Raw genomic sequence first — 57,671 nt, forward strand, 5'->3', positions numbered from 1 at the left:
CTTTGCCGTGGTGGCCGACGAGGTGCGCAGCCTGGCCCAGCGCACGCAGAAGTCCACTGAAGAGATCGAAGAGCTGATCGTCGGCCTGCAAAGTGGCACCCAGCAGGTGGCAACCATCATGGACAACAGCCGCGGGCTGACCGAGAGCAGTGTTGAGCTGACGCGCCGGGCCGGCCACGCGCTGGGCAATATCACCCGTACCGTGTCGACCATCCAGGCCATGAACTCACAGATCGCCACCGCCGCCGAGCAGCAAAGCGCCGTGGCTGAAGAGATCAACCGCAGCGTGCTGAATGTGCGCGACATCTCCGAGCAAACCTCGTCGGCCAGCGAAGAAACTGCGTCCTCCAGTGCCGAACTGGCGCGCCTGGGGATCTACCTGCAGACCCTCGTCGGGCGCTTCCGAGTCTGAATTACCCTACACGGCGGCTTACCAAAGCCGCCGCAACTTGTGAAATCTCCTACACAGTTATCAGCCCTCCACGGTCCCGAATCGAATTAGCGTTTCATGTGTCGCGAAACGCTTTCTCTGATTCGGAGGTTCACCATGTTTCTTCGGCTGACCCGCGTGCTGGTCAATGCCAGCGTCCGCCTCAAGCTAGCCCTGGGTTTTGGCCAAGTGCTGATCCTCAGTTTCCTGATCGCAGCCACCGGCTGGCAAGCCTTGAGCGCCGTGCTTTACCGATCCGACAGCCTGACGGTCCTGGGCCATCTGGCTGTCGAAGCCGAGGCCATGCGCGCCGACCGCATCGTGTACCGCACGCTGATGGACAGCAACAGCCTGGACAAGATGAACCAAAGGATTGAACAGATCGACCAGTATCTGACCGGCCTTTCGAGCCGCTTGCGAGCCGCCACTGACCGACAATGGCTGGAAGAAGCGGCTCTGTTGGTGTCGGGCTCGAAAGCCGCGCTCGTAAAGTTGCCACCGTTGCTGGCCGCGCGCGAGCAGATCCGTCCAGCGCTCAAGAAGTCCGCCCTGCAGGCCAGTGACACCCTCGCTCAACTGGCCAGTGACTTGCCCGATCAAAATGACGAGAAGGCCCTCGACGCCATCGAGAACCTGCGCCAGGCCATGGAGCAAGCCGAAGATCGGGCGCAGAGCCCCGCCTGGGCGGCCGTTACCTTAAAGGCCTACGCGAATGCGTTCGACCAGTCGCTTGATGAACTGCAGGCCGCGCTGGCTTCCGTCACCGCGCTCCCGGTGGACTCGACGCTGCTCAAGACCGATTTGGCCAACTACCGTGAACAACTGCTAAAGCTCGAGCAAGCCCAGCTCGATACCGAAACCGTGCAAAACAGCCTCGAACAGCAACTCAACGAGCTGCGGGACAAGAGCAATCTGCTGAGCCAGAGCCAGAACGCCAGGCGCAACAACGAGGCGGGCCAAACCCGTACGTTGCTGATCAGCGTGACAGTGGCCGCCCTGGCACTGGGCACGCTGGCCGCCTGGTGGATCGCCCGGCAGATTGCGGCGCCACTGCGAGAAATTCTCGGCGCCGCCCACCGTGTTGCCGAGGGCGACCTCAGCCATGACATGGCGGTCGACCGTCGCGACGAACTCGGCCAGTTGCAGCAAAGCATCGGGCAAATGACCCGCAGCCTGCGTAGCCTGATCAGTAGTATCGGTGACAGCGCCCGGCAGATCGCCGGAGCGGCCACGCAGTTATCCACCGTCACCGAGCAGACCCGCAGCGGGCTCAACGAGCAGAAAGATGAAACCGACCAGGTGGCGACGGCAATGAATGAAATGCTCGCCACTGCCCAGGAAGTGGCGCGCCACGCCGAACGCGCCTCGGTGGCGGCCCAAGAAGCCGACCATCAGGCCGGCGCCGGTGAGCAGGTGGTCACCCAGGCCGTGGAGCAGATTGGCAACCTGGCCAGTGAAATGGCGCTGTCAGGCCGTGCGATGCTCGCGCTGCAACAGGAGAGCCAGAAGATCGCCAGTGTGCTGGACGTGATCAAGTCTGTTTCTCAGCAGACCAACCTGCTGGCCCTGAACGCCGCCATTGAAGCGGCACGTGCGGGCACTGCCGGCCAAGGCTTTGCGGTGGTTGCCGACGAAGTGCGCAGCCTGGCCCAACGCACTCAGGAATCGGCCGAGGAGATCGAAGGGCTGATCCTCGGCCTGCACAATGGCACTCAGCAGGTGGCAGACATCATGGACAGCAGCCGCAACCTGACCGACAACAGCGTCGCCCTGACCCGCGACGCCGGCGACGCCCTGAGCGCCATTGCCCGCACGGTGTCGATCATCCAGGAAATGAACCCGCAGATCGCCGCCGCAGCGGAACAGCAAAGCGCTGTGGCCGAGGAGATCAACCGCAGTGTGTTGAAGGTGCGGGACGTGTCGGAACAAACCGCCGCCGCCAGCGAGGAAACGGCGGCCGCGAGTGTTCAGTTGACAAGGTTGAGCCTGGACTTGCAGACGCTGGTCGACAAATTCAAGCTCTGACCTGTGGCGAGGGAGCTTGCTCCCGCTGGGCTGCGCAGCGGCCCAAAATCTTGGGAGCGCTTCGCACTCCAGCGCGAGCAAGCTCGCTCGCCACAGAGGCAAATATTTCTACAGGACTTGGCGCAGGAAGGCCTGGGCACGCGGGTCTTTTGGCGCATTGAAGAACTCGGCCGGGGCGGCGTCTTCCAGCAGTTTGCCGTGATCGAAAAACAACACCCGGTCTGCCACTTCCCGGGCAAAGCCCATCTCGTGGGTGACGCACACCATGGTCATGCCTTCCAGGGCCAGGGTCTTCATCACGTCGAGCACTTCACCGACCATTTCCGGGTCGAGGGCCGAGGTGGGCTCGTCAAACAGCATCACCTTGGGCTCCATGGCCAGGGCTCGGGCAATGGCGACTCGCTGCTGCTGGCCGCCAGACAGGCGCGATGGAAACTCGTGGGCCTTCTGCGCAATACCGACCTTTTCCAACAGCGCCAGGGCCTTGGCCTCCCGCTCTTGCTTTCCGCGCTTGCGCACGACCTTTTGCGCCAGGCACAGGTTTTCCAGCACGGTCATGTGGGGGAACAGGTTGAAGTGCTGGAACACCATGCCGACTTCACGGCGGTAGGCATTCACGTCGGTCTTAGGGTCGGCCAGTTGCAGGCCGTCGATGCTCACCGAACCCGAATCGAACGCCTCCAACCCATTCAGGCAGCGCAAGAAGGTGGACTTGCCGGAACCCGAAGGACCGATCACCACCAGCACCTCGCCCTTGGCCACTTGGGTGGTGACGTGATCCACCGCGCGCACCAGCTGCCCACGGGTATCGAAGACTTTTACCAGATCGCGTACTTCAATCACTTTGGGCAAGCCTCCGCTCAAGCCGGCTGGCCATCTTCGACAGCGGCAGGTTGATCAGCAGGTACAAGCCCGCCACACAAAACAGGATTTCAAACGGCGAGAACGAGGTGGTGATCACTTCGCGGCCGCTCTTGAGCAACTCGGTAATCGCGATCACCGACACCAGAGACGTATCCTTGACCAGGCTGATAAATTGCCCGGCCAGGGGCGGCAGCACACGCTTGAAGGCCTGCGGCAGTACCACGTGGCGCATCGACTGGCTGGCGCTCAAGCCCAGGGAACGCGCCGCTTCATCCTGGCCACGGGTGATGGACTGCACGCCGGCGCGCACGATTTCTGCCACGTAGGCACCCGTGAACAACGACAGTGCGGCAATCCCGGCAAACTCCCGGGACAGGTTGAGCACCGTGCCGATAAAGAAATAGAAAATGAAGATCTGCACCAGCAGCGGCGTGCCCCGCACCAGCTCGACATAGATTGTCGACAGATCGCGCAAGGTGGGATTTTTCGACAGCCTGCACAGCCCGGTCGCCAAGCCAATCGCCAAACCCAGGATGCCGGACACCACCGACAGCCACAGCGTGGTCCACAAGCCCCACATCAATGGTCCCAATGCCCATTGCCGGGTCACACCGACCACATCGCCTTCAGCTACATCGTCACCGCGCGCCACTTGCAGGCTGTTATCGGCGACTGTGAGCTTTTGCTCCACTCCGGCGTCGTTGCGCAGGGTGACTTCGGCCGTATCGCCTTTGCGCACCAACTCGACCACGGTGGAAATATCCGCGGCGCGCTGGGAGGTCTCGGCTTGATAGGCGAAGTATTGGGGGACGCGGTTCCAGCGCCATTCGTAAGACATCAACGACGTGGCGTAGTACAAGGCACCCGCCAGACCGACCAGCACGACCACCGTCAGCAGGTGCCAGGGCCATTGGGCTTTTTTTTGTTTCATTTCACTTTCCGCATAGGTGTCGCCTGATAGGCCGCCATCGCGGGCAAGCCCGCTCCCACAGGTTGATGTGTGAATACAGTCAAATGTGGGAGCTGGCTTGCCTGCGATACAGGCAACTCGGTGTCAGGCCTTATTCCATGTCCTTGAGCCACTCGGAGCTCTTGAACCACTTGTCATGGATGCGATCGTAGGTGCCGTCGTTACGGATCTGGTGCAGGAAGTTGTTGATGAAGTTGATGCTGTCGTAATCGCCTTTCTTCAAACCGAACGCCAGGGGCTCAAAGGTGAAGGGTTCTTCCAGGAACACCAGTTTGCCGTTACCGACTTTCTTCTCGGCCACCACGTTGTACGGTGCGTCGTAGACGAACGCGTCAGCCTTGCCGTTGACCACGTCGAGCACGCCTTCCTGCTCGTTGTCGTAGCCGTGGTACTTGGCCTTGGAGATCAGCTTCTTGGCGACCATCTCACCGGTGGTGCCGAGCTTGGAGGTCAGGCGGTATTTCTCGTCGTTCAGGTCTTTGTAGGACTTGATGGTGCCTTCCAGTTCCTTGCGGATCAGCAACGTCTGGCCGACCACGATGAAGGGTTCGCTGAAATTCAGGCGCAGGTTGCGTTCCTGGGTCAGGGTCATGCCGCTGCCGATCATATCGAACTTGCCGGTCAGGAAGGCCGGGATGATGCCGTCGTAACCGGTGGACACCAGCTCCAGCTTGACGCCCATCGACTTGGCCATAGCCTTGAGGATGTCGACTTCGAAACCGATGATTTCACCGCGCTTGTCGGTCATTTCGAACGGCATGTAGGTGGGGTCCATGCCAACTTTCAACGTGCCGCGCTTGACCGCCTCATCAATGGCGCCGGCCTGGGCCGCAGTGGCAGCGACCAGCGCAGTGACGCCGAGCATCAGCATCGAAAGATACTTTTTCATCATCAAGACCCCTGAACGATTCTTATAAGGTTGGCGCACAAGAGGGCTGCGCCATTTCGGGGTGCGATCCTAACCCACTCGTTGTCCGCCACAAAGGTTTCACCGGTAAATGTTATCGGCGTGTGTCGGAAAACCCTGACAGCGACCCGGCCAAACACAGGCGCAGACGCTTCAGCGCGGCCTCTCGATCAGGGATTGATGTGTAAGCAGTTATGACGATCAGTCGATCTCGGCTATCCAGGCCGTATCCCTGAACCACTTGTCATGCAGGCGATCGTAGGTGCCGTCCTGGGCGATCTGGTTGAGAAAATGGTTGATCCAATTGAGGCTGTCGTAATCGCCTTTTTTCAGGCCGAACGCCAAGGGCTCAAAGGTGAAGGGTTGCTCAAGTGCCAACAATGTACTGTTCTGTGGCCGACTCATCGCGATCAGGTTGTAGGGCGCATCATGGATAAAAGCATCGGCCTTGCCTTCAACGACCTGCCGTACGCCTTCTTCCGGGTTGGGCACACTGCTGAGCCGCGCAGATACAAGAAAGCGCTGTGCTGCGGCTTCACCGGTGGTGCCTTGGGTGGTAACCACGCGGTAACTGGCGTCGTCCAGTTCTTCAATACTGGAGACCTTCCCGGCCATGCGTGGGTGCAGCAGCACCGTCTGGCCCACCACGACAAACGAGTCACTGAAGTTGAGTTTGAGGTTGCGCTCTTGAGTGACCGTCATGCCGCTGCCAATCAGATCAAACTTGTTCGTCATCAGTCCCGGCAACAGATCCGTGTAAGGCACTGCCACCAATTCAAGCTCTACGCCAAGTGCGCGGCTCATGGTATGGAGCAAGTCAATTTCAAAGCCGACGATGCGCCCCTGCTTATCGAGCATTTCGAAAGGGACATTATTGGGGGTTGTGCCGACCTTAAGCACCCCACGGCGCACAGCGTTGTCCAGCGCGCCCGCGTAAAGCAAGCCTGCGTGCCCCCCCAGGAAAAAGCCCATCAGCAATGCCAAACAATACCTTTTGATCATGAATGCCCCGTGGCGAGTCCAATTTGGGGGGCGATCCTAACCCAGCCGCGGGCACGGCAATACGCTTCGAACAAAGGTCTTTTGTTTCGAAATAACAAGGAGTTAGCGATAAAAAGGAAGAAGCGAAAAACGCTGTAGGACCAACGTTTGAAACACCCCCGAAGTGAGCCTTCGGGGGTGCCTGAATCAGGCCGGTTGGGCCTGGGGCGACTGTGGTTGCAGAGGCAGCAACGGCGCGTGCGGATCAGCCTTGATCGAAGCACGCCAGGCACCGAGCCACTCGGCATGACCTTCGCTCCACACCTGCTCATGCAGGCGAGCCAGGGCCACCGGGTCACTGAGCAGGGCCAGGCGTTCGCTGTTGTTGAGGCCAGCCGGGCCGACTTTCAACGCGTGGCGAACACGCTCCATGCGCAGGTACTCGATGGGCTCGGCCTCACGGTGCCGCGAGGTCGCCAAGGCGCAGGCCAGAGCGTTCTGCTGCGGGTCTACCACCGAACGCACAAAGCCGTCGTTGAGGGCGTGCCAACGGTTTTCGTGGGTGTACTTCTCGGTCGACAGCAGGGCCTGCGGCGGGTTGTATTCCTCAGGGATCAGGAACAGGCTCTCGTCGCGGGACTTGAGGCCCAACTTGACCCGGCTGGAAATCACCGACACCGGGATCGACAGCATCAGCGAGCCGACAATCGGCACCAGCCACCACAGGAAGCTCGGGTTCAGCCACACCACCAGCAGCGCCCACAGGAAGCCCAGCACGGTTTGCGGACCGTGGCGCTTGACCGCTTCGCTCCAGGGCGTGGAGTCGTCGTCACGTTGCGGCGAGTTCCAGGTAGCGGCCCAACCGAGGAACGCGGCGAGGACGAAACGGGTGTGGAAAATCATCCGCACCGGCGCCAGCAGCATGGAGAACAACATCTCCAGCAGCATCGACAGGGTTACCTTGAACTTGCCACCGAACTCTTTGGCGCCCTTGGCCCAGATCAAGATGATGCTGAGCAGTTTAGGCAGGAACAGCAGCACGATGGTGGTGGAGAACAGCGCCACCGCCTTGTCCGGGTGCCATTGTGGCCATAGCGGGTACAACTGGCGCGGGGCCATGAAGTACTGCGGCTCCATCAGCGTGTTCACCGCCAGCAAGGCCGTGGACAGCACCAGGAAGAAGAACCACAACGGCGCCGACAGATAAGACATCACGCCGGTCAGGAACACCGCACGGTGCACCGGGTGCATGCCTTTGACCAGGAACAGGCGGAAGTTCATCAGGTTACCGTGGCACCAGCGACGGTCACGCTTGAGTTCGTCCAGCAGGTTCGGCGGCAGTTCTTCGTAGCTGCCCGGCAGGTCGTAGGCAATCCACACGCCCCAGCCGGCACGGCGCATCAGCGCGGCTTCAACGAAGTCGTGGGAGAGGATCGCACCGGCAAACGCGCCTTTACCGGGCAGCGGCGCCAGGGCGCAGTGCTCGATAAACGGCTTCATACGGATAATGGCGTTGTGGCCCCAGTAGTGGGATTCACCCAACTGCCAGAAGTGCAGGCCGGCGGTAAACAGCGGGCCGTACACGCGAGTGGCGAACTGCTGCATGCGCGCATACAGGGTGTCCATGCCCGACGCACGCGGCGCGGTCTGGATAATCCCGGCATCCGGCGTGGCTTCCATCAGTCGCACCAGGCTGGTCAGGCACTCGCCGCTCATCACAGAGTCAGCGTCAAGAACGACCATGTACTTGTAGTCACCGCCCCAACGACGGCAAAAGTCGTCGAGGTTGCCGCTCTTGCGCTTTACGCGACGGCGACGACGGCGATAGAAGATCTTGCCGAAACCACCGGCTTCGCGGCATACGTCGAGCCAGGCTTGCTGTTCGGCGATGCAGATGTCGGCGTCGTTACTGTCGCTGAGCACGAAGAAATCGAAGCGATCCAGGTCACCGGTCGCGGCCACCGATTCGAACGTTGCACGCAAGCCGGCGAATACACGCGGCACGTCTTCGTTACAGATCGGCATCACCAGGGCGGTGCGCGCATCTTTCGGAATCGGCTCGTCACCGGCACTTTTACCGGAAATGCGGTATTTATCGTGACCGGTCAGCAGCTCCAGGAAGCCCATGAGCGCAGTCCAGAAACCGGCCGACACCCAGCAGAACAGAATCCCGAACATGATCAGGATGCTGGTTTGCAGCGCGTAAGGCAGTACCTGGGTAGCGGTTTGCAGCAGGGTCTGGTTGCGAATTTCGTCGAAGTCGACCAGCGACCAGCCCTGGTACGGCATGATGCCTTTCATGTACCAGCCGGCCACGATGGTCTGGCCCAGCATTAGCACCAACAGGATGTAACGACGGATCGAGCCCACGGTACGCCAGCGCGCAGCCGGCAGCACCCGCTCGTCTTTCGGTGGCTTGGGCGGGTTGGTGCGCCCGGTCATCCGGCGCCAACCGCGCACCAGGATGTTGGTGCGCCAAGGCTCGGGCACCACTTTGGTCCGACGGATCGGCGGCGTGGCCTTGAGGCACACACGACCGCTGGCATCGAGCGCCAGCATCTCGGCGTCTTGTAGCTCTTCGGCGCTGTTGAGGGTCAAGCGGCGGCCAACCGACGCTTGGGCAGCGTCGGTCGGTGCGTCGAAGGTCTTGGACGACAGACGTTCGTGCAGCTCGCTGAAGGACTTGCAGCCCGCCAGCTCGGCGCGCTGCTCAGCCGTCATGGGTAGATGCGCCAGGTACTCGGACAGAGTCTCTGGCTTGACTTGAGAATTACTCATCGGCAGGCAACTGATAGCTCCAGGTTTCGGTCAGGACTTGCTCGGTCTTGATCGGCTCCGGCGTGGCTGGGGCAGCCTCAGGCTGTTTGGCTTCCTTGTCCTTGGCGTCTTTCTTGGCCTGTTTCTCATGCTGCTTGGCCAAGACTTTATCGGCCTTGAGCACATGGTTGGAAACCGACTCAGCCTCAGGCTGCACGATATCCTGCACCAGTGCCGCGCGCATTTCGGTCGGCTTGCTTGCGTCCTTGATCTTCATACGCAGGGTCAGGCGCCAGCCTTTGGTGTGTTCGTTGTAGCGCACGCTGTTTTCAACCAGTTCAGCGTTATCACCCACGCTTACCTGGCTGCGCACCGGGGCGTCCGGCAGCAGTTTCTTCAGGGACGGGCCCTCGAAGTCCACCAGGTAGGCCACGCTGCCATCCGGCTGACGGATCAGGTTCGATTGCTTCACATCACCCGTGGAGCGCAGGGTCTGCTTGACCCAGGCACTGTCCGGCGAATGGAAGGCCGCGTCGTCCAGTGTCCAGTGCAGGCGGTAGGCCACGTCCAGCGGCTTGCCGACTTCTGGCAGTTCGGCCGGGCTCCAGAACGCCACGATGTTGTCGTTGGTTTCATCGGCGGTCGGGATCTCGACCAGGTCGACAGAGCCTTTGCCCCAGTCACCTTCAGGCTCGATCCAGGCGCTTGGGCGCTTGTCGTAGTTGTCGTCCAGGTCTTCGTAGTGGCTGAAGTTGCGGCCACGTTGCAGCAGGCCGAACCCACGCGGGTTCTCGACGCTGAAGTTGCTGACCGACAGGTGTTTAGGGTTGTTCAGCGGACGCCAGATCCACTCGCCATTGCCGGCGTGAATCGACAGGCCGCTGGAATCGTGGAGCTCGCGACGGTAGTTGAGGACCTTGGACGGCTGGTTGGCGCCGAACAGGAACATCGAGGTCAACGGCGCAACGCCCAGCTTGCTGACCTTGTCACGCAGGAACATCTGGGATTTGACGTCCACTACGGTGTCGGTGCCAGGACGCAGGATCAGGCGATAAGCGCCAGTGGCGCGTGGCGAATCCAGCAGCGCGAAAATCACCAGGTGCTTGTCACCCGGCTTTGGACGCTCGATCCAGAACTCGGTGAAACGCGGGAATTCTTCGCCAGACGGCAACGCGGTGTCGATCGCCATGCCACGGGCAGACAAGCCGTACACCTGATCCTTGCCCACGACGCGGAAATAGCTGGCGCCGAGCATGGTCATGATTTCGTCTTGCTTGTCGGCCTTGTTGATCGGGAAAAGCACACGGAAACCGGCGTAACCCAGCTGTTCGGTGGCTTTAGGATCAAATTTCACGTCGCCGAAATCGAAACGCGTCGGGTCGTACTTGATTTCATGCACGCTGTCGGCGGTGACTTCGTTGATTTTCACCGGGGTGTCGAAATGCATCCCCTGGTGATAGAAGGACAGCTTGAACGGGGTGTTCTGATCGGCCCACTCGGCTTTTTCATTACGGAAACGAATCTTCTGGTAGTCAGCGAATTTCATTTCGCGGAATTCGTTCGGCAAATTGCTGCGCGGAGCTTCGTATTTCTGCCCAGCCAGCTCTTTTGCCTTGGCCGACACATCATCCAGACTGAACGCCCACAGTTGACCCGCGCCGAACAGGCAAAACAGGGCAGAGCCCGTCACCAGTGCGTTTCGTAACCGTTTGGCAGACAATTTTGGTGCATTACAGGGACTAACAATCACGAGCAACCCTCGCCGAAAACAGATCAAAAAACCAACGGCCAGCTATCTATATGCCAGGTTGGCGAGCAATGTTCCGACTCCTCTGGGGCGAAATGATTCCCCATGCGGTTGTCGGACAAGGCTCTACCTAAGTCAAAAATGGACCAAACAACGCTGATCCCCGTAGCGCGCGATTATCTAGTAGCCCGCGAGACAACGCATCAGGGACAGTGAAGTATTTGTAGCGAAATCCTGCGTTTTTAGGCATTAACGTCGTTTTTCATACATTCATGTCTGTAAGAGGAAGGTCACAGGGCCATCATTGACCAAGTGCACCTGCATATCCGCGCCAAAACGCCCTGACGCCACGTTGCCATGCAATTGTTGCGCTTGTAACAACAAGTGCTCAAAAAGCGCCGCTCCCAGGGCCGGAGGAGCCGCTGTGGAGAAGCTGGGCCGTAGCCCGCTTTTGGTATCCGCCGCCAGGGTGAACTGCGACACCAGCAGCAAACCGCCGCCGATGTCCTTGAGGGACAGGTTCATCTTGCCCTCCTCGTCACTGAACACCCGATAGTTAAGCAGCTTGTGCAGCAGTTTGTCGGCGCTTTCGGGCGTATCTGAAGGCTCGACGGCCACCAGCACCAGCAAACCCTGATCAATCGAGCCTACCACCTCCCCTGCGACCTCAACCCGGGCGCCACGCACCCGCTGCAACAGGCCCTTCATGCTTCTTCAGGCGGCAGGTCGAGCAGGCGCCGGGCCATTTCGCCGGTCGCACGCACCAGTGCGTCGGTGATACCCGGCTCGGACGCCGCGTGCCCTGCTTCGCGAATCACCTGCAACTCGCTGTTGGGCCAGGCCTGATGCAGCTCCCAAGCGTTATCCAGCGTGCAGATCATATCGTAGCGGCCATGGATGATGACGCCAGGCAGATGGGCGATCTTGTGCATGTCGCGAATCAGCTGGTTGGGCTCCAGGAAGGAGTTGTTGGTGAAGTAATGGCATTCGATACGTGCGATGGACAAGGCGCGCTGCGGCTCGGAAAACCGTTCCACATGCTGCGGGCTCGGGCACAGGCCCAACATACGGCCTTCCCAGCCCGACCAGGCTTTGGCCGCATGCATCTGGGCGATCTGGTCGTTGCCGGTCAGGCGCTTGTGGTAAGCGGCAATCATATCGTGGCGCTCTTCCACCGGGATTGGTGCCACATAGTCCTGCCAGTAGTCCGGGAACAGGCGGCTCGCGCCCTCCTGGTAGAACCAGCGAATATCCTGCGGGCGGGCGAGGAAGATGCCGCGCACGATCAGGCCATGCACGCGCTCGGGGTGGGTTTGCGCGTAGGCCAGGGCCAGGGTCGAACCCCAGGAGCCGCCGAACAGCACCCATTTGTCGATGCCCAGGTGCTCGCGGATGCGCTCAAGGTCGGCGACCAGATCCCAGGTGGTGTTGTTCTCGAGACTGGCCCTTGGCGTAGAGCGGCCGCAGCCACGCTGGTCGAAGGTGACAATATGGTAGAGGTTCGGGTCGAAATAGCAGCGGCTCTGGGCGTCGCAACCGGAGCCGGGGCCTCCATGGATGAACACGACAGGCAAGCCTTCGGGGGAGCCACTTTCATCGACGTACAGGGTGTGGGTGTCATCGACAGCCAGATCGTGCCGGGCGTAGGGTTTGATCTGCGGGTACCAAGTCTGCATTGCGTGCTCCGTAGGGTGTCGGGTTCATCCCTGGGGGGACGTCTATTATTTTGCCGTCTGGCATCATAAACCCGAATTGTGCAATGAGCATGTCCTTGAGCACTTAGACCTGTGTCAGCAGTTCGCGCCTCAGGTAACCAAGCAGATAGTCATACAGCCGATCCACCTCCGGCACCTGGCCGCATGCCCGCAAACAACCGTGGGCCAGCCCTTTGCCGGGATGGCGGTGTGTCAGTTGATAAAAGTGTTGCTGAACCACCGTTATCGCAGGCAAGCCAGCTCCCACATTTCGAGCGCATTCTCATGATAGAGCGCGGTCAAGCGGGCTTGCTCGCGAAAGCTATTGCAGCAGCACCAACAATTACCGGTAGTGCTTCTGCCCCCAAGCCAACAGCCCTTCCAGCAACTGCCTCAACACCACCTGCGTCGGCGCGGCCAAATCCTCGCGATAACGGAAAGGTTCGAACTCCTCCATATAGGTGCTCTGGCACAACTCCAGCTGCACGGCGTGGATATCCTGCGCGGGGTTGCCATAATGCCGGGTGATATGACCGCCCTTGAAGCGCCCGTTCAGCACATGGGTATATTGCGGATGCTGAGCGCAGATGGCTTCCAGCTGGCTGGCCAGCTGCGGGTCGCACGCAGCGCCGTTGAAGGTACCCAAATTGAAGTCCGGCAATTTGCCGTCAAACAGGTGCGGGATCACCGAGCGGATCGAGTGCGCGTCGAACAGCAGCGCGTAGCCGAACTCGGCCTTGAGGCGTGCCAGTTCTTCCTGCAGTTGACGGTGGTACGGACCCCAGATTTTTTGCAGGTAACTGGCCCGCTCCTCCTCGGAGGGCGTTTGCCCTTCACGGAACAACGGCACGCCATCGAACAGCGTCTCTGGGTACAGGCCCGTCGTAGCGCCCGCATACAGCGGCGCGTTGTCGGAGGGCCGGTTGAGGTCGATGACAAACCGCGAGTACTCCGCCGCCAGGGTGCTGGCGCCCAGCTCTTCGGCAAAGTCATACAACAGCGGGATATGCCAATCGGTATCCGGCAGGCTTTGCGCCTCGGGGATCAACCCGGCCTCCACCGCAGGGGTGAGCCGCAGGCCGGCGTGGGGCATGCTGATCAGCAGCGGCACGCGGCCTTGTTTGAATGTCAGAACCTTATCCACAACAGCATCCTCTCAAACAGTGACGTCGACGCCGTGGCGCACGACGCGTTTATCCAGTTCGCCACCCAGCCAGTAGGCCAGGTCGGCGGGGCGATCGATCTGCCAGGCGACAAAATCCGCGACCTTGCCCACTTCCAGGGAACCATGGGTATCACCCAGGCCCAACGCGGTGGCTGCGTGTTGCGTGGCGCCGGCCAGGGCTTCTTCCGGGGTCATGCGGAACAGGGTGCAGGCCATGTTCAGCATCAGCCGCACCGACAACGCCGGTGAAGTACCGGGGTTGAGGTCGCTGGCGATGGCGATCTTCACGCCGTGTTTGCGCAGGGCGTCCATGGGCGGCAATTGGGTTTCACGCAGGAAGTAGAACGCGCCCGGCAATAGCACGGCGACAGTACCGGCCGCAGCCATGGCGATGGCGTCTTCTTCAGTCATGAATTCCAGGTGGTCGGCCGACAACGCGTGGTAGCGCGCCGCCAGGCTTGAGCCATGCAACGACGAGAGTTGCTCGGCGTGCAGCTTCACCGGCAAGCCAAGTTGCTGGGCGACCTTGAATACCCGCTCAACCTGCTCGGGGGAAAATGCCAGGTATTCACAGAAGGCATCGACCGCATCCACCAACCCCTCGGCGGCCAGGGCCGGCAGCATCTGGCTGCAGATGTGCTCGATGTAATCGTCGGCGCGGTCCTTGTACTCCGGCGGCAACGCGTGGGCGGCCAGGCACGTGGCGCGCACGCTGACCGGCAGCGCTTCACCCAGGCGCCGAGCCACGCGCAACATCTTGCGTTCGTTGGCCAGGTCCAGGCCGTAGCCGGACTTGATCTCCACCGTGGTCACGCCGTCACGCAGCAAACTGTGCAGGCGCTTTTCAGCGCTCAAGAACAGCTCATCTTCGCTCGCCGCACGGGTTGCGCGCACAGTGCTGGCAATGCCGCCGCCCTTGGCCGCGATCTCGGCGTAGCTGACACCTTCGAGGCGCTGCTCGAATTCGCCGCTGCGATTGCCACCGAACACCGTATGGGTGTGGCAATCGATCAGCCCGGGGGTGACCCACGCGCCTTGCAGGTCATGTACCTGGGCGTAATCCGCGGTTGGCGCCTGGCTGCGGGGGCCGACCCACTCGATGAGCGAGCCGGCAGTCACCATGGCGGCATCCTCGATGATCGAGTATTTGCCGTTGGCCATGGTTGCGACGTGGCAGTGTTGCCAAAGCGTTTTCATCAACGCCTCCCTAAGTTATCGATGAGACAAAACCGGGTCGTAATCGACCTTGGCCGTTTGCCCGGCGGCAGGCTTGACCCACAGCCAGTAGGCGATGATCAGCAGCACGATCCACACGGCGCCTACCATCAACGCCGCCTGGGTATCCGGGAAGTAACCGAGTACACCAAACACAAACAGCATGAACACAATGGCCGCCGCCGGCGCATAAGGCCAGAACGGCACCGGGAATTTCAGTTCGGCGATCTGCGCCTTGGTCATCGAGCGGCGCATGGCGACCTGGGTAAACAGGATCATCAGCCATACCCACACGGTGGCGAAGGTGGCAATCGAGGCGATCAGCAAGAACACGTTTTCCGGGATCAGGTAGTTGAGCACCACACCGCCGAGCAAGGCGGCGCCCATGACCACCACGGTCATCCATGGCACGCCTTGTTTGGACAATTGCGCGAAGCCCTTGGGCGCCTGCCCTTGTTGAGCCAGGCCGTACATCATGCGCCCGGCGCCGAAAATGTCGCTGTTGATCGCCGACACCGCCGCCGAGATCACCACGATGTTGAGGATGGTCGCCGCCGAGCCAATCCCCAGGTTGCTGAAGATCTGCACGAACGGGCTGCCCTGGCTGCCGATCTGCGGCCACGGGTAGATGGCCATCAACACGAACAGGGTGAGCACGTAGAACAGCAGGATACGCAGCGGCACAGCGTTGATCGCCTTGGGGATCACCCGCTGTGGATCCTTGGCTTCACCGGCGGTGATGCCGATGATTTCGATGCCACCAAAGGCAAACATCACCACCGCAAACGAGGCGATCAGCCCACCAATGCCGTTGGGCATGAAGCCGCCGTGGGCCCACAGGTTGCTCAGGCCGCTGGCCTGGGTTTCGCCCGCCGAGTGGATGCCGAACAACATGATGCCAAAGCCGCCGAGGATCATCGCCACAATGGCACCGACCTTGAGCAACGACAGCCAGAACTCCATCTCGCCAAAGACTTTGACGTTGCACAGGTTCAGGCCGCCGATCAAAAACACGATGCCCAGCACCCAGACCCAACGGGCCACTTCGGGAAACCAGAAGCCCATGTAGATGCCGAACGCGGTGACGTCGGCGAGGCAGACGATGATCATTTCAAAGGCGTAGGTCCAGCCGAGGATAAACCCGGCCATGGGCCCCAGGTAGGTGCTGGCGTAGTGGCCGAAGGAGCCAGACACCGGGTTGTGCACGGCCATCTCACCGAGGGCGCGCATCACCATGAATACAGCAGCGCCGCCGATCAGGTAGGCCAGCAGCACGGCAGGACCGGCCATCTGGATGGCGGAGGCAGAGCCATAGAACAGCCCGGTGCCGATCGCGGAACCGAGGGCCATGAAGCGAATATGTCGGGCGTTGAGCCCGCGTTTCAAACCTTTTTCTGGCTGGTGCATTTCTCGTCCCTAATTATTCTTATGAGGAGAAGATCGTTCCCACGCTCGGCGTGGGAACTCCGACCTGGACGCTCCGCGTCCGCTTTTAGAGCGGTGACGCAGAGCGTCACAGGATGCATTCCCACGCGGAGCGTGGGAATGATCAGGCACAGACCGAGTCCCGGTCAGAGGCTTGGCAGCAACTTGGCCGGCACCAGCTCATTCAGGCAGCGGCTGGCGAGCAGTTCGCTGGCGGCGTTGATGTCCGGGGCGAAGAAGCGGTCCTTGTCATAGAACGCCACCTTGTCGCGCAGGATGCCACGGGCTTTTTCCAGCTTGGGCGAGGTCTTCAGGCCGTCGCGCAGGTCCAGGCCCTGGCACGCCGCGAGCCATTCCACCGCGAGGATGCCCCGGGTGTTCTCGGCCATTTCCCACAAACGCTTGCCCGCAGCCGGGGCCATGGACACGTGGTCTTCCTGGTTGGCCGAAGTCGGCAAGCTGTCGACGCTATGGGGATGGGCCAGCGCCTTGTTCTCGCTGGCGAGCGCGGCGGCGGTCACCTGGGCGATCATGAAGCCGGAGTTCACCCCGCCATTGCCCACCAGAAACGGCGGCAGTTGCGACATGTGCTTGTCCATCATCAACGAGATCCGGCGCTCGCTCAGGGAGCCGATTTCGGCAATGGCCAGCGCCATGTTATCGGCGGCCATGGCTACGGGTTCGGCGTGGAAGTTGCCACCGGAAATCACATCGCCTTCGGCGGCAAAGACCAACGGGTTATCCGACACTGCGTTGGCTTCTACCACCAGCACCTCGGCGGCCTGGCGCAATTGAGTCAGGCACGCGCCCATGACCTGTGGCTGGCAACGCAGGGAATACGGGTCTTGAACCTTGTCGCAGTTCTGGTGCGATTGGGACACCTGGCTGCTCTCACCGAGCAGGTCACGATAGGCCGCTGCCGAGTCGATCTGGCCACGCTGGCCACGCGCCGCATGAATACGCGCATCGAACGGCGAACGCGAACCCAGTACCGCTTCCACAGTGAGGCCGCCGCAAGCGAGGGCAGCGGCGAACAGGTCTTCGCCTTCGAACAGGCCACGCAGGGCATAGGCCGTGGACACCTGGGTGCCGTTGAGCAGCGCCAGGCCTTCTTTGGCGGCCAGGGTCAGCGGCGTGAGGCCGGCGATTTTCAGTGCCTCGGTGGCTTCCAGCCATTCGCCCTTGTAACGCGCCTTGCCTTCGCCAAGCAGTACCAGGGACATGTGCGCCAGCGGCGCCAGGTCACCGGAAGCACCCACTGACCCCTTGAGCGGAATGTGCGGGTACACCTCGGCGTTGATCAGCGCGATCAGCGCGTCGATCACCTGGCGACGAATCCCGGAGAAGCCACGGCTCAGGCTGTTGACCTTGAGCACCATGACCAGTCGCACCAGTGCATCGCTGATCGGCTCACCGACGCCGGCGGCGTGGGACAGCACCAGGGAACGCTGGAGGTTTTCCAGGTCTTCGCTGGCGATGCGGGTCGAGGCCAACAGGCCAAAACCGGTGTTGATGCCATAGGCGGTGCGGTTCTCGGCGAGAATCTGCTCCACGCAGGCAACGCTGGCTTCGATCTGGGCCGAGGCGCTGTCATCCAGGCTGAGGGTTACTGGCTGCTGGTAGATGGCACGCAGTTGGGCGAGGCTCAGTTGGCCTGGAATCAGGTTTAGCGCAGTCACATTCATACTCCTTGTGAATTGTTCTTAGGTGTTCAGTGCAAATTCGGTAAAGCAGTGTCTTTAAGCAATTGGGCAGCGGCGGCAATATCCGGCGCCAGCCAGCGGTCCTGTTCATACGCAGGGACCACTTCGCGCAGCAAACGCCAGGCGCGGTCGGTACCGGCGCCGAAGCGCTGGTCCTTGAGAAACTCGAAAGCCTGGGCCGCCAGCAGGTACTCGATAGCAAGAATCTGGGTGACGTTGGCCAGCACCTGGTGCAGCTTGAGCGCGGCGTTGGTGCCCATGCTCAAGTGGTCTTCCTGCAGGCCCGAGGTGACGAAATTGTCGAGCACCGCGGGTTGCGCCAACTGGCGGTTCTGCCCGCACAAGGACGCGGCGACGTACTGCACAATCATCATCCCGGAGTTGACGCCCGGGTTACTCACCAGGAAGGCTGGCAGGCCGCTGACATGCGGGTTGACCAGGCGGTCCAGGCGACGCTCGGCCACCGAACCGATCTCGGCCATGGCGATGGCGAGCATGTCGGCCGCCAACGCGACGGACTGTCCGTGGGGGTTAGCCTGGGACACCACGCGGTAGCTGTCTGGGGTGCCCAGCACCAGCGGGTTGTCGGTGGCGCTGTTGAGTTCGGTCTCGATCTGGCGCGTGGCGTGTTCCACCTGGTCGCGGGCCGCGCCGTGAATCTGCGGGATCGAGCGAATGCTCAAGGCGTCCTGGGTGCGAATACCTTTGCTGCTGGCAATCACCTCACTGCCGTCGAGCAGGGCACGCAGGTTGATACCTACGTGCTGCATGCCCGGGTGCGGCTTGAGGGCGATGATGGCTTCGTCAAAGGCGTCGATCTGGCCGCGCTGGGCTTCGAAGCTCATGGCACCGATCACGTCGGCCCACTGCAGCAAGTGATGCGCGTCGGCCAGGGCCAGGCAGCTCAGGCCGGTCATGCACGGCGTGCCATTGACCAGGCACAGGCCGTCTTTGGCGCCGAGCACCACCGGCTGCAAGCCTTCAGCCTGCAACGCGTGTTGCGCCGTGACGATCTGGCCGCGATAACTCACATTGCCAACGCCCAGCAGGGCCACGCCGATATGGGCCATGTGGGTCAGATACCCCACCGAGCCTTGGGACGGTACTTGCGGGGTGATGCCGTGGTTGAGCAGCGCCAGCAGCGCGTGTACCACCTGCGGATGCAGGCCGGATTTGCCGTGGCTGTAGTTGATGATCGCTGCGCAGATAATCGCGCGGGTTTGCTCATCGCTGAGCACCGGGCCGACGCCGCAGGCGTGGCTCAACAGCGTATTGCGCGACAGTTGGCTCAGTTGCTCGGTCTTGAGCGAGACGTTGCACAACGCGCCCAGGCCGGTGTTGACACCATAGGCACGCTCGCCGCTGGTGACGATGCGCTGCACGATGGCCTGGGCATTGTCGATACGCGCCCAGGCGTGGCCCGACAGTTCGAGCATGGCGCCGTGGCGGGCGACGGCGGTGACGTCCTGCCAGCGCATGGGGGTGTCGGCGATGATGATTTTGGTTGCCTGGGACATCTTCATACCTTCTTCAATTCTTAGGCAGCATTGATCGTTCCCACGCTCTGCGTGGGTACGCCGCCTGGGACGCTCTGCGTCCCCCCAAGTGAGGCGGAGCGTCACGAAATGCGTTCCCACGCGGAGCGTGAGAACGTTCAAGCCCGGATCAGACCACCGCCGCCCGCCGCTGAACAAAGCGGTCCACATACTCATCCGCCGGCGAGTGCAGAATCTCTCGCGGCGTGCCGACCTGGATCAGCTTGCCGTCCTTGAGGATCGCAATGCGGTTGCCGATGCGCACGGCCTCGTCGAGATCGTGGGTGATGAACACGATGGTCTTGTGCAGGGTCTTTTGCAGCTCGAGCAACTGGTCTTGCATCTCGGCGCGGATCAACGGGTCGAGGGCGCTGAAGGCTTCGTCCATCAGGATGATGTCGGTGTCGGCCGCCAAGGCGCGGGCCAGGCCCACGCGCTGGCGCATGCCACCGGAAAGCTGGTGCGGGTATTTGTTTTCGTAGCCTTTGAGGCCCACGGTTTCGATCCAGTGCAACGCACGTTCGGCGCAGACCTGCTTGGTTTCGCCACGCACTTTCAGGCCGTAGGCAACGTTGTCGAGCACGCTCTTGTGCGGCAGCAGGCCGAAGCTCTGGAACACCATGCTGATCTTGTGCCGACGGAATTGGCGCAGGGCTTCCATGTCCAGTTGCAGGATGTCTTCGCCGTCCACCAGGATCGCGCCGCTGGTGGGGTCGATCAGGCGGTTGAAGTGGCGCACCAGGGTGGACTTGCCCGAACCCGACAAGCCCATGATCACAAAGATCTCACCGGTGCCGATGCTCAGGGACAGGTCATTGACGCCGACCACGCAACCGGTCTCGGCCAGTACCTGGTCCTTGGTCTTGCCCTGGCCGACCATGGCCAGCGCATCCTTGGCGCGTGCGCCGAAAATTTTGAAGACGTTTTTGACTTCGATTTTGCTGACAGTCGTCATTTGCTCGCCTCATGCCGTGGGCGGCCATAAGCCTGGGTAATGCGGTCGATGACCACTGCGAGAATCACGATCGCCAGCCCGGCTTCAAGGCCACGGCCGACATTGAGGGTCTGGATGCCGACGAGCACGTCTTCACCCAAGCCACGGGCACCGATCATCGAGGCGATCACCACCATCGACAGCGCCATCATGGTGGTCTGGTTGATCCCGGCCATGATGCTTGGCAGCGCCAGCGGCAATTGCACGCCGAACAGTTGCTGCCAGCGGTTGGCGCCGAAGGCGTTGATGGCTTCCATGACTTCGCCATCGACCTGGCGAATACCCAGGTCTGTCAGGCGAATCAGCGGCGGCGCGGCGTAGATCACCGTAGCGAAAATCGCCGGGACCTTGCCCAGGCCGAACAGCATCAGCACCGGGATCAGGTACACGAAGCTGGGCATGGTTTGCATGATGTCCAGCAGCGGCATCAGCACCGAACGCAGGCGATTACTGCGCGCCGACAGGATACCCAGGGGGATGCCGATCAACACCGAAATCACCGTGGCCACCATCATCAATGCCAGGGTTTGCATCAGCTTGTCCCACAGGCCAACGGCGCCCACCAGGAACAGCAAACCGACGATCACTGCCGTGGTCACCACCTTGCGTGTGGCGTGCCAGGCGATGCCCCCGACGATGGCCAGCATCAGCCACCAGGGCGCTGCGCGCAGCAGGCCTTCCAGGTTGACGATGGCCCACAGCAGCGTATCGGAGATGTGCCGGAACACATCGCCGTAGTTGGTGACCAGTGCGTCCACCCAACCGTTGACCCAGTCGGCGATGGAAAAGGTAAAGCTCTCAGGAAACATATCGTGCTCTCGATCCAGTGGGTAGTGGCCAGCCGCCCGGCCACCCTTGAGGGTAGCCGTGCACACTTGACCTACAAGGCCGCGTCGATTTTCTTGGCTGCGTCTTCGCTCACCCAGGCGTGCCAGACTTCAGGATGTTCCTTGAGGAATATTTTCGCCAGTTTCGGCGACTCGATCCGCTCCTTGGCCATGCGGCCCAGGTTCTGGTTCAGCAGGTCGATGGGCAGGTTGACCTTTTCCAGCACGGCCACCAGTTCCGGGGCTTGTTCGTGGAAAGTCTTGGAGAGGCCGACCTTGATGCTCACGGTTTTGTCCACGCCGGGCTTCTCTTCCAACTTGACCAGGTCGACCTGGCCCATCAGCGGTGTGGGTGACCAGTAGTAGAACAGGATCGGCTCGCCGCGCTTGTAGCTCGACAGCACCGCCGCATCCAGCGCCGGGCCGGTGCCCGGGCGGAAGTTGGTGTAGGTGCTTTCCAGGCCGTAGCTCTTGAGCATTTCGCTGTTGTCCAGCTCGCAGGTCCAGCCGGCCGGGCAGTTGTAGAAACGGCCCTTGGACGGCTCTTCCTGGTCCTTGAACACCGAGGCGTACTTGGCCAGGTCGGCGATGTTTTTCAGGTCCGGCGCCTTGGCTTCCAGCTTGCGCTTGGCGTCGCCTTCGATCACATAGCGCGGCACGTACCAGCCTTCGACCGCGCCGACCACCGGAGCCCCGACGCCGACGACTTTGCCGGCCTTCTCGGCTTTGTTCCAGACCTCGCTGCGGCCTACCCACTCCTCGGCGAACACTTGGATGTCGTTGCTGCCCAGGGCGTTTTCCATGGTGATGGAATTGCCCGGCAAGCTGTCGGTTTTGCAGTCGTAGCCTTTTTCCAGCACGGTTTGCAGGATGTCGGTGAGCAACATGCCGCTTTCCCAATTCAGGCCGGCGAATTTCACCGGTTTACCCGACTCGCACCAACCGGCCGCCTGGGCGCCGGCACTTGCCAGCACGCCAGCCGCGAACAAAGTAGCCAGCAAGGTCTTATTCATAGTCATTGTTGTGACGCTCCCAATCTTGAAATGGATTACGGCAGTCAGTAGGCGTCCTGCCCTGTCCACGTCCCATCAGGCTTGTGCAGCCAGCTCGTTTGTTATGGGTGAAGCGCCCTGCTCTTTTGGCAGGATCAGGTGATCGGGTACCGTGCCGTGCCATTTTTTCGCACACACGTAATACAGGGCCGCCGGCAGTACCAGGCCGATGATCCAGGAGATATCCACATCACCCAGCGCGGCCACCAGGGGGCCGGTGTAGAACTTGGTGGAGATGAACGGCAACTGCACCAGTACGCCGAACACATAAACGCTGATGCCCAGCAGGTTCCAGCGGCCGTAGCGACCGTTCGGATCGGCCAGCGCCGGCACGTCATAACGCTCGCGGGTGATGCAGTAGTAATCCACCAGGTTGATCGCGCTCCAGGGCGTAAAGAACGCCAACAGGAACAGGATGAACGACTTGAATGCACCGAGGAACGAATGCTGGCCGAGCAACGCGATCAGCGTGGCCGTGCCGACGATCATCAACACGAATACCAGACGCTGCAGACGCGTGACCTCCAGACGCCCACGAAAGCCGCTGATGATAGTGGCGATGCACATGAAGCTGCCGTAGGAATTGAGCGTCGAGATGGTGACCTTGCCGAACGCGATGCTGAAATACAGCAACGCAGCGGTGGCCCCCGTGCCGCTCAAGCCAACGATGTACGCCACCTCGTGACCGGCAAACTGCCCGTTGGACATGGCCGCGGCAAACACGCCGAGGACCATCGCCACTTGGGCCCCGATGACCGAACCTGCGCCAGCAGCGAGAAAGGTTTTAACCGATGACGTGTGGCTCGGCAGGTAACGCGAGTAATCCGCCACGTAAGGGCCGAACGCAATCTGCCAAGAGGCCGCCAGCGACACGGCCAGCAGGAAACTGCTCCAGCTGAAGTGGCGGATCTGCAGGAGCGCGCCAACGTCGGTCTGGCTCATCAGGCGGCTGAACAGGTACACAAAGGCAACCACGCCAATCAGGCTGGCAACGCGGCCGATGAAGTGGATCACCCGGTAACCCAGCACCGTGACCAGCACGATGACACTGGCGAAGATCAGGATGCCGACGCTGTCGCTGACCCCGAACAACTGGCCCAGCGCCTGGCCCGACAACACGGTACCGGTGGCGGTGAAACCCAGGTACATCAAGCACACCAGCACAATCGGAATGGCCGCGCCATACACGCCGAACTGCACCCGGCTGGAGATCATCTGCGGCAGGCCAAGCTTGGGCCCTTGCGCCGCATGCAGCGCCATGACGCCACCGCCGATCAGTTGACCGATGAGCAAGCCGATCAACGACCAGAACACATCACCGCCCAGCACCACGGCCAACGCCCCGGTGACAATCGCAGTGATCTGCAGGTTGGCACCCATCCACAGGGTGAATTGACTGAATAGACGACCATGTCTTTCCGCTTCCGGGATGTAGTCGATCGAACGTTTCTCGATCAACGGGGTGGTGTCGTTTGCAGCCATGTTGTTCAACCTCTGATGGATTGTTTTGTATGCATCTTGCTCTTCTGTGGGAGCTGGCTTGCTGTGGCGAGGGAGCTTGCTCCCGTTCGACAGCGAAGCTGGAGCCGGCTTTTTGGGGCTGCTTCGCACCCCAGCGCAAGCAAGCTTGCTCGCCACACAAGCCCGTCCACAGTGGGTTACTTGATCATCGGCAGGTTCAGGCCCTGCTCCTTGGCGCAGTCGATTGCAATCTGGTAACCCGCATCCGCATGGCGCATCACCCCGGTCGCCGGGTCGTTGTGCAGCACGCGGGCAATCCGCTCGGCCGCTTCGTCAGTACCGTCGCAGACAATCACCATCCCCGAGTGCTGGGAGAAGCCCATGCCCACGCCACCACCGTGGTGCAGCGAGACCCAGGTGGCGCCGCTCGCGGTGTTGAGCAAAGCGTTGAGCAATGGCCAGTCGGACACAGCGTCGGAGCCGTCCTGCATGGCTTCGGTTTCGCGGTTCGGGCTGGCGACCGAGCCGGAGTCCAGGTGGTCACGGCCGATCACGACCGGCGCGGACAGCTCGCCGCTGCGCACCATTTCGTTGAACGCCAGGCCCAACTTGGCACGCTGGCCCAGGCCGACCCAGCAGATACGTGCCGGCAGACCCTGGAAGCTGATGCGCTCGCGGGCCATGTCCAGCCAGTTATGCAAGTGGGCGTCGTCCGGGATCAGCTCTTTGACTTTGGCGTCGGTCTTGTAGATGTCCTGCGGGTCACCGGACAGCGCCGCCCAACGGAACGGGCCGATGCCACGGCAGAACAGTGGGCGGATGTAAGCCGGTACGAAACCTGGGAAGTCGAACGCGTTTTCCACGCCTTCTTCCTGGGCCATCTGGCGGATGTTGTTGCCGTAGTCGAAGGTCGGGATGCCTTGCTTCTGGAATTCGAGCATGGCTTTGACGTGGACGGCCATCGACTGCTTGGCGGCCTTGATCACGGCGGCCGGCTCGGTCTTGGCGCGAGCGCGGTATTCGTCCCAAGTCCAGCCGGCCGGCAGGTAACCGTTGAGTGGGTCGTGGGCGCTGGTCTGGTCGGTGACCATGTCCGGACGCACGCCACGCTTGACCAGTTCCGGCAGGATCTCGGCGGCGTTGCCCAGCAGCGCGATGGAGATGGCCTTGCCTTCCTTGGTGTACTTGGCGATACGCGCCAGGGCGTCGTCGAGGTCGGTAGCCTGCTCGTCGACGTAGCGGCTGTTCAGGCGGAAGTCGATGCTGACTTGCTGGCACTCGATGTTCAGCGAGCAGGCGCCGGCCAGGGTCGCGGCCAATGGCTGCGCGCCGCCCATGCCGCCGAGGCCGGCGGTGAGCACCCAACGGCCGGTCAGGTCGCTGTTGTAATGCTGGCGGCCGGCTTCCACGAAGGTTTCGTAGGTGCCTTGAACGATGCCCTGGCTGCCGATGTAGATCCAGCTGCCGGCGGTCATCTGGCCGTACATGGCCAGGCCCTTGGCATCCAGTTCGTTGAAATGCTCCCAACTGGCCCAGTGCGGTACCAGGTTGGAGTTGGCAATCAGCACGCGCGGGGCGTTGCTGTGGGTCTTGAACACGCCGACTGGCTTACCGGATTGCACCAGCAGGGTTTCGTCGTCGTTCAGATTGGTGAGGCTCTCGACGATCTGGTCGTAGCACTCCCAGTTGCGCGCCGCACGGCCGATACCGCCGTAAACCACCAGCTCCTTGGGGTTCTCGGCCACTTGCGGGTCGAGGTTGTTCATCAACATGCGCAACGGCGCTTCGGTCAGCCAGCTTTTGGCGGTGAGCTTGTTACCGCGGGCGGCGCGGATTTCGACGTCACGGTATTTTGTAGGCTTGGTCACAGCTAGGACTCCTCGGCGAACGATGCGCGGACACTGATGGTGCGAAGTCTTACGCACACATCTTTACTTGTATGTACAAGCATATGCAATCAAGCGGCCAACTTTAGCCGGGCGTGGTTGGGATTTTTTTGCACGGGGCGTACAAGCCTTGTAAATCAAGGCTTCAACGCTTGATGAAATTTCTTACGGAGGTTTTTTGCAGCAAGGGGAATTTGTCACGGCAGCGAAGCTTTGCATCACGCTGGGGCGTTCGGTAACAAATGGGTGCGCGGGTTGGAAACAGATTTTGTGAACAGTGCAAAAACAAATGTGGGAGCTGGCTTGCCTGCGATAGCAGTGTGTCAGTCAGCACATCCTAGGCTGATACACCGCTATCGCAGGCAAGCCAGCTCCCACAGTTTTTAACCGAGTGCGGTCAGTTCGATTACGCAGCTGCGGCCGCTGACCGAGATATCCAGCAACCCAGTGTTACCGTCCACTTGCAGGCAATCGTGATGGCCGAGCTTTTCGCCCAGCACCTTCACCTCATCCGCCACGCTGAACACCAGCACCGTCTGCGCGGTGCTGAAAAACTGCTGCACGCCATCCACCCACTGCAAGCGTGCATGGTAACGCTGTGGCGAGTAGATCAGGTTGAAGTCGCGAATCGGCCCAGTGATCAAACGGCATGACACCTGGCTTTCGCCGTTGAACGCGAACGGCTGCAACGGTAACAAGCCGCGCTGCTCTTCGCCGTCGACAGTCAGCACCATGCCCGCACCCTTGATCACCGTGATCACGCGCTGGTAACCGGCAAAGGTAGAAAACCCACCCGACTCGGCGATATCGGCAATCGACAAACGCCAGCCAAATCCATCCAGGCCGGTGCCGGCGTCGCGACTGATTTCTTCGGTACTGCCGCCGCCGTTCTTCCACGGCATGCGCACGTAGTCGGCGGCGCGCCAGACGTTGATCTCACTCATTTACTGAAGCGTCCTTCGAGGCTGTGACGGGAACCGGGGTGGATCAACCGCGCCGCAGTCACCGGCTGGCGACCCGACCAGGTGCGTCGGCGAATCAATAGGCACGGCTCGCTCGGCTCGATCTGCAACAACTTGCACTCGGCGGCATCGGCGAGAATCGCCTCAACCACATGCTCACCCTCAGTCAACGGCGCGACCTGGTTCAAATAGGCATACGGGGTTTGCTGGGTGAAGTCCTGCTGCAGGTATTCCGGCGCGACCAGAGCGTTGACGAAACGGTCTTCGATTTGCACAGGAATGTCGTTCTCGTAATGCACGATCAACGAGTGGAACACCCGCCCGCCTTCGCGCATTTCCAAGGCGACGGCGCGCTCGGAACCAGCAGCTTCTTCGCCCAGGGTGATGACCTGGCAAGTGTGCCGATGCCCGCGGGAAGCGATTTCATCGGCGATGTTGTGCACTTCAAACAGGGCCGACTGGCTTTTCGGCTCGGCAACAAACGTACCCACACCCTGCATACGCACCAACAAGCCTTCGGCGGTCAGCTCGCGCAGGGCACGGTTGATGGTCATGCGGCTGAAGCCCAACTGGCTGACCAGCTCGCTTTCCGACGGCACGCGGTAATGGGGCGGCCAGTTGCCGTTGAGGATCTGCTGGCTGATCATCTGTTTGACGCGGGCATACAAGGGCGCCGGACTTTCGTCCATGTGGGCAGCCAGCGAAGAGTTGGCGGGCGGAGTCGGCACAGGGAATCCTTGCAGGGGAAAAAGATGCATAGATTGCCGGAGTTTACCGAGCAGGCAAACGTCTGTATATGTATATACAAATAAACACACGACCGGGGTGCCTTGATCATGTCCGCTTTCTTTGCCGAACGCGCACTTCTGCCTAATGGATGGGCCAATGATGTACGTCTTGAAGTCAGCGCCGATGGCCTGCTGACAAAGGTTGAGCCCAATGCCAGTGCAGAAGGCGCGGAACGGCTCAGGGGCCCGGTGTTGGCGGGTATGCCGAACCTGCATTCCCATGCCTTCCAGCGCGCCATGGCGGGCTTGGCCGAAGTGGCCGGCAACCCCAACGACAGTTTCTGGACCTGGCGCGACTTGATGTACCGCATGGTCGGCAAGATCAACCCCGAGCAGTTACAGATCATCGCCCGCCAGCTGTATATCGAAATGCTCAAGGCCGGCTACACCTCGGTGGCCGAGTTCCATTACGTGCACCACGATCTCAGCGGCCAGCCCTATGCCGACCGTACGGAACTGTCCCGCCAGATCAGCCAGGCGGCCGCCAGCAGCGGGATCGGCCTGACCTTGCTGCCGGTGCTCTACACCCACGCGGCCTTTGGTGGCCAAGCGCCGAATGAAGGCCAGCGACGGTTTATCAACAGCACGGAACACTACCTGGACTTGCAAGCGCGCCTGCAGCCCATTCTGGCGGCACAACCGGCGCAGCAACTGGGTCTGTGCTTCCACTCCCTGCGCGCCGTCACCCCCGAACAAATCCATACCGTGCTGGCCGCCAGTGACAAGAGCTGCCCGGTGCATATCCACATCGCCGAACAGCAAAAAGAAGTCGACGACTGCTTGGCCTGGAGCGGCAAGCGCCCGTTGCAATGGCTGTATGACAATGTCGAGGTGGATGAGCGCTGGTGCCTGGTGCACGCCACCCATGCCGATGCCGACGAAGTGACACGCATGGCCAACAGCCGAGCGATTGCAGGTTTGTGCCTGACCACGGAGGCCAACCTAGGCGATGGGATTTTTCCTGCGGTGGACTTCCTCGCCCAGGGCGGCCGCATGGGCATTGGTTCCGACAGCCATGTGTCACTGAGCGTGGTGGAAGAACTGCGTTGGCTGGAATACGGCCAGCGCCTGCGCGATCAACGGCGTAATCGGTTGTATCGCAGTGACCAACCGATGGTGGGTCGCACGCTGTTCGATGCTGCGCTGGACGGTGGCGCACAAGCGCTGGGCCAGCCGATTGGTCGACTGCAAGTGGGCCAGCGTGCGGACTGGATAGTGCTGGACGGTAGCGACCCGTACCTGGCGACGGCCAGTGAGGATGGGATTCTCAACCGCTGGCTATTTGCCGGTGGTGATCGGCAAGTGCGCGATGTACTGGTCAATGGCAAGTGGGTGGTGCGAGATGGGCATCATGCTGGCGAAGAAGACAGCAGCCGGGCATTCACCCAGGTCCTGAAGGACTTGCTGAACTGACGACCAACCTATAACAACTGTGGGAGCTGGCTTGCCTGCGATAGCATCAACCCGGTGCAACTGATGCACCGAGGTGCCTGTATCGCAGGCAAGCCAGCTCCCACATTGAATTGAGGTACTCAGGATTACTGAGAGGACTTCGCCATCTGCTTATCCGACGTGCGCCAGATCAACCGCGTGGTGTCATAGCCTTGCTGTCGCGCCCTGCTCAGCAGGTCTTCGCGGGTATCGGCACTCACCGTCGGCGTGCGCGACAGGATCCACATATAGCGACGGCTCGGGCTGCCGACGATGGCGGTCTTGTAGTCATCGCTGACATACAGCACCCAGTAGTCGCCCTTGGCAACGCCCGGCAACAGTGATGTAAACCAGTTATTGAATTCCACCCACAGTTTGTCGGTCTTGCCTGGCACCTGCGGCGTTGCCGTGCCTTTGGCCTCTTGCCACTTCCACTCAGGCGTCAGGCAGCGGTTGAAAACCGACATGTCACCATCAGGCAGCAAGGTATAGCGGGCCTCGGATTGCGCACAGTTGCGCTGGAAGTACATCGGCAACCGGGCCAACTCATACCAGGTGCCCTGGTAACGCTTGAGGTTGACGTTGCTCGCAGTCTTGGGTTGCAGATCATCGCCAGAATGGCTGGCGCAGCCCGCCAAAAACAGGCTGGCGCAAAGGAACAAAACAAAACGCATCATTCTTCTTCTCCCGCAGGCTCGCGCCCCGGTTTACTTCAGGCCTTGCCCGGAAAACATCAGAACTTTGTCACCGGCGTACTGCACGCTGATAAAGCTGTTTTTATCGCCCCAGGTGCAGCTGGACATGCCCAGTGCGCCGGAACAATCGGTTGGCTTGCCCAGCAACGACTCCACCTCGGCCTTGGCCATGCCGGCTGAGAGCTTTTGGTAGTTTTCTTGGGTGACCTTGCTGCAAGCGGCTAAGAGCACGCAAAAAGCCAGCAGGGCGAGACGGCGTATAGACATGGAAAAGCTCCTGGAGAGACAAAGCAGCTGGGGTATCTGCCAGAAGCTTAGAAGGGAAAAGGGGTGTCTGGTTCCCGACGAGCGAAAACAAAAAAGCCCCGAAAACGCTGAAACGTTTCGGGGCTTCTTTAACGGTGATCCATCTCACAATACAGCGGCTCACCGCTCGTTACGGCTTACTTCTTGTGATAGGCCGTCACGCGCTCAACTTCTTCCTTCGAACCCAGGAATACCGCCACACGCTGGTGCAGGCCTTCAGGTTGAATGTCGAGGATGCGCTGGTGGCCGTCGGTGGACGCACCGCCTGCCTGTTCAACCAGGAACGACATCGGGTTGGCTTCGTACATCAGGCGCAGCTTGCCTGGCTTGGACGGCTCGCGGCTGTCGCGTGGGTACATGAACAGGCCACCACGGGTCAGGATGCGGTGCACGTCGGCAACCATCGCGGCTACCCAGCGCATGTTGAAGTTCTTCTTCAGCGGGCCTTCTTCGCCTTCCATCAGCTCGTTGACGTAGCGCTTCACCGGTTCTTCCCAGTGGCGCTGGTTGGACATGTTGATGGCAAATTCCTGGGTAGAAGCAGGAATCGAAATGTCTTCGTGGGTGAGTACGAAGCTGCCCATTTCACGGTCCAGGGTGAAGCCTTTGACGCCATCGCCCAGGGTCAGCACCAGCATGGTCTGTGGGCCGTAGATCGCGTAGCCGGCAGCAACCTGCTCGGTGCCTGGTTGCAGGAAGGCCTTTTCGTTCAGGGCTTCGTTCTGGCTCAGGTATTCGTTGGGGCAACGCAGTACCGAAAAGATGGTGCCGACCGGTGCGTTGATGTCGATGTTGGACGAACCGTCCAGTGGGTCGAATACCAGCAGGTATGCGCCCTTCGGGTATTTACCTGGGATCTGGTAGGCATTGTCCATTTCTTCGGACGCCATGCCGGCCAGGTGGCCGCCCCATTCGTTGGCTTCGAGCAGGATTTCGTTGGACAGAACGTCCAGTTTCTTCTGCACTTCGCCCTGCACGTTTTCAGTGCCCATGCTGCCCAGGACACCGCCCAGTGCGCCTTTGGAAACGGCGTGGCTGATTTCCTTGCAAGCACGCGCCACCACTTCGATAAGGAAGCGCAGATCGGCAGGCGTGTTGTTGCTGCGGGTCTGCTCGATCAAATAGCGACTCAAGGTAACGCGGGACATGGAAGGCTCCGGAGAATGGGGGGCTAAAAACCCGCGCAGTTTAGCGCGAGTCGGGGCTGATTTCCTCTAATCAGAGGATTTAACGCCAATAGAGTTCACGACCCAACGCAATAGCCCTCTGCAGGAGCGAGCTTGCTCGCGAAAAACTCACACGCGCCGCGTTCATTCAGCAAGCACGCGTTATCGTTGGAGCTCTTCGCGAGCAAGCTCGCTCCTACAGGGGTATCAGTTAGTCGAGGGCTTTCCAGATCTCGGTGGCGTACTCGCGGATGGTGCGGTCAGAGCTGAACCAGCCCATGCGCGCCGTGTTGAGCACCGCCGAGCGCCACCAGGCCTTGGAGTCGTGCCAATGCGCCTCGACCCGCGCCTGGGCGTCCCAGTAGGCGTCAAAGTCGGCACACACCAGGAAGCGGTCGTAGTCGATCAGCCCATCGATCAGGCCCACATAGCGGCCCGGGTCGTCCGGCGAAAACACCCCGCCACGGATCGCTTGCAGCACATCATTCAAACGATGGGAGGCAGCGATATCCGGCCCGGCGTTGAACTCGCCGGCGTGTTTGCGGGCCTCCACCTGCTGGGCACTGAGGCCAAAGATAAACATGTGCTCGGCGCCGACACGCTCGTGCATCTCCACGTTGGCGCCGTCCATGGTGCCAATGGTCAGCGCGCCGTTGAGGCCGAACTTCATGTTGCTGGTACCCGACGCTTCGAAGCCGGCGGTGGAAATCTGCTCCGACAAATCCGCTGCCGGAATGATGCTTTCCGCCAGGCTGACGTTGTAGTTGGGCAGGAACACCACCTTGAGCAGGCCGCGTACGGTCGGGTCGTTGTTGACGGTGCGGGCGATGTCGTTGGTCAGCTTGATGATCAGCTTGGCCTGGTGATAACTGGCCGCTGCCTTACCCGCGAAGATCTTCACCCGCGGCACCCAATCGATGCCCGGCTCGGCACGGATCGCCTGGTACAGCGCCACGGTGTGCAGCAGGTTGAGCAGTTGGCGCTTGTATTCGTGGATGCGCTTGACCTGCACGTCGAACATCGCCGCCGGGTTGATCGCAATGCCCAGGCGCTCATGGATGATCTGCGCCAGTGCGCGCTTGCTGTGCAGGCGCTGCTCAGCAAATGCTTTGCGAAAGGCCGGTTTCTCGGCAAAGGGTTCCAACTCGATCAGGCGCTGTTCGGGCTGATCGAGAATATCCGGGCCCAGCGCTTCCACCAACATATCGGTCAGTTTTGGGTTGGCCTGGTACAGCCAGCGACGGAAGGTAATGCCGTTGGTTTTGTTATTGATGCGTTCGGGGTAGAGCTTGTGCAGTTCGGAGAACACCGTGCTGCGCATCAGTTGGGTATGCAAACCGGACACGCCGTTGACGCTATGGGAGCCCAGGAACGCCAGGTTGCCCATGCGCACGCGGCGGCCGTTGTCTTCTTCGATCAGCGACACAGCGCGCAAGACATCAAAGTCGTGGATGCCTTTGGCACGCAGCGAGTCGATGTGCTGGGCGTTGATCAGGTAGATGATCTGCATGTGTCGCGGCAGCATGCGCTCCATCAAACCGACAGGCCAGGTTTCCAGGGCCTCGGGCAGCAAGGTGTGGTTGGTGTACGAGAGGGTCTCGACGGTGACATCCCACGCGGCTTCCCAGGGAATGTCATGCAAATCGACCAGTTGGCGCATCAACTCGGCCACGGCGATGGACGGGTGGGTGTCGTTGAGCTGGATGGCGGCGTGCTCGCCCAGGCTGAGCACCGAACCGTGCATGTTCTTGTGGCGGCGCAGCAAATCCTGCAGGGACGCGGAGACGAAGAAATATTCCTGGCGCAGGCGCAGTTCCTGCCCTGCTTCGGTGCTGTCAGCCGGGTAAAGCACTCGGGAGATGCTTTCGGCACGGGCCACCTCGGCGACGGCGCCCAAGTGGTCACCGGCGTTGAAGCGCTCCAGATGCAGGTCTTCTACAGCCCGCGCACGCCATAGGCGCAGGGTGTTGACGCTGGCGCCGCGCCAACCGACGACCGGCGTGTCATAGGCAACAGCACGCACGGTTTCGTTGGGCGACCATACCTGGATCATCTTGCCGGAGGCGTCCGCAACGGTTTCGACGCTACCGCCAAAGCCGATCGGGTAAATCACTTCGGCGCGCTCGAACTCCCAAGGGTTGCCGAAATCCAGCCAGCGTTCGGTCTGTTCCTGTTGCCAACCGTCGACAATCGCCTGGCGGAACAAGCCGTGCTCATAACGAATGCCGTAACCGTGGCCGGCAACGCCCAGCGTCGACATGCTTTCCATAAAGCACGCCGCCAGCCGGCCCAGGCCACCGTTGCCGAGCGCCGCGTCGGGCTCCAGCAGGCGGATGCGTTCCAGATCCACGCCCAGCTCCGACAGCGCTTCGCGAGCGATCTCCAGCACACCCAGGTTGCTCAGGCTGTCGTAGAGCAACCGGCCAATGAGAAATTCCAGGGACAGGTAATAAACGCGCTTCTGGCCTTTGCGATAAATACGTCGCGTGTGATCCATCCAGTGATCGACCATCTGGTCGCGGGCGGCCAGCGCAATGGCTTCGAACCAATCATGGTCGAAGGCGTGATCCGGGTCCTTGCCCACCGCGTAGGTGAGTTTGGTCAAGACAGCATCGCGGAATGCGGCTACCTCTGCTTCTCGTGCAAGCGGTTCCTGAGACATCGGTGCGACCTCGGGCGAGATTGAAGGAGTTGCTAGAGCCTAGTCGGTCTGACAGACGGTAGACGTGCTGGTTCGGCAGTTTTTTAACTCATTCGCCATGGGCTGAATTTGATGCAGGGGTCGTGCCCGATCAGACCGTGGCTAAACCTTTGAGCTGAAACCTGCAAAATATTGTTCAAAAAACCACCAATCCCGGTATGATCGCGCGCCCGGATAACGCCCCACCTTGGAACCTTGATGAAGCCTCAACTGATCGCCGCCGCGGAACTCGACCGTCTAGAGACCTGGCAGAAATATTCCGCCCATATGTGCGGCGGCTGCGTGTCCAGCTGCTGCACGCTGCCGGTGGAGGTGAAGATCAAGGACCTGATCCGCATTGGCATCGTCGATGAGTTCGAGCGCGGCGATCCGCCGAAGAACATCGCCAAGCGTTTGCAGAAAGAAGGCATCGTCGAGCGGTACAACAACAAGTCCGAAATTTTTACCCTGCAGCGCATGAGCAACAACGACTGCCTGTACCTGGATCGTAAGACGCGCTTTTGCACTATTTATGACAAGCGCCCGGATACGTGCCGCAACCACCCGAAAATCGGGCCGCGGCCGGGGTATTGCGCGTATAAGCCCAAGGAAGTGGTGCGCGAGACCAACTTCAAGACCCTCGACAAGTTCTAAGTTTTTGATCGTTCCCACGCTCTGCGTGGGAATGCAGCTGTGGACGCTCTGCGTCCGCTCTTGAAAGCAGGACGCGGAGCGTCCCAAGCGGCGTTCCCACGCGGAGCGTGGGAACGATCACAACACACAAACTGCAGGCATAAAAAAACGCCCCCGGCCTTTCGACCGGGGGCGTTTTTCATTCAGCCTGAGTTAACTCAGTTCTTGGCTTTCTTGGCAGCGCGGGTACGCTCGCCTTCGTCCAGGATCTTCTTACGCAGGCGGATCGACTTAGGCGTGACTTCGCACAGCTCGTCGTCCTGGATGAATTCCAGGGCCTGTTCCAGGGTGAAGCGAACAGGTGGAACCAGAGCGATGGTTTCGTCTTTGCCCGAAGCACGCATGTTGTCGAGCTTCTTGCCTTTGGTTGGGTTCACGCCCATGTCGTTGTCGCGGCTGTTCAGACCAACGATCTGGCCGTTGTAGATCTCTTGACCGTGTTCAACGAACAGCTTGCCACGCGCCTGGAGGGTTTCCAGGGAGTAGGTCAGCGCCTTGCCGGTTTCTACCGATACCAGAACACCGTTCTGACGGCCGGACATGTCGCCGGACTTCATGGTGTCGTAGCGATCGAAGATCGAGGTCAGGATGCCAGCACCGTTGGTCAGGGTCAGGAACTGGTTACGGAAACCGATCAGACCACGAGCAGGGATGTTGTATTCCAGACGCACACGGCCTTTGCCATCCGGCACCATGTTGGTCAGGTCGCCCTTACGCAGGCCCATCTCTTCCATGACCTTGCCCTGGGACTCTTCCGGGGTGTCGATGGTGACGTTTTCGAACGGTTCCTGCTTCACGCCGTCAACCTGACGGATGATCACTTCCGGACGACCAACACCCATTTCGAAGCCTTCGCGACGCATGGTTTCGATCAGTACCGAGAGGTGCAGCTCACCACGGCCGGAGACCTTGAACTTGTCAGCCGAGTCGCCTTCTTCAACGCGCAGAGCAACGTTGTACAGCAGCTCCTTGTCCAGACGCTCCTTGATGTTACGGGAGGTCACGAACTTGCCTTCTTTACCGCAGAAAGGCGAGTCGTTTACCTGGAAGGTCATGGAAACGGTTGGCTCGTCAACGGTCAGAGGCTTCATCGCCTCGACGTTGTCCGGCTGGCACAGGGTGTCGGAGATGAACAGCGAGTCCATACCGCTCACGCATACGATGTCGCCAGCGAAAGCTTCTTCAACGTCGATGCGGTGCAGGCCGTGGTGACCCATCAGCTTCAGGATACGACCGTTACGCTTCTTGCCGTCGGCGCCGATAGCGACAACCGGGGTGTTCGGCTTGACGCTACCACGAGCGATACGGCCAACGCCGATAACACCCAGGAAGCTGTTGTAGTCCAGTGCCGAGATTTGCATCTGGAACGGGCCTTCACGGTCGACTTTCGGTGCTGGTACGTTGTCGACGATCGACTGGTACAGCGGAGTCATGTCTTCAGCCATGTCGGTGTGGTCAAGACCAGCAATACCGTTCAGGGCCGAGGCGTAGATGACTTGGAAGTCCAGCTGTTCTTCGGTGGCACCCAGGTTGTCGAACAGATCGAAGATCTGGTCCAGAACCCAGTCCGGACGCGCGCCTGGACGGTCAACCTTGTTGATGCACACGATCGGACGCAGGCCGGCTTCGAAAGCCTTCTTGGTCACGAAACGGGTTTGCGGCATAGGGCCGTCTTGAGCGTCAACCAGCAGCAGAACGGAGTCAACCATCGACATTACGCGCTCTACTTCGCCGCCGAAGTCGGCGTGGCCCGGGGTATCCACGATGTTGATGTGGTAGCCGTTCCAGTTGATAGCGGTGTTTTTTGCCAGGATGGTAATACCGCGCTCTTTTTCCTGGTCGTTGGAGTCCATCACGCGCTCGTCGTTGAGCTCGTTGCGCTCCAGGGTGCCGGATTGACGCAGGAGTTTGTCTACCAGGGTGGTTTTACCATGGTCAACGTGAGCAATGATGGCGATGTTACGTAGATTTTCGATCACTTGTGTATCTCGATCAGAGGATTCGGTGTGCTGACAGGTCGTGGCAGCGATTAACAGTAGAGTCAGGCCTTGCCGTTACAGCTTGACGGCAGAGTCGGGGGGCCGGTGACGCAGGCCACAGGCAAACAGCCCCGGGCTCTTAGCTCGGTCGATAAACGCGCACATTGGCATGCCCCTCACTGAGCAAATGGTGGGCATGCAGGCGACTCATCACGCCTTTGTCGCAATACAACAGGTACTGACGGCTGTTATCCAGTTCCTTGAAACGCGCGTTCAGTGCGTAGAACGGCAGCGTTTGCACGTCGATGCCAGCGATTTCCAGCGGCTCATCTTCGGCGGCATCCGGATGACGGATGTCGACGACGATCTGGCCCGCCAGGGCTTCGCTGACTTCTTCGATCTGCACATCCTGGCCCAATTCGTCGATCACTCGATCGATTGGCACCAGCTTGGCGTTCTCGAGCGCACGCTCCAGAATCGCCATGTCGAATTCTTTTTCTTCATGCTCCACGCGGTGACGCTTGGCGTGGGTCTTGGGGTTCACCGAAATGACCCCGCAGTATTCAGGCATATGCTTGGCAAAGTCGGCGGTGCCGATTTGCTCTGCCAGGTCGATGATGTCCTGCTTGTGGCTGGCGATCAGCGGGCGTAGCACCAGCTTCTCGGTCACGCAGTCAATGATCGACAAGTTAGGCAGCGTCTGGCTGGAAACCTGGGAAATCGCTTCGCCGGTCACCAGGGCGTCGATCTGCAATTGATCGGCGATTCTGGACGCAGCGCGCAACATCATACGCTTCAATACTACGCCCATATGACTGTTATCGACTTTGCCGAGAATTTCGCCCAGCACTTCCTCGAACGGTACGCTTACAAATAGCACGCGTTGGGAGCTGCCGTATTTCTTCCAGATAAAGTGCGCGACTTCCATCACGCCCAATTCATGTGCACGCCCGCCCAGGTTGAAGAAGCAGAAGTGGCTCATCAGGCCGCGACGCATGATCTGGTAGGCCGCAACCGTGGAATCGAAACCGCCGGACATCAATACCAGGGTCTGTTCCAGGGCACCCAGCGGGTAGCCGCCGATGCTGTTGTGCTGGCTGTGGATCACGAACAACCGTTGGTCGCGAATTTCCATGCGCACTTCAATTTGTGGCGCTTTGAGGGAAATTCCAGCGGCGCCGCACTCACGACGCAGCTTGCTGCCGACGTATTTCTCGACGTCCATGGAGCTGAACGGATGCTTGCCGGCACGCTTGCAGCGCACCGAAAAAATCTTGCCTTCAAGCGCACTACCGTAGTGCTGCTTGCACTTTTCGGTGATGTCGTCGAAGTCGCCCAGCGGGTACTCATCCACCTGCAGGAAATGCGCGATGCCCGGCATGCAGCTCAGGCGCTCGGTCATGTCCTTCAAGGCTTTGGCGTCGGTAATGCGGGTTTCCAGCTCGAGGTTGTCCCACACGCCGTTCACCACCACAGCCGGGTCCAGGTCACGGAGCACGGCACGGATGTTCTTGGCCAACTGACGGATGAAACGCGTCCGTACCGGTCGGCTTTTGATGGTGATCTCGGGGAAGACTTTAACGATTAATTTCATGGAAACAGCGCGCGCCGGGCCTGCTGAAAAAGGGGGGCGCGGATTATAGCGGAAATCGCTCAAGGTTTAACCAGTTAATATGCATTGCATACGCAATGCACCAAAACGGGTCATTTACACAAATAAACGCTACATTGCAGTGCGCGATTTATGCCGTTTTTGCCGATTGCACCGTTATAGGGGCCATTTTGAGGCAAAACGGCCATGTTGGCGCACTGGCATGCAATTTGCTCTCTTGTGAGGCAGGTTGCCTTGGCGGAGTATCCGCGCCGGCATCACCCAAATTCTAAGGGCTAACTCCACTACCCAAGCCCGAAGCCACCCGGAGGACACCATGTCGAAGTCGGTTCAACTCATCAAAGATCATGACGTTAAATGGATTGATCTGCGCTTCACGGACACAAAAGGCACTCAGCACCACGTGACCATGCCGGCTCGCGATGCGCTGGAAGATGACTTCTTCGAAGTCGGCAAGATGTTCGACGGTTCCTCCATCGCCGGCTGGAAAGGCATCGAAGCCTCCGACATGATCCTGCTGCCAGACGACAGCACCGCCGTACTCGACCCGTTCACCGAAGAGCCGACCCTGATCCTGGTGTGCGACATCATCGAACCTTCGACCATGCAAGGCTATGACCGCGACCCACGCGCCATCGCCCACCGTGCCGAGGAATACCTGAAGTCCACCGGTATCGGCGACACCGCATTCTTCGGCCCTGAGCCAGAGTTCTTCATCTTCGACTCGGTGAAGTTCAAGTCCGACATCTCCGGCTCCATGTTCAAGATTTTCTCCGAGCAAGGCTCGTGGATGTCCGACCAGGACGTGGAAGGCGGCAACAAAGGCCACCGTCCAGGCGTGAAAGGCGGTTACTTCCCAGTACCACCGTTCGACTTCGACCATGAAATCCGTACTTCCATGTGCAACGCACTGGAAGAAATGGGCCAGACCGTTGAAGTTCACCACCACGAAGTGGCGACTGCCGGCCAGAACGAAATCGGCGTGAAATTCAACACGCTGGTGAAGAAGGCTGACGAAGTTCAAACCCTGAAATACTGCGTGCACAACGTTGCCGATGCCTATGGCCGCACCGCTACCTTCATGCCTAAGCCGCTGTACGGCGATAACGGCTCGGGCATGCACGTTCACGTATCGATTTCCAAAGACGGCAAGAACACCTTCGCCGGCGAAGGCTATGCCGGCCTGTCCGACACCGCTCTGTACTTCATCGGCGGCATCATCAAGCACGGCAAGGCCCTGAACGGCTTCACCAACCCGTCGACCAACTCCTACAAGCGTCTGGTCCCAGGTTTTGAAGCGCCGGTGATGCTGGCCTACTCGGCACGCAACCGCTCCGCCTCGATCCGTATTCCTTACGTCAACAGCCCTAAAGGCCGTCGTATCGAAGCGCGCTTCCCAGACCCGGCTGCCAACCCTTACCTGGCCTTCGCCGCTTTGATGATGGCCGGCCTGGACGGTATCCAGAACAAGATCCACCCTGGCGACGCCGCCGACAAAAACTTGTACGACCTGCCGCCTGAAGAGGCCAAAGAGATCCCACAAGTGTGCGGCAGCCTGAAAGAAGCCCTGGAAGAGCTGGACAAGGGCCGTGCGTTCCTGACCAAAGGCGGCGTTTTCAGCGACGACTTCATCGACGCTTACATCGCCCTGAAAAGCGAAGAAGAAATCAAAGTACGCACCTTCGTACACCCACTGGAATACGAGCTGTACTACAGCTGCTAATCCGGTAGCGCTGCTTGAGGTAGCGTGATGAGAAAGACCTCCTTCGGGAGGTCTTTTTTTTGCCTGAGATTATTTACGTCCCCCTCCTGTAGGAGCGAGCTTGCTCGCGAAAAACGCAAAGACACCGCATTTTTTCAACATTGGCGCGTTATCGTTAGCGACCTTCGCGAGCAAGCTCGCTCCTACAGAGGATCGCCCTTGAAACATCGACTTGTATTTGCCCTGCTGTTCATCAGTGCCAGTGCGAGCGCTGCGCCGCCTACGCTCGAACCCTTGCTCAACAGCATCGCCGAACGCCTGGAGATTGCCGACCAGGTAGCACTGAGCAAGTGGGACAGCCACAAGCCCGTGGAGGACAAGAAGCGCGAGCAAGAGGTGATCGCCAGCGTCACTGCCCAGGCGCCGAGCTACAAGCTGGACCCGGCCGCTGCCGAGCAGTTCTTCGCCGCCCAGATCGAAGCCAACAAACTGGTGCAATACACCCATCTGTCCGATTGGCAGTTCCAGGGCAAAGCGCCCGACGACCCGCGCCCGGACTTGGTCCAGCAGATCCGCCCGCAATTGGACGATCTGCAAAAAAGGCTGCTGCAGCAGTTGGCCGACTTCACCCCCCTGCGCACAGACCCCAAATGCCCCCAATGGCTGGCCGAGGCCGTGCACGAACCGCTGAATGATCCGCTGCGCCAACTGGCGATGATCCGCGCCACCGCCGAGCTGTGCATCTACAAAGGCGAGTGACTGCAACCCCATTCAAACATGTGGGAGCTGGCTTGCCTGCGATAGCGTTGTTGAATGCACCACCGCTATCGCAGGCAAGCCAGCTCCCACACTGACTGCGATTCGCCTTAAATCTTCAGTTGCTGAACAACCTTCACAAAACCGCACTATATTGGTGCGATAGCCTGCACCCTTCTCAATTGCCCAGCCCATTTTGGTTCGAAACTTCCCGTTGAGGCTGGCAGAACGCCACAGTTTCGCGCCTGAAACCCTTATTTCAGGGCATTAGCGCTTCTTTTCGGAGCCTTGGTTTGGTTTTTGCATTTTCCTTGTATCAGCGTGTGCCTCAAGCCCACGCCTTGCTCCAAAAGAGGTCCCGATGACCATCAGCGATGCACTGCACCGTTTGTTACTCGACAACCTGACCACCGCGACCATCCTGCTCAATGCGGACCTGCGCCTTGAGTACATGAACCCGGCGGCGGAGATGCTCCTGGCGATCAGCGGTCAGCGCAGCCATGGGCAGTTCATCAGCGAATTGTTCACTGAGTCGGCCGAAGCCTTGAGTTCGTTGCGCCAGGCCGTGGAGCAGGCACATCCGTTCACCAAGCGCGAAGCGATGCTCACCGCGCTCACCGGGCAAACGTTGACCGTTGACTACGCCGTGACCCCGATCCTGAGCAATGGCGCGACCCTGCTGCTGCTCGAAGTCCACCCCCGCGACCGCCTGCTGCGCATCACCAAGGAGGAAGCACAGCTGTCCAAGCAGGAAACCAGCAAGATGCTGGTGCGCGGCCTCGCCCACGAGATCAAGAACCCGCTGGGCGGTATTCGCGGCGCGGCACAGTTGTTGTCCCGCGAGCTGCCGGACGAGCACCTCAAGGACTACACCAACGTCATCATCGAAGAAGCCGACCGCCTGCGTAACCTGGTGGACCGCATGCTGGGCTCCAACAAGCTGCCGTCCCTGGCAATGACCAACGTGCATGAGGTGCTGGAGCGCGTCTGCCAATTGGTCGAGGCCGAAAGCCAAGGCTGCATCACCTTGGTGCGCGACTACGACCCAAGTATTCCCGACGTGTTGATCGACCGCGAACAGATGATCCAGGCGGTGCTCAACATCGTGCGCAACGCCATGCAGGCCATCAGCAGCCAGAATGAGCTACGCCTGGGCCGCATCAGCCTGCGCACCCGCGCCCTGCGCCAGTTCACCATCGGCCATGTGCGCCACCGCCTGGTGACCAAGGTGGAGATCATCGACAACGGCCCCGGCATTCCTGCGGAGCTGCAGGAAACCATCTTCTTTCCCATGGTCAGCGGCCGCCCGGACGGTACCGGGCTGGGCCTGGCCATCACCCAGAACATCATCAGCCAGCACCAGGGCCTGATCGAATGTGAGAGCCACCCTGGCCACACCACGTTCTCGATCTTCCTGCCATTGGAACAAGGAGCCCCCACGACATGAGCCGTAGTGAAACTGTCTGGATCGTCGATGACGACCGTTCTATCCGCTGGGTCCTCGAGAAAGCCTTGCAACAAGAAGGCATGACCACCCAGAGCTTCGACAGCGCCGATGGGGTGATGAGCCGCCTGGCACGTCAGCAGCCGGACGTGATCATTTCCGATATCCGCATGCCTGGCGCCAGTGGCCTGGACTTGCTGGCGCGCATTCGCGAGCAGCACCCGCGCCTGCCGGTGATCATCATGACCGCCCACTCGGACCTGGACAGCGCTGTCGCGTCCTACCAGGGCGGCGCCTTTGAATACCTGCCCAAGCCATTCGATGTGGATGAAGCGGTGGCGCTGGTCAAGCGCGCCAACCAGCACGCCCAGGAACAACAGAACCAGGAAGCGCCGCCGACCCTGACCCGCACCCCGGAAATCATCGGGGAAGCGCCGGCGATGCAGGAAGTGTTTCGCGCCATCGGGCGCTTGAGCCACTCCAACATCACTGTGCTGATCAACGGCGAATCGGGGACCGGTAAAGAACTGGTGGCCCACGCCCTGCACCGCCACAGTCCACGGGCGGCGTCGCCGTTTATCGCGCTGAACATGGCGGCGATCCCCAAGGATTTGATGGAGTCCGAGCTGTTCGGCCATGAGAAAGGCGCGTTCACCGGCGCAGCCAACCTGCGTCGCGGGCGCTTTGAACAGGCGGACGGCGGCACGCTGTTCCTCGATGAGATCGGCGACATGCCGGCCGATACCCAGACTCGCTTGCTGCGCGTACTGGCTGACGGCGAGTTCTACCGTGTGGGCGGGCATACGCCGGTGAAGGTGGATGTGCGCATCATCGCGGCCACCCACCAGAACCTGGAAACCCTGGTGCATGCGGGTAAATTCCGTGAGGACTTGTTCCACCGCCTCAACGTGATCCGCATCCACATCCCGCGCATGTCGGACCGTCGCGAAGATATCCCCACCCTCGCCCGCCACTTCCTCAGCCGCGCCGCCCTGGAGCTGGCCGTCGAGCCCAAGCTGCTCAAAAGCGAGACCGAGGAATACCTCAAGAACCTGCCGTGGCCCGGCAACGTGCGCCAGCTGGAGAACACCTGCCGCTGGATCACCGTGATGGCCTCCGGGCGTGAAGTGCACATCAGCGACCTGCCGCCGGAACTGCTGAGCCTGCCGCAGGACTCGGCCCCCGTGACCAACTGGGAACAGGCGCTGCGCCAATGGGCGGACCAGGCCTTGGCACGCGGCCAGTCGAACCTGCTGGACAGCGCGGTGCCGGCGTTCGAGCGGATCATGATCGAAACAGCCCTGAAGCACACTGCCGGCCGTCGTCGCGATGCGGCCGTGCTGCTGGGCTGGGGGCGCAATACCCTGACGCGCAAGATCAAGGAATTGGGGATGAAGGTGGATGGTGGGGATGATGATGAGGGTGACGAGGCCTGAACCCCAAGACCGCTGAAGGTCTAGTGTGGGAGCCGGGCTTGCCCGCGATGGCGGTGTGTCAGCCACCCTGTATAGGGCTGACACGCCGTCATCGCAGGCAAGCCAGCTCCCACATTGGTTTTGTGCAATGCCTGCAGACTGTGCACCGCTTCAATGCACGATGAACCGCCATTGAGCACAGACCCGAAACCTCACAGAGCGCTTTCGCTACAAAGTTCTTAACCGTAGAAACAACCAAAGCCCCGTATTCCGGGGCTTTGCGCTTTTTGGCATTTTTTCCAGCAGCAATTGCAAGTTTTGGCACGCCCCCTGCAATAACCCCAGTACTACCCAGTTTCGGGGACCTTGGTACAGGCAGGCCGAGAATCCCCTCTTTAACACCGAAGCCTCAGGCTTCACCCCGTTTTGGGAGCCCTGGTACAGGCAGGCCGGGAACTCCCTCTTTTATTGCTCTTGGAGATGGATCTCCAGCCGCCAGCGGCCATCGACCTCTGCACCGCTCCACTCCCCACGCAACGGCCGAGCCGCCACCAGGTTCAGCAGCAGGCCAGCGTCGGTCTTGCGTATGCGCCAATTCACGTCCTTGTCATTGACCTTGAGCTGCCCGCTGGCAGCCTTGCCCTGGGCGTCAAACAGCAACGCCACGGTGCCGTCGATATGCTCGCCGTGCAGCTTGGGTTCGTCGTTGAACCACACCACCAAACCATCCGCCGCAGGTTCTACCTGTTGCAGCTCCAGCGGCTCGGGGGTGGTCAAGCGACCGATCATCAAGCCAATCATCAAGCCGACAATCGCCAATGAGCCCAACACCCTCGGCAATAGCTTCGGTCTCGGGTCGTCTTCGGGGGTAGAATGCAGCGCATCTTTGCCTTCGGAGCCGTGCATGTTTCACGTCATCCTTTTTCAACCAGAAATTCCGCCGAATACCGGCAACGTTATCAGGCTGTGCGCCAACAGTGGCTGCCACCTGCATTTGATCGAGCCGTTGGGCTTTGACATGGACGACAAGCGCCTGCGCCGTGCCGGGCTGGACTACCACGAGTACGCCACCCTCAAGCGCCATGCCGACCTCGCCAGTTGCCTGGAGAGCCTGGGCCACCCTCGGCTGTTCGCGTTCACCACCAAGGGCTCGCGGCCGTTTCATGATGCCAGCTTTGCCGAGGGCGACGCGTTCCTGTTCGGCCCGGAGAGCCGAGGCCTGCCGGCCGAGGTGCTTGACGCATTGCCCGATGGCCATCGCCTGCGCTTGCCGATGCGTGAAGGCTGCCGCAGCCTGAACCTGTCGAACACCGTAGCCGTTGCCGTCTATGAAGGCTGGCGCCAACTGGGCTTTAAATAACACCGCATAACAAATGTGGGAGCGGGCTTGTGTGGGAGCCGGGCTTGCCCGCGATGCAGGCACCTCGGTGTGTCAGTCACACCGCAGTGATGCTATCGCAGGCAAGCCAGCTCCCACACAAGCCCGCTCCCACATTTTAGAACGGCATCGCTCAGCAAATTACTGAACGGTTGGCGCGCCTTCCTGTTGCATGCGCTGCAGCTCTTGGGCGTACAGGGCATCGAAGTTCACCGGGGCCAGCATCAGCGCCGGGAACGAACCACGGGTGACCAGGCTGTCCAGGGTCTCACGGGCATACGGGAACAGGATGTTCGGGCAGAACGCACCCAGGGTGTGGCTCATGGACGCTTCGTCCAGGCCCTGGATCAGGAAGATACCGGCCTGTTGCACTTCAGCGATGAAAGCGACTTCTTCACCATTCTTGACGGTGACCGACAGGGTCAGCACGACTTCGTGGAAGTCACCTTCCAGGGATTTCTGACGGGTGTTCAGGTCCAGCGCAACGCTTGGGGTCCACTCCTGACGGAAGATGGCCGGGCTTTTTGGCGCTTCGAACGACAGGTCACGCACGTAGATCCGCTGCAGCGAGAACTGTGGGCCTTGAGCTTCTGCTGCTTCGGTGTTCTGTTGATCAGTCATCGCAGATCCTTCTTTATCTTGGGTTCTTGAGGGTTTAGGCGTCAGGCGGACAGCAGCGCATCAAGTTTACCGGCGCGCTCCAGAGCGAACAGGTCGTCGCAACCACCGATATGCCGGGTGCCGATCCAGATCTGCGGGACCGACGTGCGGCCAGCCTTCTGGGCCATTTCGGCGCGCACCTGGGGCTTGCCATCGACCTTGATCTCTTCAAAGGCAACACCCTTTTTCTCAAGCAAGGCCTTGGCCCGCATGCAGTAAGGGCACCAATCGCTGGAATACACGACAACCTGGCTCATATCACTTCACCAACGGCAGGTTATCGCCACGCCAGCTGCTGATACCACCCGACAGCTTGGCGGCGGTGAAGCCGGACTTGAGCATCTCACGGGCGTGGGTGCCGGAGTGCTGGCCCTGGGCATCGACCAGGATGATGGTCTTGGCCTTGTGCTTTTCCAGTTCGCCCAGACGCGCAATCAGCTTGTCCTGGGGAATGTTCAGGGCGCCAACGATATGGCCGGCGGCATAATCCTTGGCCGGGCGAATATCGACGACGACGGCCTCATCCTTGTTGACCAGCGCGGTCAGCTCCGACGTGCTCAGGCTGCGACCACCGCGGCTCAGTTCGTGAGCGATCAGCAGCGCCAGCAGGATGACGAAGGCGCCCACAAGCAGGTAGTGGGCAGTGGCAAATGCAATCAGGTGATCAACCATCAAGGAGGTTCCAGGGCGTTAAAATGGCGGTAAGTATACACAGCCGCCAGGGGGGGCCAACCCCCGTAAAGCGGTGACGTGGTTGGAACTTCGCTTTAAACTGCCACTCCCTTTTCAATTGTCTTCCTTTATTAGCGCCGCGAGAGGATCTATGACTACCACGCCTAAACCTTTGGTCCTGATAATTCTCGATGGCTTCGGACACAGTGAAAGCCACCACGACAACGCGGTGTACTCGGCCAACAAGCCGGTACTGGACCGCCTGACCGCCACCGTGCCCAACGGCCTGATCTCAGGTTCCGGCATGGACGTGGGCCTGCCGGACGGCCAGATGGGCAACTCGGAAGTCGGCCACATGAACCTCGGTGCCGGACGAGTGGTGTACCAGGACTTCACTCGTGTCACCAAGGCGATCCGCGATGGCGAGTTCTTCGAAAACCCGACCATCTGCGCCGCGGTCGATAAAGCCGTTGCCGCCGGCAAGGCCGTGCACTTCATGGGCCTGTTGTCGGACGGCGGCGTACACAGCCATCAGGATCACTTGGTCGCCATGGCCGAACTGGCCTTCAAGCGCGGCGCTGACAAAATCTATCTGCACGCCTTCCTCGACGGCCGCGACACGCCGCCTAAAAGCGCGCAATCCTCCATCGAACTGCTGGATACCACCTTCGCCGCCCTGGGCAAGGGCCGTATTGCCAGCCTGGTGGGCCGTTACTTCGCCATGGACCGCGACAACCGCTGGGACCGTGTCGCCCAGGCCTACAACCTGATCGTCGACGGCCAGGCCGAATTCAACGCGGCCACCGCCCAGGAAGGTCTGGAAGCGGCCTACGCCCGCGGTGAAAGCGATGAATTCGTCAAAGCCACCACCATCGGCGAGCCGGTGAAAGTCGAAGACGGCGACGCCGTGGTGTTCATGAACTTCCGCGCCGACCGCGCCCGTGAACTGAGCCATGTGTTCGTCGATGAAGGCTTCAAGGACTTCGAACGCGCGCGCCAGCCGAAGGTCGAGTTCGTCATGCTCACCCAATACGCCGCCAACATCCCGGCCCCGTCGGCGTTCGCCCCGGGCAGCCTGGAGAACGTGCTGGGCGACTACCTGGCCAAGAACGGCAAGACCCAACTGCGCATCGCCGAAACCGAGAAATACGCCCACGTGACGTTCTTCTTCTCCGGTGGCCGCGAGGAGCCGTTCCCCGGCGAAGAGCGCATCCTGATCCCGTCGCCAAAAGTCGCTACCTACGACTTGCAGCCGGAAATGAGCGCACCGGAAGTCACCGACAAGATCGTCGACGCCATTGATCACCAGCGTCATGACGTGATCGTCGTCAACTACGCCAACGGCGACATGGTTGGCCACAGCGGCAACCTGGAAGCGGCGGTCAAGGCCGTGGAATGCCTGGATAAATGTGTTGGCCGCATCGTCGACGCGCTGGAAAAAGTCGGCGGCGAAGCGCTGATCACCGCCGACCACGGCAACTGCGAACAGATGTCCGACGAATCCACCGGCCAGGCGCACACCGCGCACACCACCGAACCGGTACCGTTCATCTATGTCGGCAAACGTGACCTGAAAGTGCGTGAAGGTGGCGTGCTGGCGGATGTGGCGCCGACCATGCTCAAGCTGATGGGGTTGGAACAGCCGAAGGAGATGACCGGGACCTCGATCCTGGTCTGATCCAAAGTACGCCACAAAACAGTGTGGGAGCGGGCTTGCCCGCGATAGCGGCTAATCAGTCGACATCTATGTCGCTGACCCACCGCAATCGCGGGCAAGCCCGCTCCCACATTGGTTTGCGGCGCTTTGAGAGATATCTTTTTGCCATACCAGCACCACTCGGCACCTATCTTGCCCACCAGCCCCAATTGGGCGTTTTTTTTGCAGCGCTTGGCGGGCATACTAGGCCGTCCTTTTCCCCTGGTGTCGCCCGCCTCTATGCTTCGCGCCTTGATAACCCTTGCTCTTGTCTGCCTGCTCCAACCGGCGTTTGCCGATGAGCGCGCACAAACCCAACAACAGTTGGACGCTACGCGTCAGGACATTACCGAGCTGAAAAAGCTGCTCGGCAAGCTCCAGGAAGAAAAATCCGGGGTGCAGAAAGACCTGCGCGGCACGGAAACCGAAATGGGCAAGCTGGAGAAGCAGGTCCAGGAGCTACAAAAAGAACTAAAGAAGAGCGAGTCGGAACTGGAGCGACTCGACGCTGAGAAAAAAAAACTCCAGAGCGCACGCGTTGAACAGCAACGCCTGATCGCGATCCAGGCCCGTGCCGCGTACCAGAGCGGCCGCCAGGAGTACCTCAAGCTGCTGCTCAACCAGCAGAACCCGGAAAAATTCGCCCGTACCCTCACCTATTACGACTACCTGAGCCAGGCGCGCCTGGCGCAATTGAAGGGGTTTAACGAAACCCTGCGCCAATTGGCCAATGTCGAACAGGAAATCGCCGACCAGCAATCGCAGCTGCTCGACCAGAAAACTGCCCTCGACACCCAGCGCGACCAGCTCGATAAAGTACGCAAGGAACGCCAGCAGGCCCTGGCCAAGCTCAACAGCGACGTAAAAGCCCGCGACGCCAAGTTGCAGGCCCGCGAGCAAGACCAGGCCGACCTGGCCAAAGTCCTCAAGACCATTGAAGAAACCCTGGCCCGCCAGGCACGCGAGGCCGAAGAAGCGCGGCAAAAAGCGCTGATCGCCCAGCAGGAAGCCGAAAAAAAGCGTCAGCGTGAGGCCGAACTGGCTGCCACCACCGACGCTCCGGCCCCGCGCAAACCGGCGCGTGCAGCGCCTGGCCCGTTGGTTTCCAGCAGCGGCGAGTCGTTCGGCGGCCCTTTTGCTTCAGCACGAGGCAAACTTCCATGGCCGGTTGATGGTCGATTACTGGCACGCTTTGGGGAAACCCGTGGCGATGACACCCGCGCCAAGTGGGATGGCGTGATGATCAGCGCCTCTGCCGGCAGCCAGGTCCACGCGGTGCACGGTGGGCGCGTGGTGTTCGCCGATTGGTTGCGGGGCGCCGGCTTGCTGGTGATTCTTGACCACGGTAATGGCTATTTGAGCCTTTACGGCCACAATCAGACATTACTCAAGTCGGCAGGTGATGTTGTAAAAGCCGGTGAATCCATCTCCACTGTCGGTAACAGTGGCGGCCAGGATACCCCGGCGCTGTACTTCGCTATTCGTCAGCAGGGCCGCCCGAGCGACCCTGCACAATGGTGCCGGTCCCAAGGATAGGGTCGCATCTACATTAGGAGTTCGTTCGACATGCTGCATTTGTCCCGCCTCACTTCGCTGGCCCTGACGATCGCCCTGGTGATCGGCGCGCCTCTGGCTTTTGCCGACCAGGCCGCACCGGCTGCACCTGCCATGGCTGCGACGACCAAGGCGCCATTGCCGCTGGACGAGCTGCGCACCTTTGCCGAGGTCATGGACCGGATCAAGGCAGCGTATGTCGAACCCGTAGACGACAAGGCCCTGCTGGAAAATGCCATCAAGGGCATGCTCAGCAACCTCGACCCGCACTCCGCCTACCTGGGCCCGGAAGATTTCGCCGAGCTGCAGGAAAGCACCAGCGGTGAGTTCGGCGGCCTGGGCATCGAAGTGGGCTCCGAAGACGGCCAGATCAAAGTGGTCTCGCCTATTGACGACACCCCGGCGTCCAAGGCCGGCATCCAGGCCGGCGACCTGATCGTGAAGATCAACGGCCAGCCGACCCGTGGCCAGACCATGACCGAAGCCGTCGACAAGATGCGCGGCAAGCTCGGCCAGAAGATCACCCTGACCCTGGTACGCGACGGCGGCAACCCGTTTGACGTGACCCTGGCCCGTGCGACCATCACGGTCAAGAGCGTGAAAAGCCAGTTGCTGGAGTCGGGCTACGGCTACATCCGTATCACCCAGTTCCAGGTCAAGACCGGCGACGAAGTGGCCAAGGCCCTGGCCAAGCTGCGCAAAGACAACGGCAAGAAGCTCAACGGCATCGTGCTTGACCTGCGCAACAACCCAGGCGGCGTGTTGCAGTCGGCGGTCGAGGTGGTCGACCACTTCGTCACCAAGGGCCTGATCGTCTACACCAAGGGCCGTATCGCCAACTCCGAGTTGCGCTTCTCGGCCACCGGCAACGACCTCAGCGAGAACGTGCCACTGGCGGTATTGATCAACGGCGGCAGCGCCTCGGCCTCGGAAATCGTCGCCGGCGCCCTGCAAGACCTCAAGCGCGGTGTGCTGATGGGCACCACCAGCTTCGGCAAAGGCTCGGTGCAGACCGTATTGCCGCTGAACAACGACCGTGCACTGAAGATCACCACGGCGCTGTATTACACGCCGAACGGCCGCTCGATCCAGGCCCAGGGCATTGTGCCGGACATCGAAGTACGCCGCGCCAAGATCACCAACGAGATCGATGGCGAATACTACAAAGAGGCCGACCTGCAAGGCCACCTGGGCAATGGCAACGGCGGTGCCGACCAGCCAACCGGCAGCCGCGCCAAGGCCAAGCCGATGCCGCAGGACGATGACTACCAACTGGCCCAGGCGCTCAGCCTGCTCAAGGGCTTGAGCATCACCCGCAGCCGTTGATCATGCGTCTTGCCCTGATCTTCGCTGTGCTGTGCAGCCTGGCGGGGGTCGCTCAAGCGGCCACTGCCAGCGAACCGCACAAAGCCTACCTGACGCTTATCATCGACGACCTGGGGCAAAACCTGCCTCGGGATCGTCGCGTGCTTGCGCTACCCGGCCCGGTGACCGCCGCCATCATGCCGGACACGCCCCACGCCGCCGAATTTGCCCGTGAGGCCCACAAGGCTGGCAAGATCGTGATCCTGCACATGCCCATGGACCCGGCCACCGGCCCATTCGCCTGGCACCCGGAGCTGTCCATCGAAGAACTGGGCAAACGCCTGGACGCGGCATTTGAAGCCGTGCCCTACACCGCCGGCATCAACAACCACATGGGCAGCCGCATGACCGCACAACCGGCAGCGATGGCCTGGCTGATGGGTGAGTTGCAACGGCGTCACAAGTTCTTCGTCGACAGCCGCACCAGTGCGCAAACCGTCGCCGCCGCCGAGGCGCAGAAGATCGGTTTGGCCCATGTGTCGCGGGATGTATTTCTCGATGACGAACGCACCGAGGCGGCGATTACCACGCAACTGCAGACCGCGATCAAACTGGCGCATAAACAGGGTTCGGCAGTCATGATCGGGCATCCTTACCCACAGACGCTGGCGGTGCTGGAGCGCGAGTTGCCCAAGCTCAAGGCGCAGGGCGTGGAGTGGATCGATATCAAGTTGATGATCAGCGTGCGCAGTAATCGGGCGACGAGTGCCCACGGCAAAAACGGCATCTATCGCTGACAATCACTGTGGCGAGGGAGCTTGCTCCCGCTGGAGTGCGAAGCGCTCCCACGATTTCAGGGCCGCTATGCAGCCCAGCGGGAGCAAGCTCCCTCGCCACAACAGCTCACTTACAGATATTGCGCCATGATTTCGTCTATACGGCCGCTGTTGCGTAACTCATCCAATGCGGCCTGGAGCCTGGCCACCAGCTCATCCGGCACGTCTTTGTTCAACGCCAGGTAAAGCTGCGCACTGTTGAAGCGCAATACCGTCTTGAGCCCGTTCACCCCCACCTGCCGCGCCAGGTAACGCCCAGCGGGGTCGCCTGTGGCCCACAGGTCGATCTGGCCTTCCATAAGCTTTTGCGCATTATCCTGGTCACGCAGGGCGACCATCGGCTTGAGCCCCTGCTTGTCCAGGCTTTCGGCAATGGCATCGCCTTTGTAGGCGCCAATCTTGTAGCGGCGCGCTTGCTCCAGATTTTCCAACTCGATCTTGCTGTCTGCCTTGGCCAGCAACACCCAATCGTCCGGGCCGATAGGGCCGACCCATTTGAACAAGGCTTCACGATCTGGCAACCGCGCCATTACAAACACGCCGTAACCTGGCTGTTCCAGGGCGAGCTTGTAGATTCGCTCCCAAGGAAAACGCAGAGTGAGGTTGTAGGAAATGCCAGCGCGCTTGAAGGTTTCGCGCACGATGTCCACGGCAATGCCTTCGATGTTCTCGTCCTTGGCGAAGTTCTTGCCGTTTTTCGCCATGTTGTAGGGCGGGAAATTTTCCGTCAGCAACACCAGGGAGGCGTCAGACGGTTGTTCGGCGTGTGCCGTAGCCACCATGAACATGGAGGAACTGGCGAGGGCGAGCAGCAGGTGTTTGAACATGAAGGCTACCGGAATCCATGGCAAGCGCAGAGAGTGCCGCGAGCCTGCCATGGTGTCCAGCAGCGTTTAGCGCACGACGATACCGCGCGCTGCCATGTAGGCCTTGGCCTCGGGCACGGTGTATTCGCCAAAGTGGAAAATACTCGCCGCCAGCACCGCGCTGGCATGGCCTTCGAGCACGCCATCGGCCAGGTGTTGCAGGTTGCCGACGCCGCCCGACGCGATCACCGGGATGCCCAGTGCATCGCTGATGGCGCGGGTGACGCCCAGGTCGAAGCCGTTTTTCATGCCGTCCTGGTCCATGCTGGTCAGCAGGATTTCACCGGCGCCCAGGCCTTCCATCTTCATCGCCCACTCCACCGCGTCCAGCCCGGTAGGCTTGCGCCCGCCGTGGGTGAAGATCTCCCAGCGCGGGGTTTCACCCGGGCCGGAGACCTTCTTGGCGTCGATAGCCACCACGATGCATTGCGAGCCGAAGTGTTGCGCGGCCTCGCCGACAAACTCGGGGTTGAACACCGCGGCGGTGTTGATCGAGACCTTGTCCGCACCGGCATTGAGCAGGTTGCGGATGTCTTGCACTGTGCGCACGCCGCCACCCACGGTCAGCGGGATGAACACCTGGCTGGCCATGCGCTCGACGGTATGCAGCGTGGTATCGCGGCCATCGACGCTGGCGGTGATGTCGAGAAAGGTAATCTCGTCGGCACCTTGCTCATCGTAGCGACGGGCAATTTCCACCGGGTCGCCGGCGTCACGGATGTTCTCGAACTTGACGCCCTTGACCACGCGACCGTTGTCGACGTCCAGGCAAGGGATGATGCGTTTGGCCAGCGCCATGGTCAGTCCTCAGCCGTTGTAGGCGTCGCAGTAAGCCTGGGCTTCGGCGACGTCCAGAGTGCCTTCATAGATCGCACGGCCGGTGATGGCGCCGATGATCCCGGGGGCCTTGGCGTCCAGCAGCGACTTGATGTCGCCCAGGTTGTGGATGCCGCCGGAAGCGATCACCGGAATCTTGGTGGCCGCTGCCAGGGCTGCGGTGAAGGGTACGTTGCAGCCCTGCATCATGCCGTCTTTGGCGATGTCGGTATAAACGATGGCGGACACGCCGTCGGCTTCGAACTGCTTGGCCAGGTCGATCACTTGCACGGTGCTGATTTCAGCCCAGCCGTCGGTGGCGACGAAGCCGTCCTTGGCATCCAGGCCGACGATCACCTTGCCAGGGAACGCGCGGCAGGCTTCGGCGACGAAGGCTGGGTCTTTCACGGCCTTGGTGCCGATGATCACGTAGCTCACGCCCGCTTTCACGTAGTGCTCGATGGTTTCCAGGGAGCGGATACCGCCGCCGATCTGGATCGGCAGGTTCGGGTAGCGCTTGGCGATGGCGGTGACCACCTCGCCATTGACCGGCTGGCCTTCGAAGGCGCCGTTCAGGTCCACCAGATGCAGACGACGGCAGCCCCCTTCTACCCATTTGGCAGCCATGCTCACCGGGTCATCGGAGAACACGGTGGAATCTTCCATGCGGCCTTGGCGCAGGCGGACACAAGCGCCGTCCTTGAGATCGATAGCGGGGATAATCAGCATCTGGCAAACCTTATTCGATATTCAGCAATGCTTGGGAAATCAGGGTTTCTCAAGCGACCACAAGTCGCTTTCGATGCTTTCGAACCTTTCTTTAAGGAGCGTCTGCGTGTCGAAAATCGCCCTGTTGTAATAATGCGGCGCCACTTCGGTGGTGAACAGCTCAAGAATTTCGGCGACCTCGAACGAGCCCAGCTTGAGCTCGAAGCGGTCTTCCATGAACCGCTTGATCTTGTCGGTAGCCTCACGCTCCTGCTCGGGCGCGAGGTTCAAGACCGGCGGCTTCGGCTTCCTGGCCACTTACCAGCGACCATCCCACGCGGCGAAGTTCTGCAGCAATTGCAGGCCATGGGTATGGCTCTTCTCCGGGTGAAACTGCACGGCAAAGCGCGAACCATCGGCCAGCGCGGCGGCAAAATCGACGCCGTAATGCCCGCCACCCACCACCTGGCGCGGGTTACCGGCGGCGATGTAGTAGCTGTGCACGAAGTAGAAACGCGCCATGTCCGGGATGTCGTGCCACAGCGGGTGGTCGACGGTGCGGCGCACTTCGTTCCAGCCCATGTGCGGGACTTTGAGGTGCTCGCCATCTTCATGCAGGTTTTTGCCGAAGAACTTCACCTGCCCTGGAAACAGGCCAATGCAGTCGACACCGCCGTTCTCTTCACTGCTGTCGAGCAAGGCTTGCATGCCCACGCAGATACCGAGGAAGGGGCGGTCCTGGCTGACTTCGCGCACCAGGCTATCAAAGCCCAGGCGACGGATCTCGGCCATGCAATCGCGAATCGCGCCAACACCGGGGAACACCACACGGTCGGCCTCGCGAATCACGTTGGCATCGCTGGTGATCAGCACCTTGCCGGCGCCTACGTGCTCAAGGGCCTTGGCCACCGAGTGCAGGTTACCCATGCCGTAATCGATAACCGCGACCGTCTGCATTACAGGACGCCCTTGGTCGACGGCATTTGCCCGCCCATGCGCTCATCGACTTCCACGGCCATGCGCAGTGCGCGGCCGAAAGCCTTGAACACGGTTTCGATCTGGTGGTGAGTGTTGGTGCCGCGCAGGTTGTCGATGTGCAGGCTGACCAGTGCGTGGTTGACAAAGCCTTGGAAGAATTCCTGGAACAGGTCGACGTCAAAGCCACGGCCCACGTTAGCGCGGGTGTACGGCACGTGCATCTGCAAACCCGGGCGACCGGAGAAGTCGATGACCACACGGGACAGCGCTTCATCCAACGGGACATAGGCATGGCCGTAGCGACGGATGCCTTTTTTGTCGCCGATGGCCTTGGCAAACGCCTGGCCGAGGGTGATGCCCACGTCTTCCACCATGTGGTGGTCGTCGATATGCAGGTCGCCTTTGCCGACGATATCCAGGTCGATCAGCCCGTGACGGGCGATCTGGTCCAGCATGTGCTCAAGAAAAGGTACACCGATATCAAATCGGGCCTTTCCGGTGCCATCCAGGTTGATCGAGGCTTTGATCTGGGTTTCCAGAGTGTCGCGCTCGACAGATGCCTTACGTTCGGCCATCACCAGCTCCGCAAAATCATTGGGCGAAAAAGGCAGCCATTATAGGGGCGCAGGCGCTAAACAGAAACAACGAAGGGGATAAGACTGACGAGTTGGAGCGAGGAATGTCGGGGATAGACATGTGCATACATGTGAGCATGGGCTTATGTGGGAGCTGGCTTGCCTGCGATGCAGACACCTCGGGGCATCAGTTACACCGCAGTGATGCTATCGCAGGCAAGCCAGCTCCCACACAAGCCCGGCCCCACAGGAGCCGGGCCCACCCTTATTGCGGTGTCAGTGGAACAGTACCGCCGTCTTCTGCAGGGTCACCCACACACCCCACGCCAGCGGAATACCCACTACCAGCCACGCAGCAATCGCCAGCGGCTTGCTGGCGGCGGAGGCCTTCCACTCCAGCACGGTGGTGGCATCGGCACCTTTGTCATGGCCCAGCGCCTGTTCGGCGGCAAGTTCTGCATCAGTCATGAAGTACTTGTCGGCCACCGGGCGCACCAGCAGGTTGCAGATGAAGCCCAGCACCAGCAGGCCGGCGAGGATGTACAAGGTGATGTCGTAGGCCGCGGCGCGTTCAACGCCGATGCTCAACTGGTATTCACGCAGGTAGTTCACCAACACCGGGCCCAACACGCCCGCAGCGGCCCAGGCGGTCAACAGGCGACCGTGGATCGCGCCAACCATCTGAGTGCCGAACAGGTCCGCCAGGTAGGCCGGAACCGTGGCAAAACCACCGCCGTACATCGACAGAATGATGCAGAACGCGGCCACGAACAGCGCCACGTTACCCAGGTGCCCCAGGTTCGGGATCAGCGCGTACAGGGCAAAGCCCAGGGCGAAGAACACAAAATAGGTGTTTTTACGCCCCAGGTAGTCGGAGAACGACGCCCAGAAGAACCGGCCACCGATGTTGAACAGGCTCAACAGGCCGGTAAAACCAGCGGCAATGGCTGCAATGGAGGCCAACTGGCCCGCATCCAATTGACCAAATGGCACATCAACACCCAGCAACTTGCCGCCGAACACTTCCTGCAGCAGTGGCGAAGCCATGCCCAGGATGCCGATACCGGCCGACACGTTCAGGCACAGCACCAGCCATACCAGGCGGAACTGCGGGGTTTTCCACGCGACATTCACATGCACATGGCGGTGAGTGATCATCGCATTGCTGGCTTTTTTCGCCGGAGCAGTCCAACCCTCAGGCTTCCAGCCGGTTGGCGGCACGCGATACAGCAGTGCACCACCGATCATGAACACGAAGTAAATCGCCGCCATGACTACAAAGCTCTGCCATACACCGACGCTGGTCGGTGAAGAGAAATGGCCCATCAGCGCCGCGGCCAAAGGTGCACCCACCATCGCGCCGCCGCCAAAGCCCATGATCGCCATGCCGGTCGCCATGCCGCGCTTGTCCGGGAACCACTTGATCAAGGTCGAGACGGGCGAGATATAGCCCAGGCCCAGGCCAATACCGCCAATGACCCCGGAGCCGATCCACATCAGCCAGATCTGGTGGGTATAGATACCCAAGGCCGAGATCAGCAGGCCACCACACCAGCACAGCGCCGAGACAACACCAGCCTTACGCGGCCCGGCGTGTTCCAGCCAACCGCCCCAGATCGCTGCGGAGCAGCCCAGGAAGATGAAGAACAGGGTGTAGATCCAGCCCAGCATGGAGATGGGCCAGTCGCATTGGGACGAAAAGACTTGGGCGATAAAGCTCATGTCCGGCGCGCAGGCCACCGGCGCGGTGATACCCAGCGCCTTGGACAAGGGCAGCCAGAACACCGAGAAGCCGTAGGCCATGCCGATGCACAAGTGGATGGCCAGTGCGGCCGGTGGAACCAGCCAGCGGTTGAAGCCCGGCTTGGCGATGATGCGCTCCTTGGACAGGAACGCAGGCTGTGCGGCGGCATTGCCGGCCACAGTGCTAGTGCTCATTGGTGTTTCCCCCAGTTATTGGTATGCGTCCGTCAGGCGCTCTCTCCCTCGGCCTTGCACGCAAAGCGTGGCCGTTTTGTTGAGTGAAGCTCCCTTTTAGGCGCGACGTTAAGTCGCAGAAGGCGGACGAACGTGCAGAGATTAGCACCAGTGGATGACGGAAAAATCAAACTGCCACTACCTTTTTTCGATTATCTGTATTTTCTTGACGTCAAAATCCCATTTCCGCACCGGTGGATACAATGTAACGATCCGTGAACTGACGCCGGCCTTCGGGCGTTATACTCTGCGGCTAAATTTTGAAATCGACATACAAGGACTCGCCCATGAAAGCGTTCGGCAAAATCCTGGGTCTGGTACTTCTCGGGCTGTTGCTGATCATTGTGGCGCTCGGCTTTGCCCTGACCCACCTTTTCGATCCC

At 60.6% G+C, this 57,671-nt stretch carries 50 protein-coding genes and 2 pseudogenes (2 of these 52 only partly in view); 14 read left to right on the plus strand and 38 right to left on the minus strand.

The genetic code is table 11. The features are described 5' to 3' along the window. Positions 1–412 carry the 3' portion of a methyl-accepting chemotaxis protein gene (locus GIV26_RS27310; RefSeq protein WP_370712509.1) on the plus strand. It extends 302 nt beyond the left edge of the window, so 412 of the gene's 714 nt are visible here — the last part of the coding sequence; its start codon lies off the left edge, out of view; its stop codon occupies positions 410–412. Between the two features lie 135 nt (positions 413–547). Next, entirely contained in the window at positions 548–2,455 is a 1,908-nt protein-coding gene (locus GIV26_RS04250; protein WP_127880495.1) for a methyl-accepting chemotaxis protein, read from the plus strand. A 108-nt stretch (positions 2,456–2,563) separates the two neighbouring features. On the opposite strand, the gene GIV26_RS04255 is transcribed toward GIV26_RS04250, so the two are convergent. The 21 genes and pseudogenes from GIV26_RS04255 to hutC form a co-directional block, all read right to left on the minus strand. Further along, positions 2,564–3,298, minus strand: a complete 735-nt coding sequence (locus GIV26_RS04255) for an amino acid ABC transporter ATP-binding protein (RefSeq protein ID WP_034125863.1) — start codon at positions 3,296–3,298, stop codon at positions 2,564–2,566. Continuing rightward, a complete protein-coding gene (locus tag GIV26_RS04260; RefSeq protein ID WP_032893984.1) occupies positions 3,291–4,250 on the minus strand; it encodes an amino acid ABC transporter permease in 960 nt (319 codons plus the stop codon). Before GIV26_RS04260 ends, GIV26_RS04255 begins: the two co-directional genes overlap by 8 nt. A 130-nt stretch (positions 4,251–4,380) precedes the next feature. Then, positions 4,381–5,178 carry a transporter substrate-binding domain-containing protein gene (locus tag GIV26_RS04265; RefSeq protein WP_032901820.1) on the minus strand — a complete coding sequence of 266 codons (798 nt, stop codon included), beginning with the start codon at positions 5,176–5,178 and terminating at the stop codon, positions 4,381–4,383. A gap of 219 nt (positions 5,179–5,397) precedes the next feature. Then, positions 5,398–6,198, minus strand: a complete 801-nt coding sequence (locus tag GIV26_RS04270) for a transporter substrate-binding domain-containing protein (protein WP_072445802.1) — start codon at positions 6,196–6,198, stop codon at positions 5,398–5,400. Between the two features lie 178 nt (positions 6,199–6,376). Next, positions 6,377–8,955 (minus strand): annotated as a pseudogene (gene mdoH, locus GIV26_RS04275) (glucans biosynthesis glucosyltransferase MdoH); the annotation flags it as partial. Next, positions 8,948–10,684 carry a glucan biosynthesis protein G gene (locus GIV26_RS04280; RefSeq protein WP_034125862.1) on the minus strand — a complete coding sequence of 579 codons (1,737 nt, stop codon included), beginning with the start codon at positions 10,682–10,684 and terminating at the stop codon, positions 8,948–8,950. The pseudogene mdoH and the gene GIV26_RS04280, both read right to left, overlap by 8 nt. 267 nt (positions 10,685–10,951) lie before the next feature. Next, positions 10,952–11,389 (minus strand): D-aminoacyl-tRNA deacylase, encoded by a 438-nt coding sequence (dtd, locus tag GIV26_RS04285; protein ID WP_198714958.1) that lies wholly within the window; start codon positions 11,387–11,389, stop codon positions 10,952–10,954. Further along, entirely contained in the window at positions 11,386–12,357 is a 972-nt protein-coding gene (pip, locus tag GIV26_RS04290; RefSeq protein WP_034125552.1) for a prolyl aminopeptidase, read from the minus strand. The genes dtd and pip overlap by 4 nt, the downstream gene beginning before the upstream one ends. A 103-nt stretch (positions 12,358–12,460) precedes the next feature. Further along, positions 12,461–12,580: pseudogene (locus GIV26_RS04295) on the minus strand (alpha/beta hydrolase); the annotation flags it as partial. A 138-nt stretch (positions 12,581–12,718) separates the two neighbouring features. After that, positions 12,719–13,519: an N-formylglutamate deformylase gene (gene hutG / locus GIV26_RS04300; protein WP_236279547.1), complete on the minus strand. Its 801-nt coding sequence runs from the start codon at positions 13,517–13,519 to the stop codon at positions 12,719–12,721. Positions 13,520–13,531: 12 nt separating this feature from the next. Next, positions 13,532–14,737, minus strand: coding sequence for an imidazolonepropionase (hutI, locus tag GIV26_RS04305; RefSeq protein WP_236279548.1), 1,206 nt, complete (start codon positions 14,735–14,737; stop codon positions 13,532–13,534). Between the two features lie 15 nt (positions 14,738–14,752). Then, entirely contained in the window at positions 14,753–16,162 is a 1,410-nt protein-coding gene (locus tag GIV26_RS04310) for an amino acid permease (protein WP_034125549.1), read from the minus strand. 164 nt (positions 16,163–16,326) lie between these two features. Then, positions 16,327–17,865, minus strand: coding sequence for a histidine ammonia-lyase (hutH, locus tag GIV26_RS04315; protein WP_089042090.1), 1,539 nt, complete (start codon positions 17,863–17,865; stop codon positions 16,327–16,329). 26 nt (positions 17,866–17,891) lie between these two features. Continuing rightward, positions 17,892–19,400, minus strand: coding sequence for a histidine ammonia-lyase (gene hutH, locus GIV26_RS04320; protein WP_213153916.1), 1,509 nt, complete (start codon positions 19,398–19,400; stop codon positions 17,892–17,894). Between the two features lie 148 nt (positions 19,401–19,548). Continuing rightward, entirely contained in the window at positions 19,549–20,373 is an 825-nt protein-coding gene (locus GIV26_RS04325; protein ID WP_014716537.1) for a quaternary amine ABC transporter ATP-binding protein, read from the minus strand. Next, complete coding sequence (locus tag GIV26_RS04330; RefSeq protein WP_003187838.1) at positions 20,370–21,221, minus strand: ABC transporter permease; 852 nt, start codon at positions 21,219–21,221, stop codon at positions 20,370–20,372. The genes GIV26_RS04325 and GIV26_RS04330 overlap by 4 nt, the downstream gene beginning before the upstream one ends. Positions 21,222–21,292: 71 nt before the next feature. After that, entirely contained in the window at positions 21,293–22,258 is a 966-nt protein-coding gene (locus tag GIV26_RS04335) for an ABC transporter substrate-binding protein (protein ID WP_098949793.1), read from the minus strand. A gap of 69 nt (positions 22,259–22,327) precedes the next feature. Beyond that, positions 22,328–23,773 carry a purine-cytosine permease family protein gene (locus GIV26_RS04340; protein ID WP_034125547.1) on the minus strand — a complete coding sequence of 482 codons (1,446 nt, stop codon included), beginning with the start codon at positions 23,771–23,773 and terminating at the stop codon, positions 22,328–22,330. Between the two features lie 176 nt (positions 23,774–23,949). Further along, positions 23,950–25,620, minus strand: a complete 1,671-nt coding sequence (hutU, locus tag GIV26_RS04345) for a urocanate hydratase (RefSeq protein ID WP_014716533.1) — start codon at positions 25,618–25,620, stop codon at positions 23,950–23,952. Positions 25,621–26,021: 401 nt separating this feature from the next. After that, a complete protein-coding gene (locus tag GIV26_RS04350; RefSeq protein ID WP_236279549.1) occupies positions 26,022–26,582 on the minus strand; it encodes a HutD/Ves family protein in 561 nt (186 codons plus the stop codon). Beyond that, entirely contained in the window at positions 26,579–27,289 is a 711-nt protein-coding gene (gene hutC, locus GIV26_RS04355; RefSeq protein WP_224796965.1) for a histidine utilization repressor, read from the minus strand. Before hutC ends, GIV26_RS04350 begins: the two co-directional genes overlap by 4 nt. A 147-nt stretch (positions 27,290–27,436) precedes the next feature. On the opposite strand from hutC, the gene GIV26_RS04360 reads away from it, so the two are divergent. After that, on the plus strand, positions 27,437–28,801 hold the full coding sequence (locus tag GIV26_RS04360) for a formimidoylglutamate deiminase (RefSeq protein ID WP_236279550.1): 1,365 nt from the start codon (positions 27,437–27,439) through the stop codon (positions 28,799–28,801). A 125-nt stretch (positions 28,802–28,926) separates the two neighbouring features. Here GIV26_RS04360 and GIV26_RS04365 read toward each other — a convergent pair whose 3' ends face one another. The 4 genes from GIV26_RS04365 to GIV26_RS04380 form a co-directional block, all read right to left on the minus strand. After that, positions 28,927–29,496 carry a lipocalin family protein gene (locus GIV26_RS04365; RefSeq protein WP_014716529.1) on the minus strand — a complete coding sequence of 190 codons (570 nt, stop codon included), beginning with the start codon at positions 29,494–29,496 and terminating at the stop codon, positions 28,927–28,929. Between the two features lie 30 nt (positions 29,497–29,526). Further along, positions 29,527–29,781, minus strand: coding sequence for a hypothetical protein (locus GIV26_RS04370; RefSeq protein WP_003187823.1), 255 nt, complete (start codon positions 29,779–29,781; stop codon positions 29,527–29,529). A 176-nt stretch (positions 29,782–29,957) separates the two neighbouring features. Continuing rightward, complete coding sequence (locus GIV26_RS04375; RefSeq protein ID WP_003187818.1) at positions 29,958–30,968, minus strand: class 1 fructose-bisphosphatase; 1,011 nt, start codon at positions 30,966–30,968, stop codon at positions 29,958–29,960. Positions 30,969–31,197: 229 nt separating this feature from the next. Then, complete coding sequence (locus GIV26_RS04380; protein ID WP_236279551.1) at positions 31,198–33,648, minus strand: glycogen/starch/alpha-glucan phosphorylase; 2,451 nt, start codon at positions 33,646–33,648, stop codon at positions 31,198–31,200. A gap of 237 nt (positions 33,649–33,885) precedes the next feature. Here GIV26_RS04380 and GIV26_RS04385 point away from each other — a divergent pair, with 237 nt between their 5' ends. After that, on the plus strand, positions 33,886–34,320 hold the full coding sequence (locus GIV26_RS04385) for a YkgJ family cysteine cluster protein (protein ID WP_003187815.1): 435 nt from the start codon (positions 33,886–33,888) through the stop codon (positions 34,318–34,320). Positions 34,321–34,517: 197 nt separating this feature from the next. Here the strand turns inward: GIV26_RS04385 and typA are convergent, their stop codons facing one another. Continuing rightward, positions 34,518–36,338 carry a translational GTPase TypA gene (gene typA / locus GIV26_RS04390; protein WP_014716526.1) on the minus strand — a complete coding sequence of 607 codons (1,821 nt, stop codon included), beginning with the start codon at positions 36,336–36,338 and terminating at the stop codon, positions 34,518–34,520. Between the two features lie 139 nt (positions 36,339–36,477). Then, positions 36,478–37,932: a tRNA uracil 4-sulfurtransferase ThiI gene (thiI, locus tag GIV26_RS04395; RefSeq protein WP_034125541.1), complete on the minus strand. Its 1,455-nt coding sequence runs from the start codon at positions 37,930–37,932 to the stop codon at positions 36,478–36,480. 334 nt (positions 37,933–38,266) lie between these two features. Between thiI and glnA the strand changes: the two genes are divergently transcribed. From glnA to ntrC, 4 genes are all read left to right on the plus strand, one after another. Then, positions 38,267–39,673, plus strand: a complete 1,407-nt coding sequence (gene glnA, locus GIV26_RS04400; RefSeq protein WP_003187811.1) for a type I glutamate--ammonia ligase — start codon at positions 38,267–38,269, stop codon at positions 39,671–39,673. A gap of 198 nt (positions 39,674–39,871) precedes the next feature. Then, on the plus strand, positions 39,872–40,411 hold the full coding sequence (locus GIV26_RS04405) for a chorismate mutase (protein WP_236279552.1): 540 nt from the start codon (positions 39,872–39,874) through the stop codon (positions 40,409–40,411). Positions 40,412–40,769: 358 nt separating this feature from the next. Then, positions 40,770–41,855 (plus strand): nitrogen regulation protein NR(II), encoded by a 1,086-nt coding sequence (gene glnL / locus GIV26_RS04410; RefSeq protein ID WP_014716523.1) that lies wholly within the window; start codon positions 40,770–40,772, stop codon positions 41,853–41,855. Further along, a complete protein-coding gene (gene ntrC / locus GIV26_RS04415; RefSeq protein WP_003187806.1) occupies positions 41,852–43,288 on the plus strand; it encodes a nitrogen regulation protein NR(I) in 1,437 nt (478 codons plus the stop codon). The genes glnL and ntrC overlap by 4 nt, the downstream gene beginning before the upstream one ends. Positions 43,289–43,732: 444 nt before the next feature. On the opposite strand, the gene GIV26_RS04420 is transcribed toward ntrC, so the two are convergent. Next, on the minus strand, positions 43,733–44,173 hold the full coding sequence (locus GIV26_RS04420; RefSeq protein WP_019819992.1) for a hypothetical protein: 441 nt from the start codon (positions 44,171–44,173) through the stop codon (positions 43,733–43,735). On the opposite strand from GIV26_RS04420, the gene GIV26_RS04425 reads away from it, so the two are divergent. Beyond that, positions 44,172–44,627 (plus strand): tRNA (cytidine(34)-2'-O)-methyltransferase, encoded by a 456-nt coding sequence (locus tag GIV26_RS04425; protein WP_003171120.1) that lies wholly within the window; start codon positions 44,172–44,174, stop codon positions 44,625–44,627. The two genes, GIV26_RS04420 and GIV26_RS04425, sit on opposite strands and share 2 nt — an antisense overlap. 159 nt (positions 44,628–44,786) lie before the next feature. Here GIV26_RS04425 and secB read toward each other — a convergent pair whose 3' ends face one another. From secB to GIV26_RS04440, 3 genes are read right to left on the minus strand one after another with little or no spacing between them, the layout of a single operon-like run. Continuing rightward, positions 44,787–45,266, minus strand: coding sequence for a protein-export chaperone SecB (secB, locus tag GIV26_RS04430; protein WP_032894017.1), 480 nt, complete (start codon positions 45,264–45,266; stop codon positions 44,787–44,789). A 41-nt stretch (positions 45,267–45,307) separates the two neighbouring features. Then, complete coding sequence (gene grxC / locus GIV26_RS04435; RefSeq protein ID WP_003171118.1) at positions 45,308–45,562, minus strand: glutaredoxin 3; 255 nt, start codon at positions 45,560–45,562, stop codon at positions 45,308–45,310. A gap of 1 nt (position 45,563) precedes the next feature. Next, entirely contained in the window at positions 45,564–45,977 is a 414-nt protein-coding gene (locus tag GIV26_RS04440; protein WP_032901811.1) for a rhodanese-like domain-containing protein, read from the minus strand. A 151-nt stretch (positions 45,978–46,128) separates the two neighbouring features. Here GIV26_RS04440 and gpmI point away from each other — a divergent pair, with 151 nt between their 5' ends. From gpmI to GIV26_RS04460, 4 genes are all read left to right on the plus strand, one after another. Further along, positions 46,129–47,655: a 2,3-bisphosphoglycerate-independent phosphoglycerate mutase gene (gene gpmI / locus GIV26_RS04445; RefSeq protein WP_236279553.1), complete on the plus strand. Its 1,527-nt coding sequence runs from the start codon at positions 46,129–46,131 to the stop codon at positions 47,653–47,655. 258 nt (positions 47,656–47,913) lie between these two features. Then, a complete protein-coding gene (locus tag GIV26_RS04450) occupies positions 47,914–49,209 on the plus strand; it encodes a murein hydrolase activator EnvC family protein (RefSeq protein ID WP_003187792.1) in 1,296 nt (431 codons plus the stop codon). A gap of 30 nt (positions 49,210–49,239) precedes the next feature. Further along, entirely contained in the window at positions 49,240–50,553 is a 1,314-nt protein-coding gene (locus GIV26_RS04455) for a S41 family peptidase (protein ID WP_034125537.1), read from the plus strand. Positions 50,554–50,555: 2 nt separating this feature from the next. Beyond that, positions 50,556–51,329 carry a divergent polysaccharide deacetylase family protein gene (locus GIV26_RS04460; protein WP_236279554.1) on the plus strand — a complete coding sequence of 258 codons (774 nt, stop codon included), beginning with the start codon at positions 50,556–50,558 and terminating at the stop codon, positions 51,327–51,329. A 110-nt stretch (positions 51,330–51,439) separates the two neighbouring features. On the opposite strand, the gene GIV26_RS04465 is transcribed toward GIV26_RS04460, so the two are convergent. The 7 genes from GIV26_RS04465 to GIV26_RS04495 form a co-directional block, all read right to left on the minus strand. Further along, complete coding sequence (locus tag GIV26_RS04465) at positions 51,440–52,195, minus strand: substrate-binding periplasmic protein (protein WP_127880505.1); 756 nt, start codon at positions 52,193–52,195, stop codon at positions 51,440–51,442. A gap of 66 nt (positions 52,196–52,261) precedes the next feature. Next, complete coding sequence (hisF, locus tag GIV26_RS04470; RefSeq protein ID WP_003187786.1) at positions 52,262–53,032, minus strand: imidazole glycerol phosphate synthase subunit HisF; 771 nt, start codon at positions 53,030–53,032, stop codon at positions 52,262–52,264. A gap of 9 nt (positions 53,033–53,041) precedes the next feature. Further along, complete coding sequence (gene hisA, locus GIV26_RS04475; RefSeq protein ID WP_003187784.1) at positions 53,042–53,779, minus strand: 1-(5-phosphoribosyl)-5-[(5-phosphoribosylamino)methylideneamino]imidazole-4-carboxamide isomerase; 738 nt, start codon at positions 53,777–53,779, stop codon at positions 53,042–53,044. 39 nt (positions 53,780–53,818) lie between these two features. Further along, a complete protein-coding gene (locus GIV26_RS04480) occupies positions 53,819–54,076 on the minus strand; it encodes a DUF2164 domain-containing protein (RefSeq protein ID WP_236279555.1) in 258 nt (85 codons plus the stop codon). Then, on the minus strand, positions 54,077–54,715 hold the full coding sequence (hisH, locus tag GIV26_RS04485) for an imidazole glycerol phosphate synthase subunit HisH (protein WP_236279556.1): 639 nt from the start codon (positions 54,713–54,715) through the stop codon (positions 54,077–54,079). After that, a complete protein-coding gene (hisB, locus tag GIV26_RS04490; protein WP_003187781.1) occupies positions 54,715–55,311 on the minus strand; it encodes an imidazoleglycerol-phosphate dehydratase HisB in 597 nt (198 codons plus the stop codon). Before hisB ends, hisH begins: the two co-directional genes overlap by 1 nt. Before the next feature lie 276 nt (positions 55,312–55,587). Further along, complete coding sequence (locus tag GIV26_RS04495; protein WP_019819976.1) at positions 55,588–57,249, minus strand: OFA family MFS transporter; 1,662 nt, start codon at positions 57,247–57,249, stop codon at positions 55,588–55,590. 326 nt (positions 57,250–57,575) lie between these two features. On the opposite strand from GIV26_RS04495, the gene GIV26_RS04500 reads away from it, so the two are divergent. Beyond that, positions 57,576–57,671 carry the beginning of an AsmA family protein gene (locus tag GIV26_RS04500; RefSeq protein WP_236279557.1) on the plus strand. 2,121 nt of this gene lie beyond the right edge of the window, so only the first 96 of its 2,217 coding nucleotides appear in the window; its start codon is at positions 57,576–57,578; the stop codon falls past the right edge of the window.

The organism is Pseudomonas sp. PA-1-3F (assembly GCF_021609665.1).
Lineage (GTDB): Bacteria > Pseudomonadota > Gammaproteobacteria > Pseudomonadales > Pseudomonadaceae > Aquipseudomonas > Aquipseudomonas paracarnis.

What these genes read in the sequence shown, in the direction of transcription:
- GIV26_RS04250 (WP_127880495.1), top strand. Translation starts at nt 548, where the DNA reads ATGTTTCTTCGGCTGACCCGCGTGCTGGTCAATGCCAGCGTCCGCCTC.
- GIV26_RS04260 (WP_032893984.1), bottom strand. Translation starts at nt 4,250, where the DNA reads ATGAAACAAAAAAAAGCCCAATGGCCCTGGCACCTGCTGACGGTGGTC.
- GIV26_RS04265 (WP_032901820.1), bottom strand. Translation starts at nt 5,178, where the DNA reads ATGAAAAAGTATCTTTCGATGCTGATGCTCGGCGTCACTGCGCTGGTC.
- GIV26_RS04270 (WP_072445802.1), bottom strand. Translation starts at nt 6,198, where the DNA reads ATGATCAAAAGGTATTGTTTGGCATTGCTGATGGGCTTTTTCCTGGGG.
- dtd (WP_198714958.1), bottom strand. Translation starts at nt 11,389, where the DNA reads ATGAAGGGCCTGTTGCAGCGGGTGCGTGGCGCCCGGGTTGAGGTCGCA.
- pip (WP_034125552.1), bottom strand. Translation starts at nt 12,357, where the DNA reads ATGCAGACTTGGTACCCGCAGATCAAACCCTACGCCCGGCACGATCTG.
- hutI (WP_236279548.1), bottom strand. Translation starts at nt 14,737, where the DNA reads ATGAAAACGCTTTGGCAACACTGCCACGTCGCAACCATGGCCAACGGC.
- GIV26_RS04310 (WP_034125549.1), bottom strand. Translation starts at nt 16,162, where the DNA reads ATGCACCAGCCAGAAAAAGGTTTGAAACGCGGGCTCAACGCCCGACAT.
- hutH (WP_089042090.1), bottom strand. Translation starts at nt 17,865, where the DNA reads ATGAATGTGACTGCGCTAAACCTGATTCCAGGCCAACTGAGCCTCGCC.
- hutH (WP_213153916.1), bottom strand. Translation starts at nt 19,400, where the DNA reads ATGTCCCAGGCAACCAAAATCATCATCGCCGACACCCCCATGCGCTGG.
- GIV26_RS04325 (WP_014716537.1), bottom strand. Translation starts at nt 20,373, where the DNA reads ATGACGACTGTCAGCAAAATCGAAGTCAAAAACGTCTTCAAAATTTTC.
- GIV26_RS04330 (WP_003187838.1), bottom strand. Translation starts at nt 21,221, where the DNA reads ATGTTTCCTGAGAGCTTTACCTTTTCCATCGCCGACTGGGTCAACGGT.
- GIV26_RS04335 (WP_098949793.1), bottom strand. Translation starts at nt 22,258, where the DNA reads ATGACTATGAATAAGACCTTGCTGGCTACTTTGTTCGCGGCTGGCGTG.
- GIV26_RS04340 (WP_034125547.1), bottom strand. Translation starts at nt 23,773, where the DNA reads ATGGCTGCAAACGACACCACCCCGTTGATCGAGAAACGTTCGATCGAC.
- GIV26_RS04350 (WP_236279549.1), bottom strand. Translation starts at nt 26,582, where the DNA reads ATGAGTGAGATCAACGTCTGGCGCGCCGCCGACTACGTGCGCATGCCG.
- hutC (WP_224796965.1), bottom strand. Translation starts at nt 27,289, where the DNA reads ATGGACGAAAGTCCGGCGCCCTTGTATGCCCGCGTCAAACAGATGATC.
- GIV26_RS04360 (WP_236279550.1), top strand. Translation starts at nt 27,437, where the DNA reads ATGTCCGCTTTCTTTGCCGAACGCGCACTTCTGCCTAATGGATGGGCC.
- GIV26_RS04365 (WP_014716529.1), bottom strand. Translation starts at nt 29,496, where the DNA reads ATGATGCGTTTTGTTTTGTTCCTTTGCGCCAGCCTGTTTTTGGCGGGC.
- GIV26_RS04370 (WP_003187823.1), bottom strand. Translation starts at nt 29,781, where the DNA reads ATGTCTATACGCCGTCTCGCCCTGCTGGCTTTTTGCGTGCTCTTAGCC.
- GIV26_RS04375 (WP_003187818.1), bottom strand. Translation starts at nt 30,968, where the DNA reads ATGTCCCGCGTTACCTTGAGTCGCTATTTGATCGAGCAGACCCGCAGC.
- GIV26_RS04380 (WP_236279551.1), bottom strand. Translation starts at nt 33,648, where the DNA reads ATGTCTCAGGAACCGCTTGCACGAGAAGCAGAGGTAGCCGCATTCCGC.
- GIV26_RS04385 (WP_003187815.1), top strand. Translation starts at nt 33,886, where the DNA reads ATGAAGCCTCAACTGATCGCCGCCGCGGAACTCGACCGTCTAGAGACC.
- thiI (WP_034125541.1), bottom strand. Translation starts at nt 37,932, where the DNA reads ATGAAATTAATCGTTAAAGTCTTCCCCGAGATCACCATCAAAAGCCGA.
- glnA (WP_003187811.1), top strand. Translation starts at nt 38,267, where the DNA reads ATGTCGAAGTCGGTTCAACTCATCAAAGATCATGACGTTAAATGGATT.
- glnL (WP_014716523.1), top strand. Translation starts at nt 40,770, where the DNA reads ATGACCATCAGCGATGCACTGCACCGTTTGTTACTCGACAACCTGACC.
- ntrC (WP_003187806.1), top strand. Translation starts at nt 41,852, where the DNA reads ATGAGCCGTAGTGAAACTGTCTGGATCGTCGATGACGACCGTTCTATC.
- GIV26_RS04425 (WP_003171120.1), top strand. Translation starts at nt 44,172, where the DNA reads ATGTTTCACGTCATCCTTTTTCAACCAGAAATTCCGCCGAATACCGGC.
- GIV26_RS04420 (WP_019819992.1), bottom strand. Translation starts at nt 44,173, where the DNA reads ATGCACGGCTCCGAAGGCAAAGATGCGCTGCATTCTACCCCCGAAGAC.
- secB (WP_032894017.1), bottom strand. Translation starts at nt 45,266, where the DNA reads ATGACTGATCAACAGAACACCGAAGCAGCAGAAGCTCAAGGCCCACAG.
- grxC (WP_003171118.1), bottom strand. Translation starts at nt 45,562, where the DNA reads ATGAGCCAGGTTGTCGTGTATTCCAGCGATTGGTGCCCTTACTGCATG.
- GIV26_RS04440 (WP_032901811.1), bottom strand. Translation starts at nt 45,977, where the DNA reads ATGGTTGATCACCTGATTGCATTTGCCACTGCCCACTACCTGCTTGTG.
- gpmI (WP_236279553.1), top strand. Translation starts at nt 46,129, where the DNA reads ATGACTACCACGCCTAAACCTTTGGTCCTGATAATTCTCGATGGCTTC.
- GIV26_RS04450 (WP_003187792.1), top strand. Translation starts at nt 47,914, where the DNA reads ATGCTTCGCGCCTTGATAACCCTTGCTCTTGTCTGCCTGCTCCAACCG.
- GIV26_RS04455 (WP_034125537.1), top strand. Translation starts at nt 49,240, where the DNA reads ATGCTGCATTTGTCCCGCCTCACTTCGCTGGCCCTGACGATCGCCCTG.
- GIV26_RS04460 (WP_236279554.1), top strand. Translation starts at nt 50,556, where the DNA reads ATGCGTCTTGCCCTGATCTTCGCTGTGCTGTGCAGCCTGGCGGGGGTC.
- GIV26_RS04465 (WP_127880505.1), bottom strand. Translation starts at nt 52,195, where the DNA reads ATGTTCAAACACCTGCTGCTCGCCCTCGCCAGTTCCTCCATGTTCATG.
- hisF (WP_003187786.1), bottom strand. Translation starts at nt 53,032, where the DNA reads ATGGCGCTGGCCAAACGCATCATCCCTTGCCTGGACGTCGACAACGGT.
- hisA (WP_003187784.1), bottom strand. Translation starts at nt 53,779, where the DNA reads ATGCTGATTATCCCCGCTATCGATCTCAAGGACGGCGCTTGTGTCCGC.
- hisH (WP_236279556.1), bottom strand. Translation starts at nt 54,715, where the DNA reads ATGCAGACGGTCGCGGTTATCGATTACGGCATGGGTAACCTGCACTCG.
- hisB (WP_003187781.1), bottom strand. Translation starts at nt 55,311, where the DNA reads ATGGCCGAACGTAAGGCATCTGTCGAGCGCGACACTCTGGAAACCCAG.
- GIV26_RS04495 (WP_019819976.1), bottom strand. Translation starts at nt 57,249, where the DNA reads ATGAGCACTAGCACTGTGGCCGGCAATGCCGCCGCACAGCCTGCGTTC.